At 61.8% G+C, this 55,717-nt stretch carries 56 protein-coding genes (1 of these 56 cut by a window edge); 24 read left to right on the forward strand and 32 right to left on the reverse strand.

Features of this window, described 5'->3' with window-relative positions:
* Positions 1–304: 304 nt before the first annotated feature.
* On the reverse strand, positions 305–694 hold the full coding sequence (locus ACQY6C_RS05650) for a MarR family EPS-associated transcriptional regulator (RefSeq protein ID WP_427965941.1): 390 nt from the start codon (positions 692–694) through the stop codon (positions 305–307).
* Positions 695–996: 302 nt separating this feature from the next.
* Between ACQY6C_RS05650 and nusG the strand changes: the two genes are divergently transcribed.
* From nusG to ACQY6C_RS05670, 4 genes are all read left to right on the forward strand, one after another.
* Positions 997–1,512, forward strand: a complete 516-nt coding sequence (nusG, locus tag ACQY6C_RS05655; protein ID WP_427965944.1) for a transcription termination/antitermination protein NusG — start codon at positions 997–999, stop codon at positions 1,510–1,512.
* Between the two features lie 96 nt (positions 1,513–1,608).
* The gene (locus tag ACQY6C_RS05660) at positions 1,609–2,913 is read left to right on the forward strand and encodes an exopolysaccharide biosynthesis polyprenyl glycosylphosphotransferase (protein ID WP_427965946.1); all 1,305 of its coding nucleotides are present in this window, start codon (positions 1,609–1,611) and stop codon (positions 2,911–2,913) included.
* A 28-nt stretch (positions 2,914–2,941) separates the two neighbouring features.
* Positions 2,942–3,955, forward strand: a complete 1,014-nt coding sequence (locus ACQY6C_RS05665; protein ID WP_427965949.1) for a GDP-mannose 4,6-dehydratase — start codon at positions 2,942–2,944, stop codon at positions 3,953–3,955.
* Between the two features lie 138 nt (positions 3,956–4,093).
* On the forward strand, positions 4,094–5,371 hold the full coding sequence (locus ACQY6C_RS05670; protein ID WP_427965952.1) for a nucleotide sugar dehydrogenase: 1,278 nt from the start codon (positions 4,094–4,096) through the stop codon (positions 5,369–5,371).
* Positions 5,372–5,401: 30 nt separating this feature from the next.
* On the opposite strand, the gene ACQY6C_RS05675 is transcribed toward ACQY6C_RS05670, so the two are convergent.
* The 10 genes from ACQY6C_RS05675 to ACQY6C_RS05720 form a co-directional block, all read right to left on the reverse strand.
* On the reverse strand, positions 5,402–6,031 hold the full coding sequence (locus ACQY6C_RS05675; RefSeq protein WP_427965955.1) for a hypothetical protein: 630 nt from the start codon (positions 6,029–6,031) through the stop codon (positions 5,402–5,404).
* Between the two features lie 104 nt (positions 6,032–6,135).
* The gene (locus ACQY6C_RS05680; RefSeq protein WP_427965958.1) at positions 6,136–6,657 is read right to left on the reverse strand and encodes a demethoxyubiquinone hydroxylase family protein; all 522 of its coding nucleotides are present in this window, start codon (positions 6,655–6,657) and stop codon (positions 6,136–6,138) included.
* A complete protein-coding gene (locus ACQY6C_RS05685) occupies positions 6,654–7,127 on the reverse strand; it encodes a disulfide bond formation protein B (protein ID WP_427965961.1) in 474 nt (157 codons plus the stop codon). Before ACQY6C_RS05685 ends, ACQY6C_RS05680 begins: the two co-directional genes overlap by 4 nt.
* A gap of 18 nt (positions 7,128–7,145) precedes the next feature.
* A complete protein-coding gene (locus ACQY6C_RS05690; protein ID WP_427965964.1) occupies positions 7,146–8,483 on the reverse strand; it encodes a S41 family peptidase in 1,338 nt (445 codons plus the stop codon).
* 158 nt (positions 8,484–8,641) lie between these two features.
* The gene (locus tag ACQY6C_RS05695; protein WP_427965966.1) at positions 8,642–9,877 is read right to left on the reverse strand and encodes a murein hydrolase activator EnvC family protein; all 1,236 of its coding nucleotides are present in this window, start codon (positions 9,875–9,877) and stop codon (positions 8,642–8,644) included.
* A 4-nt stretch (positions 9,878–9,881) separates the two neighbouring features.
* Positions 9,882–10,304 (reverse strand): 23S rRNA (pseudouridine(1915)-N(3))-methyltransferase RlmH, encoded by a 423-nt coding sequence (locus tag ACQY6C_RS05700; RefSeq protein WP_427965969.1) that lies wholly within the window; start codon positions 10,302–10,304, stop codon positions 9,882–9,884.
* A 130-nt stretch (positions 10,305–10,434) separates the two neighbouring features.
* Entirely contained in the window at positions 10,435–10,800 is a 366-nt protein-coding gene (rsfS, locus tag ACQY6C_RS05705) for a ribosome silencing factor (protein WP_427966345.1), read from the reverse strand.
* Positions 10,801–10,926: 126 nt separating this feature from the next.
* Positions 10,927–11,583: a nicotinate-nucleotide adenylyltransferase gene (locus ACQY6C_RS05710; RefSeq protein ID WP_427965972.1), complete on the reverse strand. Its 657-nt coding sequence runs from the start codon at positions 11,581–11,583 to the stop codon at positions 10,927–10,929.
* 4 nt (positions 11,584–11,587) lie between these two features.
* Positions 11,588–12,631, reverse strand: a complete 1,044-nt coding sequence (locus tag ACQY6C_RS05715) for an aldo/keto reductase (RefSeq protein ID WP_427965974.1) — start codon at positions 12,629–12,631, stop codon at positions 11,588–11,590.
* A 34-nt stretch (positions 12,632–12,665) separates the two neighbouring features.
* Entirely contained in the window at positions 12,666–13,943 is a 1,278-nt protein-coding gene (locus tag ACQY6C_RS05720) for a glutamate-5-semialdehyde dehydrogenase (protein ID WP_427965977.1), read from the reverse strand.
* Between the two features lie 361 nt (positions 13,944–14,304).
* Between ACQY6C_RS05720 and ACQY6C_RS05725 the strand changes: the two genes are divergently transcribed.
* Together ACQY6C_RS05725 and ACQY6C_RS05730 are read left to right on the forward strand one after the other, a co-directional pair.
* A complete protein-coding gene (locus ACQY6C_RS05725; RefSeq protein WP_427966348.1) occupies positions 14,305–15,387 on the forward strand; it encodes a M23 family metallopeptidase in 1,083 nt (360 codons plus the stop codon).
* Between the two features lie 13 nt (positions 15,388–15,400).
* A complete protein-coding gene (locus ACQY6C_RS05730; protein ID WP_427965980.1) occupies positions 15,401–15,826 on the forward strand; it encodes a bactofilin family protein in 426 nt (141 codons plus the stop codon).
* Positions 15,827–15,894: 68 nt separating this feature from the next.
* Here the strand turns inward: ACQY6C_RS05730 and ACQY6C_RS05735 are convergent, their stop codons facing one another.
* A complete protein-coding gene (locus ACQY6C_RS05735) occupies positions 15,895–17,586 on the reverse strand; it encodes a long-chain-fatty-acid--CoA ligase (RefSeq protein WP_427965983.1) in 1,692 nt (563 codons plus the stop codon).
* Between the two features lie 60 nt (positions 17,587–17,646).
* Complete coding sequence (locus ACQY6C_RS05740) at positions 17,647–18,360, reverse strand: DUF1013 domain-containing protein (protein WP_427965985.1); 714 nt, start codon at positions 18,358–18,360, stop codon at positions 17,647–17,649.
* 147 nt (positions 18,361–18,507) lie between these two features.
* On the opposite strand from ACQY6C_RS05740, the gene ACQY6C_RS05745 reads away from it, so the two are divergent.
* Positions 18,508–19,227, forward strand: a complete 720-nt coding sequence (locus tag ACQY6C_RS05745; protein ID WP_427965988.1) for a hypothetical protein — start codon at positions 18,508–18,510, stop codon at positions 19,225–19,227.
* A gap of 16 nt (positions 19,228–19,243) precedes the next feature.
* Here ACQY6C_RS05745 and ACQY6C_RS05750 read toward each other — a convergent pair whose 3' ends face one another.
* The 4 genes from ACQY6C_RS05750 to ACQY6C_RS05765 form a co-directional block, all read right to left on the reverse strand.
* Positions 19,244–20,245: a glycosyltransferase family 4 protein gene (locus ACQY6C_RS05750; protein ID WP_427966351.1), complete on the reverse strand. Its 1,002-nt coding sequence runs from the start codon at positions 20,243–20,245 to the stop codon at positions 19,244–19,246.
* 92 nt (positions 20,246–20,337) lie between these two features.
* Positions 20,338–21,246 carry a UDP-2,3-diacylglucosamine diphosphatase gene (locus ACQY6C_RS05755; protein WP_427966353.1) on the reverse strand — a complete coding sequence of 303 codons (909 nt, stop codon included), beginning with the start codon at positions 21,244–21,246 and terminating at the stop codon, positions 20,338–20,340.
* A gap of 109 nt (positions 21,247–21,355) precedes the next feature.
* Positions 21,356–22,000 (reverse strand): glutathione S-transferase family protein, encoded by a 645-nt coding sequence (locus ACQY6C_RS05760; protein ID WP_427965991.1) that lies wholly within the window; start codon positions 21,998–22,000, stop codon positions 21,356–21,358.
* A complete protein-coding gene (locus ACQY6C_RS05765; protein ID WP_427965994.1) occupies positions 21,993–23,003 on the reverse strand; it encodes an NAD(P)H-quinone oxidoreductase in 1,011 nt (336 codons plus the stop codon). The genes ACQY6C_RS05760 and ACQY6C_RS05765 overlap by 8 nt, the downstream gene beginning before the upstream one ends.
* Positions 23,004–23,175: 172 nt before the next feature.
* Between ACQY6C_RS05765 and ACQY6C_RS05770 the strand changes: the two genes are divergently transcribed.
* From ACQY6C_RS05770 to ACQY6C_RS05785, 4 genes are all read left to right on the forward strand, one after another.
* Complete coding sequence (locus ACQY6C_RS05770; protein ID WP_427965997.1) at positions 23,176–23,379, forward strand: DUF1192 domain-containing protein; 204 nt, start codon at positions 23,176–23,178, stop codon at positions 23,377–23,379.
* Between the two features lie 124 nt (positions 23,380–23,503).
* Complete coding sequence (gene clpA / locus ACQY6C_RS05775; RefSeq protein ID WP_427965999.1) at positions 23,504–25,930, forward strand: ATP-dependent Clp protease ATP-binding subunit ClpA; 2,427 nt, start codon at positions 23,504–23,506, stop codon at positions 25,928–25,930.
* A gap of 157 nt (positions 25,931–26,087) precedes the next feature.
* Positions 26,088–26,486 (forward strand): globin, encoded by a 399-nt coding sequence (locus tag ACQY6C_RS05780; protein ID WP_427966002.1) that lies wholly within the window; start codon positions 26,088–26,090, stop codon positions 26,484–26,486.
* Positions 26,487–26,552: 66 nt separating this feature from the next.
* Entirely contained in the window at positions 26,553–27,815 is a 1,263-nt protein-coding gene (locus ACQY6C_RS05785; RefSeq protein WP_427966005.1) for a SulP family inorganic anion transporter, read from the forward strand.
* Between the two features lie 18 nt (positions 27,816–27,833).
* Here ACQY6C_RS05785 and ACQY6C_RS05790 read toward each other — a convergent pair whose 3' ends face one another.
* The 5 genes from ACQY6C_RS05790 to ACQY6C_RS05810 are packed head-to-tail and all read right to left on the reverse strand — an operon-like array spanning position 27,834 to position 31,860.
* Positions 27,834–28,115 (reverse strand): DUF167 domain-containing protein, encoded by a 282-nt coding sequence (locus ACQY6C_RS05790; RefSeq protein ID WP_427966007.1) that lies wholly within the window; start codon positions 28,113–28,115, stop codon positions 27,834–27,836.
* A complete protein-coding gene (locus tag ACQY6C_RS05795; protein ID WP_427966010.1) occupies positions 28,115–28,699 on the reverse strand; it encodes a gamma carbonic anhydrase family protein in 585 nt (194 codons plus the stop codon). The genes ACQY6C_RS05790 and ACQY6C_RS05795 overlap by 1 nt, the downstream gene beginning before the upstream one ends.
* On the reverse strand, positions 28,696–29,253 hold the full coding sequence (locus ACQY6C_RS05800) for a GNAT family N-acetyltransferase (RefSeq protein ID WP_427966013.1): 558 nt from the start codon (positions 29,251–29,253) through the stop codon (positions 28,696–28,698). Before ACQY6C_RS05800 ends, ACQY6C_RS05795 begins: the two co-directional genes overlap by 4 nt.
* Positions 29,254–29,258: 5 nt before the next feature.
* Positions 29,259–30,254, reverse strand: coding sequence for a porphobilinogen synthase (gene hemB, locus ACQY6C_RS05805; protein WP_427966016.1), 996 nt, complete (start codon positions 30,252–30,254; stop codon positions 29,259–29,261).
* A 37-nt stretch (positions 30,255–30,291) separates the two neighbouring features.
* Positions 30,292–31,860 (reverse strand): M23 family metallopeptidase, encoded by a 1,569-nt coding sequence (locus tag ACQY6C_RS05810; RefSeq protein ID WP_427966356.1) that lies wholly within the window; start codon positions 31,858–31,860, stop codon positions 30,292–30,294.
* Positions 31,861–32,250: 390 nt separating this feature from the next.
* On the opposite strand from ACQY6C_RS05810, the gene ACQY6C_RS05815 reads away from it, so the two are divergent.
* The 6 genes from ACQY6C_RS05815 to ACQY6C_RS05840 all read left to right on the forward strand — a co-directional run bounded on the left by ACQY6C_RS05815 (position 32,251) and on the right by ACQY6C_RS05840 (position 38,141).
* Positions 32,251–34,779, forward strand: coding sequence for a helicase-related protein (locus ACQY6C_RS05815; protein WP_427966359.1), 2,529 nt, complete (start codon positions 32,251–32,253; stop codon positions 34,777–34,779).
* Positions 34,772–35,083 carry an RNA-binding S4 domain-containing protein gene (locus ACQY6C_RS05820; protein ID WP_427966019.1) on the forward strand — a complete coding sequence of 104 codons (312 nt, stop codon included), beginning with the start codon at positions 34,772–34,774 and terminating at the stop codon, positions 35,081–35,083. Before ACQY6C_RS05815 ends, ACQY6C_RS05820 begins: the two co-directional genes overlap by 8 nt.
* Before the next feature lie 15 nt (positions 35,084–35,098).
* Complete coding sequence (fdxA, locus tag ACQY6C_RS05825; protein ID WP_427966022.1) at positions 35,099–35,437, forward strand: ferredoxin FdxA; 339 nt, start codon at positions 35,099–35,101, stop codon at positions 35,435–35,437.
* A gap of 733 nt (positions 35,438–36,170) precedes the next feature.
* Positions 36,171–36,704 (forward strand): CarD family transcriptional regulator, encoded by a 534-nt coding sequence (locus tag ACQY6C_RS05830; RefSeq protein WP_427966025.1) that lies wholly within the window; start codon positions 36,171–36,173, stop codon positions 36,702–36,704.
* Positions 36,705–36,855: 151 nt separating this feature from the next.
* A complete protein-coding gene (locus ACQY6C_RS05835) occupies positions 36,856–37,719 on the forward strand; it encodes a head GIN domain-containing protein (RefSeq protein WP_427966028.1) in 864 nt (287 codons plus the stop codon).
* 83 nt (positions 37,720–37,802) lie between these two features.
* Complete coding sequence (locus ACQY6C_RS05840; RefSeq protein WP_427966031.1) at positions 37,803–38,141, forward strand: hypothetical protein; 339 nt, start codon at positions 37,803–37,805, stop codon at positions 38,139–38,141.
* A 6-nt stretch (positions 38,142–38,147) separates the two neighbouring features.
* Here the strand turns inward: ACQY6C_RS05840 and ACQY6C_RS05845 are convergent, their stop codons facing one another.
* On the reverse strand, positions 38,148–39,116 hold the full coding sequence (locus ACQY6C_RS05845; protein WP_427966034.1) for an L-threonylcarbamoyladenylate synthase: 969 nt from the start codon (positions 39,114–39,116) through the stop codon (positions 38,148–38,150).
* 62 nt (positions 39,117–39,178) lie between these two features.
* Here ACQY6C_RS05845 and ACQY6C_RS05850 point away from each other — a divergent pair, with 62 nt between their 5' ends.
* On the forward strand, positions 39,179–40,933 hold the full coding sequence (locus tag ACQY6C_RS05850; RefSeq protein WP_427966037.1) for an acyl-CoA dehydrogenase: 1,755 nt from the start codon (positions 39,179–39,181) through the stop codon (positions 40,931–40,933).
* A gap of 277 nt (positions 40,934–41,210) precedes the next feature.
* A complete protein-coding gene (locus tag ACQY6C_RS05855; RefSeq protein WP_427966040.1) occupies positions 41,211–42,038 on the forward strand; it encodes a DUF815 domain-containing protein in 828 nt (275 codons plus the stop codon).
* 6 nt (positions 42,039–42,044) lie between these two features.
* Here the strand turns inward: ACQY6C_RS05855 and ACQY6C_RS05860 are convergent, their stop codons facing one another.
* Positions 42,045–43,502 (reverse strand): PQQ-dependent sugar dehydrogenase, encoded by a 1,458-nt coding sequence (locus tag ACQY6C_RS05860; protein WP_427966042.1) that lies wholly within the window; start codon positions 43,500–43,502, stop codon positions 42,045–42,047.
* A 97-nt stretch (positions 43,503–43,599) separates the two neighbouring features.
* Between ACQY6C_RS05860 and ACQY6C_RS05865 the strand changes: the two genes are divergently transcribed.
* Complete coding sequence (locus tag ACQY6C_RS05865; RefSeq protein WP_427966045.1) at positions 43,600–44,082, forward strand: GAF domain-containing protein; 483 nt, start codon at positions 43,600–43,602, stop codon at positions 44,080–44,082.
* A 170-nt stretch (positions 44,083–44,252) separates the two neighbouring features.
* Positions 44,253–45,161, forward strand: coding sequence for a YMGG-like glycine zipper-containing protein (locus ACQY6C_RS05870; RefSeq protein ID WP_427966047.1), 909 nt, complete (start codon positions 44,253–44,255; stop codon positions 45,159–45,161).
* 126 nt (positions 45,162–45,287) lie between these two features.
* Here ACQY6C_RS05870 and ACQY6C_RS05875 read toward each other — a convergent pair whose 3' ends face one another.
* The 6 genes from ACQY6C_RS05875 to ACQY6C_RS05900 all read right to left on the reverse strand — a co-directional run bounded on the left by ACQY6C_RS05875 (position 45,288) and on the right by ACQY6C_RS05900 (position 51,223).
* A complete protein-coding gene (locus ACQY6C_RS05875) occupies positions 45,288–46,271 on the reverse strand; it encodes a ParB/RepB/Spo0J family partition protein (RefSeq protein ID WP_427966049.1) in 984 nt (327 codons plus the stop codon).
* Positions 46,268–47,044 carry a ParA family protein gene (locus tag ACQY6C_RS05880; RefSeq protein ID WP_427966051.1) on the reverse strand — a complete coding sequence of 259 codons (777 nt, stop codon included), beginning with the start codon at positions 47,042–47,044 and terminating at the stop codon, positions 46,268–46,270. The genes ACQY6C_RS05875 and ACQY6C_RS05880 overlap by 4 nt, the downstream gene beginning before the upstream one ends.
* Positions 47,045–47,071: 27 nt before the next feature.
* Positions 47,072–47,695 carry a 16S rRNA (guanine(527)-N(7))-methyltransferase RsmG gene (rsmG, locus tag ACQY6C_RS05885; RefSeq protein WP_427966361.1) on the reverse strand — a complete coding sequence of 208 codons (624 nt, stop codon included), beginning with the start codon at positions 47,693–47,695 and terminating at the stop codon, positions 47,072–47,074.
* Between the two features lie 8 nt (positions 47,696–47,703).
* The gene (gene mnmG / locus ACQY6C_RS05890) at positions 47,704–49,557 is read right to left on the reverse strand and encodes a tRNA uridine-5-carboxymethylaminomethyl(34) synthesis enzyme MnmG (protein WP_427966054.1); all 1,854 of its coding nucleotides are present in this window, start codon (positions 49,555–49,557) and stop codon (positions 47,704–47,706) included.
* Between the two features lie 109 nt (positions 49,558–49,666).
* A complete protein-coding gene (gene mnmE / locus ACQY6C_RS05895) occupies positions 49,667–50,944 on the reverse strand; it encodes a tRNA uridine-5-carboxymethylaminomethyl(34) synthesis GTPase MnmE (protein ID WP_427966057.1) in 1,278 nt (425 codons plus the stop codon).
* A gap of 21 nt (positions 50,945–50,965) precedes the next feature.
* Complete coding sequence (locus tag ACQY6C_RS05900; RefSeq protein WP_427966059.1) at positions 50,966–51,223, reverse strand: DUF6489 family protein; 258 nt, start codon at positions 51,221–51,223, stop codon at positions 50,966–50,968.
* A 129-nt stretch (positions 51,224–51,352) separates the two neighbouring features.
* Between ACQY6C_RS05900 and ACQY6C_RS05905 the strand changes: the two genes are divergently transcribed.
* Genes ACQY6C_RS05905 through ACQY6C_RS05915 form a run of 3 tightly spaced genes read left to right on the forward strand, consistent with a single transcriptional unit; the run spans position 51,353 to position 54,054 of the window.
* Positions 51,353–52,051: a dienelactone hydrolase family protein gene (locus ACQY6C_RS05905; RefSeq protein WP_427966061.1), complete on the forward strand. Its 699-nt coding sequence runs from the start codon at positions 51,353–51,355 to the stop codon at positions 52,049–52,051.
* Positions 52,052–53,662: an FMN-binding glutamate synthase family protein gene (locus ACQY6C_RS05910; protein ID WP_427966062.1), complete on the forward strand. Its 1,611-nt coding sequence runs from the start codon at positions 52,052–52,054 to the stop codon at positions 53,660–53,662.
* Entirely contained in the window at positions 53,659–54,054 is a 396-nt protein-coding gene (locus ACQY6C_RS05915) for a nuclear transport factor 2 family protein (RefSeq protein WP_427966064.1), read from the forward strand. The genes ACQY6C_RS05910 and ACQY6C_RS05915 overlap by 4 nt, the downstream gene beginning before the upstream one ends.
* Here the strand turns inward: ACQY6C_RS05915 and ACQY6C_RS05920 are convergent.
* Together ACQY6C_RS05920 and rho are read right to left on the reverse strand one after the other, a co-directional pair.
* Complete coding sequence (locus ACQY6C_RS05920) at positions 54,051–54,578, reverse strand: AAA family ATPase (protein ID WP_427966067.1); 528 nt, start codon at positions 54,576–54,578, stop codon at positions 54,051–54,053. The genes ACQY6C_RS05915 and ACQY6C_RS05920 overlap by 4 nt on opposite strands.
* A gap of 28 nt (positions 54,579–54,606) precedes the next feature.
* Positions 54,607–55,717, reverse strand: partial view of a transcription termination factor Rho gene (gene rho / locus ACQY6C_RS05925; RefSeq protein ID WP_427966070.1) — the 3' portion only. It continues 155 nt past the right edge of the window; the window shows 1,111 of its 1,266 coding nt (coding positions 156–1,266); its start codon lies beyond the right edge, outside the window; its stop codon occupies positions 54,607–54,609.

Here is a 55,717-nt window from a genome sequence, read left to right on the forward strand (position 1 = left end):
GCCAAGTAGGCCCTGATTCGAGATAGATGAACTTTGAGTTGAGACATCTCGGCCTTCTAATTGTTCACTTTCTCAGGAAAGGTTTAGACTTCGGGACATACATTGTCTGCGAGCCGTACAGATAGACCCGCAGGCCTGTCATTCGTTCTGATCTCTAGAAATCAGCGCGAATGATATTCGGCAAGTCGCGTAATAGGTAGCGTGCTTATGCGCTTCGAGGTGAGTGAGGATTGCTTCTGTAAGGCGTGACAACCAAGCTCCTCAACTCCCGATAACGCAAACTATCGAGGATTCGGAATTCCATTCAGTCATGCCGTCCCTGGCTTGGCTCAGTCGCCGCCCCGTTCGAACCAAGACTCTCCCCCACCTCACCCTTGAGCTCATCGATTTCCCGCTTCAGCGCCTCATACTCCTCAAGCTTTCGCGCCAGGAACCGTCCGGTGATCGCCGCCTTTTCGGCCGCGCCTTTGGGCGTCAGGAAATAGGCATAGCGCCGCTTGTCCTGTGAGGCGCTGAAATTGCCGAGCTTCACCATTCCACGTTCGATCAGGGCATTGAGGACATAATGCGCGCTGCCAACGCTGATACCCACTGCCTCAGCCAATTCGCGCTGCGACATCTCAGGGTTTTCCTCGAGCAGACGCAACACTCGAAAGCGAGTGTCTTCCTTGAGTTTTGTTCGCCTGCCCACCATTGGAAAATACGGCCCGCAGGCTACCGCACGGCACCTGCTGATCGCTGGCACCGGGTGATCGGGAAGCTGCAATTTTGAAGACGCATTTGCATCGTTCAATTTTGAACGCTAGCATTGTGCATGCGATACGCAAAGCCAATTTTGATTGCTGCAGCGTGCTGCCCTCTGCACAGACCGATTGGCGCCGTCAACTCGCGATCGGCCGATAATATGTACAGGGCAGTCTGTCGCATTCATGCGAGAAACAGCTTTGTACTTGCATAGGAACCGAGCAGCGTTCGCCGGAGAGATCACGGGCCAAGATGACTTCTAACAGACAGACAGACCTTTGGTATCTTGCGCAGATCAAGCCCAATTGCGGGCAGATTGCGCAGCGCAACCTCGAACGGCAAAAGTTCAAGACTTTCCTGCCACTTGAGCGCGAAACGCGCACTCGCGGCACGCGCTATGTCACGACCACAAGGCCATATTTCCCAGGATATCTGTTTGTCGCATTCGATCCTGACTCCGCACCCTGGCGGGCCATACGCTCAACCCAGGGCGTTGCCGGGCTCGTCTGCTTCGGGCAGCAGCCTGCACCGGTACCGACGGAAATTGTGGACGAGCTCCTTGCCCGCGCCAGAGAGGATGGCACGATACGGCCTAGCCTTGAGATGTCCGATGGCGACGTAGTGCGCATTGCCGATGGTCCACTGGTGGGCTTCGTCGGACAGGTGGAACGCCTCGCGCCCGAACAACGCGCATGGGTGTTGCTGGATGTCATGGGCAAGAAGACCCGCGTATCAATGCCGCGCACCGATCTGCGCATGGTGAGTTAGCGCAGAGCCACTTGATGTTGTGATTGTTCCCGATCCGATCTAATCGGCGCCAACGGCCATCGCCAAAACACACATTACCTTGGAATCTACAGAGTTATGAAGCGCCCCCCCGTCCCGCTCGCGACTGCCAAGTCGGCGCCGCTCATGGGCGTGGCGGAACAGCTGGCATTTTACCTGACCGTAGGCATCGCCATTCCCGCGATCATATGGTCGGCATTGCGGGGTATTCCGCTTAGTTCGGAAAGCATCCGCCTGTTTCTGGCGGAACTTGCCGCCTGCAATGCGGCCTGTTGGTACAGCATGCGCCGGTTGCGCACTTACGCTCGCGCACGGCTCCTGTCCTATGTCTTGCCCGTAAATCTGGCGTGTTTCGGCGCGCTGCTGGCTATAGTCAGCCTTGCGCGCGCGCCGTTTTCGGTAACGCTCTATGTTCCCTGCGCCTTGGCGACCCTGGCCATCAGCTATCTCGTCACCGCCAGGATCCGCCATGCCAGCCCCAATCTGCGGCACTATGTCGTGCCGGTCGGAGACGTAGAATCCCTGTTTGAACATTCCGGCTTCGAAAGGGCAAAGTCGGTTGATCAACTCGACAAGCTAATCGAAGAACGAGCGGTGGCCGGATCGATCGTTGCGGACCTTCACACAGACCATTCGCCCGAATGGGAGCGGCTGTTTGCCAAGGCTGCGCTGCAGGGCATCCCTGTCTATCACTATCGCCTGCTCGAAGAGGCAATCACCGGACAGGTCAGCATCAATCACTTGCGAGAGAACGAGTTGGGATCGCTGATTCCGAACCTGCCCTATCGTGCCTTGAAGCGAGTGTCGGACGTCGTCTTCTCGGTTGCCCTGAGCCCGTTTCTCGTTCCAGCGCTCGGACTGATTGCCCTGGCGGTGAAGCTCGACTCTCCCGGCCCCATTCTGTTCAAGCAACAGCGGGTCGGCTTTCGCGGCGAATCCTTCGAGATGGTCAAGTTCCGGACGATGCGGGTCGTCGATCACGAAACTGACGAACACGCTCGGCGCGAACAGACCATCACCAAGGATGGCGACAATCGCATCACCCGGACCGGGCGCTTCCTGCGCAAGGTCAGGCTGGATGAACTGCCGCAAGTATGGAACATCCTGCTCGGCGAGATGAGCTGGATCGGTCCGCGACCGGAAGCTCGAGAGCTGGCGGACTGGTACGAGGCCGAAATCCCCTTCTATTCCTACCGCCATATCGTTCGCCCTGGAATTACCGGCTGGGCGCAGGTCAATCAGGGGCACGTCGCCGACCTGGATTCGGTCAAGGCCAAGCTCCGCTTCGACTTCTACTACGTCAAAAACCTGTCGCTGTGGCTCGATATCCTGATCGCACTCAAGACCCTCCGCGTGGTCGTGCAGGGCATCGGCGCGAAATAGTCGTGCAGACCGTAGACAAGGAAGCACGTTGAAAAAGATACTCATCACCGGAACAGCCGGCTTTATCGGCTACCACCTCGCACAGCTGCTGCTCGAGGACGGCTTTGCCGTCGTCGGCTATGATGGGATGACCGATTATTACGACGTGCGCCTGAAAGAACGGCGCCATCAGATGCTGCTCCAGAACCAGCATTTCAGCGCACATGTCGGGATGCTGGAAGATTTCGAGAAACTCCACGCACTGGCGATGGCTGAAAAACCAGACGTGATCGTCCACCTCGCAGCGCAAGCGGGCGTTCGTTACAGCCTCGAGAACCCACGCGCCTATATCGATGCCAATCTGGTCGGCACTTTCAACGTGATGGAATGCGCGCGCGAATTAAAGGTCGAGCATCTACTGATGGCTTCGACCAGTTCGGCCTATGGCGCGAATGAAGACATGCCGTTCAACGAGCGCGAGAAATGCGACACGCAGCTCACGCTCTACGCAGCGACCAAGAAGGCGAACGAAGCGATGGGCCATTCCTACGCCCATCTGTGGAACCTGCCGACCACCATGTTCCGCTTCTTTACCGTCTATGGGCCGTGGGGCCGCCCGGACATGGCGCTGTTCAAGTTCACCAAGGGGATCCTCGAAGGCACGCCGATCGACATCTACAACAATGGCGAGATGTATCGCGATTTCACCTATGTCACCGATCTGGTGCGCGGGATCCGCTTGCTCATCGACGCGGCGCCCGAGCGTCCAGAGAGCAAGGACGATATCGCACCCTACGACAGTCTCTCGCCCGCGGCTCCATTTCGCGTGGTCAATATCGGCAATAGCGACAAGGTTCGGCTGATGGATTTCGTCGAGGCGATCGAAGCGGAATGCGGCCGCGAGGCGGTGAAGAACTTCATGCCGATGCAAAAGGGCGACGTGCCGGCAACCTGGGCCGACGCAACTCTGCTGAAGGAACTGACCGGATACACTCCGCAAACAAGCGTGCGCGAGGGAATCCGCCGCTTCGTCGCCTGGTATCGCGACTATTACGAAGTCTGAGGACCTGCCAACAGACCGCGCCGTGTTGGTATCCCGGTTAAATCATTGCAATCTCCGACATGACGGGCGGGCGCGCCTTTCTCGAAGGCGCGTTTGCCGCTAGACATTCCGGCCCGGACAGGGGCCAGGGGGATCAAGATGTCGACGGGTGCCAGCGGCGACAATTCGATTGTTGTGATCGGCCTCGGCTATGTCGGCCTTCCGCTGGCCATCGCCTTGGCCGACAGGTTCGAAGTCACTGGCTTCGACACCGATGCGCGCCGGGTCGGCGAACTTGAGCAAGGTTATGACCGGACGGGCGAAATCGACGAAGCGCGATTGAGCGCCAGCCCGCTGTACCTGGTTTCGGACCCATCCAAATGCCCGCCGGCAAACTTCTACATTGTCGCGGTGCCTACCCCGATCGACGCTGGCAACAATCCCGATCTCTCACTCCTCAAATCGGCCTCGCGGACTGTAGGCCCATTGCTGAAGGCTGCCAGGGCACAGGGTCGAATTCCGGCCGTGATCTACGAAAGCACGGTCTATCCCGGCGTGACGGAGGATATCTGCGGCCCGATCCTGGAAGAATCGTCCGGCCTCACCTGCAGGGAGGAATTCTTTCTCGCTTACAGCCCGGAACGGATAAATCCGGGAGATCGAGAGCATACGGTCGACAAGATCACCAAGGTTGTCTCCGGCCAGACGCCTGAAGTGCTCGACAAGGTCGCCGCGCTATATGGTGCGATCACCAGCGGCGGAGTGTTCCGCGCCCAATCGATCAAGGCCGCGGAAGCCGCCAAGGTGATCGAGAATGCCCAGCGCGATATCAACATCGCCTTCATGAACGAGATTGCGCAAATCTTCGGCGCAATGGATCTTTCCGTGTGGGACGTGCTGGACGCTGCCCGGACCAAGTGGAACTTCCTGCCGTTCTCTCCCGGCCTCGTCGGGGGGCACTGCATCGGTGTCGACCCCTATTACCTGGCGCATCGCGCAGAACAGCTGGGCCATGACCCCAAGGTCATCCTCGCCGGTCGCGGCATCAATGACGGCATGGCTGGCTGGATCGCCGACCGGCTGCACAGCCTGATGCAGTCGCGCCCCGCGCAAACTCTGATCCTGGGCGTTACTTTCAAGGAGGACCTGCCCGATCTGCGCAATTCGAAAGTATTTGCGCTGGCCGAACGCCTCCGCTGGCTTGGGCACTCCGTGACCTTGCACGATCCAAGGGCCGATCCCGCCGACGCAAAGAAAGAATATGGTGTCGAACTCGATCCGGAAGCGATGCAGCGCAGCTACGATCTGGTCGTGCTGGCCGTACCGCACAAAGCCTATATTGAGGCGGGAACAGCCACGCTGCGCGGCTTGCTCAATGAGGGTGGTAGGCTTGCCGACATCAAGGGCGTGCTCGAAGCGCCCGACTGGACGCTCTAGTTAGAAGCTGCCTGGCCCGGCGCGTCAGGCTTAGCCTTCGCCGTCACCTTCCGGTTCCGGCTGCGCTTCCTCGTTCACGGGTTCGGCAACTGCTGCGTCACTCTGCGCTGGAGCCGCGACTTCGCCCGGAAGCTGGCCCTTCCGTTCGCGCTCCAGCCGCTCCATATATTCGCGCTCGATCTGCTCGACGCGCTCCTGTTCGGCTGCCGCATCGGCGTCGATAGTCGAAAGCCGCTCTGCCCGCGCCGCTTCGATCAGCTGGCTGAAGCGCACATCCGATCCTTCGCGCTTGTCGGCATAGGCCGCATTGATCATCTGCTGTGTACAGCCCGTGAAGCCTCCAGCTCCGGCCGGGTCGCAGGACAGAGCGCCGAAATCGCCTACCATCTCATAACTCTCGACACGCCGGGTCCAGGCTGTGTTCGCCGCGCTGTCGCTGGTGCGCAGGTTTTCCGGAATACGAAAACGCTCATCTTCGGCCTTGCGCGCGCAAACCGTGATCTCTCCATCAGCGGGCTGCGGGCATGCATCCTCACCATAGACGATCACCATGTTCACCTTGTCTCCAGCGTCTTCTTGCGCGGCGGCCGGCACAGCAGCGGCAAGCCCGGAAAGCAGTATGGCGGAAGCGAAAGCAGGGGCGGCAGCAAGGCGTTTCATGAAATTTTCCATCCAATGCGTTGTAGGCCGGGATATTAGGCCCCGAACCCGGTGAACTCTATATGAAGCGCGGGAAAGCCCCAACAGGTTCCTCAGGGCAGGATTCAAATTCGTTCAGCCAGCCTGATCGCGGCGCGGCAGCCCAATCGGATCGCGCCCGAAAGCAGCGGATAGGCGGGTGCCCTTTCCGCTCCGGCAGCGAGCGCGGCATCACGGTGCTCACGTTCGTCCTCGCGAAACTCATGGATCATGCCTGCCAATTCGGGGTCGGCTCCGGTCTCCTGCAAACGGTCAAGCTGGTCCGAATAGTGCCGGTCGATCTCGGTCTCGATCGCGGCAGTGCAGGCCATTGCCGCTTCCGGCCCGATCAGGGCTGTCGCGGCGCCCAGCGCATAGCCGGCCACTGACCAGAAAGGCTGCAGCGCGGTAGGCCGCACACCGCGATCCGCCATCATGGCATCGAAGCGTTCGCGATGGCCCACTTCCTGCTCCGCCATATGCGCAATCTCGCGCGAATGCGGCCCCCGGTCGCCCATTACGGCGAGTTGCCCGGCATAGATCCGGGTCGCGCCGAATTCGCCGGCCTGATCCACGCGAATCATGCGGTCGATTTCGTCTTTCGTCATGCCGCCCGCTTTCGCCCGAGAAGGGCCAGGATGGCAATACCGCCGGCGCAGGAAATGAGGAAGTTCCATCCAGCGAGCGAAATTCCGAACAAGGTCCATTGCGCCTGGTCACAGCGCACCATCGGCGCGTTCATGATCGCATCGAGCGGATTGGCACCCATATCGACGGTGGCGGTGCAGGCGGTCAGCCCTTCCCACCAGCCATATTCGACCCCGGCGTGATAACCGCCGATCACGCCCGAACCAATGATCGCCAGTGCGGCGAATCCGATCCAGAGCTGGCGCGGCGGCGCGACAAACGAAAGCAGAGCCAGCGCCAGCGCGAGAAAATGCGGGTAACGCTGCCACCAGCACAGCTCGCACGGGAAAAGGCCGAACACATATTGCGAGATATAAGCCCCGCCCAGCAAAGCTGCGGGCAATGCGATGGCGAGGGCCTGCGCCTTGCGGACGGAAGGGCTGATACTCATGTGACCGCGCCTAGCAGATCAATCGCGCAGGGCCACTGCAGAGGGCGCAGTGCGGCGCAAGGTATCGAGCGCATAATGCAACTGGAAGTCCTTGATTCCCTGCTTTTCGAGTTCTTCCGCCGTCAGCTTGAAGCGCGGATCGACCTGCTTGTCGGTCTCGAGGGCTTCGTCTTCGAGATCCAGCTCGTTGACAAGGTGCCCCTTCAGATCGCTCTCGCGCAGGACATATTTGCTGCGCTTGGCGAGGTCCGGATCGCTCAACTGCGGCACGGAAATATCCGGCTTGATCCCGCCTTCCTGCACCGAATGACCTGAAGGCGTATAGTAGCGTGCTGTGGTAAGCTTGAGCGCCGCGTCGCGCCCCAGGGGAAGCAGCGTCTGTACGCTGCCCTTGCCGAAGCTGCGCTCGCCCATGATCAGCGCCCGACGGTGATCCTGCAGCGCACCGGCGACGATTTCGGAAGCCGAGGCAGAACCGGCATCGATCAACACGATCAGCGGGAGGCCTTCGGCCATATCGCCCCGAAACACGGTTTCGGCATCGTAGAGCAGCGTTTCGCCGCGCGCGCGGCCACGTTGAGAGACGATCCGCCCCTTTTCGAGGAACAGATCGCTCAGCGCCACCGCTTCATCAAGCGATCCGCCCGGGTTCGAACGCAGATCGAGCACCAGCCCATTGACCCGGCCCGCCGCTTCCTTGCGGATTTCCTTCCACGCGGTCAGCACGTCGCTGCCGACATCGGCGGAGAACTCGTTGACGGTAATCACGCCGATATTGCCAGCTTCAAGCGAATGGGAAACCGGCTCAAGTTCGATCACGCCGCGGGTCACCGAAACTTCCAGCGGTTCGTCGCGTCCAACGCGGTAGATCGTAAGCTTGATCGAAGTGCCGGCGGGCCCGCGCATTTGCGCCACGGCATCGTCGAGATCGCCGCCGTAGATCAGCTTGCCATCGAGGTGGGTGATATAGTCGCCCGCCTTGACGCCTGCCTTCTCCGCCGGGCTGCCGCGGAAGGGCGAGATCACCTTGACCGCGCCCTCGTCCAGCACGACCGAAAGACCCAGCCCCGAATAGTTGCCGTCGATCATCGTCTCGAGCCGTTGCAGCGAACTGCCGTCGAGATAGGCCGAATGCGGATCGAGCGATGCCAGCATTCCGTCGATCGCTCCGCGGATCAGCTTGTCGTCATCGACCGGCTCGACATAATTGGCCTTGATCCGCTGGTAGGTCGCAAAGAGCTTCGCAAATTGCGGACCGGCGCGGCCATCGACCTGCGCCATGGTGGCAGTGGTCGCGGGAATCAGCGCAACCGCAGTGACGAGCGCGGTGGTACGCAAAATGGCGGCGAGTTTCATATTCAGGCAGGCTCCTGTTTCCGCTCTATGTATAGCGCTTGGCGGCTGAACGCCAGATGAGAGCACCGGTGGCGTCTCTGATCGGGGCAGCTTTGCCTATTCCGGCCTCTGGAAGATTGGCCAGGCGAAATCCCGCGCAAATCCACAAAAGGCCGATATCAATCCATATATTGCAGCGGATTGACCGGATCCCCCTCGCGCCGCAATTCCAGCGTGATCGCCGGATTGCTGCCCGGAGCATTGCCGATCGGGCTGCCGCCGACCAAATGGTCCCCCACTGCAACACCGGTACTTCCCAGTCCGGTGACGAGGCTGGTCCAGCCGTTCGCATGTTCGATGATGACGATCTGGCCGAAGCCGCGATAGGCGCCCGCAAAGAGGACGCGCCCTGCCGCCGGTGCCACCACCTGCGCTCCGCTACGCGGCGCAAGCGTGATCCCGTCGCTGACGACACCTGCAGCATCGATTGCTCCGAAACCGCTTAGCGTGCGCCCCCCCACAGGCAATTGCAGCCCGGCCGGCGGCGCGGTGGAAGTGGGCGTGGGAGTGGGTCCGGCCAGCGCCACCTCCGCCTCGCCCGGTTTCGCCGGACGAAGCACCGGGCCTGGCAGCGATGCCAGCTCTCGCCTCAACTGCCCCGCCTGATCGAGCGTGCCAACCAGATCGTCGAGGTCACGCGCCTGTTCCGCCAGCGCCAGAGCGCGATCGTTTTCGCGCAGAGCGATCCCGCTGGCCTGGCGCGAAGCCGCGCGTTGTTGCGTAGCCAGCGTGGCAAGCTGCTGTTGCCGCTGCAGGAGCTCTGTCTCGTCGCTGCGGAGCGCCGCAACTGCCTGCCCCGCTTCCACTTCAAGCTCCTTGCCGCGCGCAAGTTCGCCGCGCAGCGTGGCTGTTTGTTTGCGGATCTGCGGAATGCTGGTCTCCAGCACTGCACGGACATAGACCGTATCCTTGAGCGAGCCGGGCCGCAGAGCCGAGAGCGCCAGCGGCCGCCGCGCCATGTTTTGCAGCGCCGCCATCAGGCGCACCAATGGCTGTTGCTTGCGTGCCAGCCGGGCATCGAGCTGGCGCCTCTGGTCGGTGATCAGCGCCAGCCGTGCTTCGCCAGCCGCAAGATCAGCCTCGGTCTGCTGGATGCGTGCCGCTAGGGCGGCCGCTTCGCGCGCCGATTTGTCGGCCGCCTCACCGGCAGCCGCCGCTTCTGCTGAAAGCTTTTCAGCACGGAGCTGCGCCTTGCGGGATTGTTCCTGCGCGCGCGCCAGTTCCGCCCGGGCTTCCTTCGGACTGGAGAAAGACGAGATGCGCTGCGCATCCAGCGGGTCCGTCCAGCCTGCCAGCCCGGCGGCCAGCAAGCCAATCACGGCAAAGGACAGAATTGGGACGGCGCGCCTGGTCATGCGCCTACCCTGCCCGATGATAGGGATGCCCGGCAAGGATCGTCGTTGCGCGATAGAGCTGTTCCATCAGCATTGCGCGCGCCAGGAGGTGCGGCCAGGTCGCATTTCCGAATGCCAGCAACAGGTCGGCGTCGGCCCGCTCGTCGCGTGAATGACCGTCCGCCGCACCGATCACAAAGCGCGCTTCGCGCATACCATCATCCCGCCAGCGCCCGAGGATTTCGGCCAGCTCCTCGGAGCCGAGTTGCTTGCCGCGCTCGTCGAGCAGCACCGTCTTGCACGGGGTTTGCGGTTCGGGGATGCGCCCGCCAGTCTCTGGCAGTTCGGTGTGCCTGACCGGCCAGGTGAGCCGCTTCTCGTAACGCGCGACCAGCTCGGCCTCAGGAGAACGGCCGATCTTTCCGCGCGCTATGACATGCAGGAGCATAATCTTCTCTCACGACAGATCGCTCGCGCGATTGCCAGTTCGGGAGCAGCGCCCGCTCGCCCCCTCGATCGAACGACTTCGAATCTCACCCGGCGAGCCTCACGGCGCCGCCAGGACGAAACGTCAGTCGCTAGGCATTTCCAGCCACCGCTTCACCGTCTCCAAAGGCCCACATGCGCTCCAGATTGTAGAAGCTGCGGACTTCGGGGCGGAACAGGTGGACCACGACATCGCCAGCGTCGATCAGCACCCAGTCAGCAGCCGGGAGCCCTTCGATCCGGACCGGGCCGAAGCCCGCATGTTTGATCTTTTCGGCCAGTTTCTGCGCCATGGCCGCAACCTGGCGTGTCGAACGACCCGAAGCGATCACCATATGATCGGCGATCGAACTCTTTCCCTCAAGCGGGATCGAGACGACCTCCTGCGCCTGATCGTCGTCAAGCTGCGCCAGCACGAGTGCGTGCAGCGCCTCTGCCGAACGGTCAGACTTGGCCATGGCTTGCGCGGTGGATTTTGCGGAGTCGGCTGCAGCCGACAAGGATTGCGCCTGTTGCATAGGCGGGTTCACGTCTCCTGATTGTGGGGTTGAAATCCAACGGACGAGCAACGCTTGCACAGCGTCTCATATACCCTCCGGTGAAATGATCAGATGGTGCGTGAGCGGATCTCTCATTCTTGACCCGTCATAGCGCGAAGCCCAATCCGGGGCGGCACGGCGCAAGGCCGTGGCCGAACGTGGATCAGGATCGAAACGCAATAACACCAGTGCCGGTGCGCTCCATCTGCCCCTGCTTTTGAAACTGGCGGCAGACACCCGATAGCGCCTGAGCCAGGCCATGGCGGGGCTCGCCATAGCCTGGGCATCATAGCCGGGCCGGGCAATGACCGCAATCGGCATCGTGCGGGCAATCCCGCGCCAATCGCGCCAGCGGTGGAATTGCGCCAGATTGTCGGAGCCCATCAGCCAGATGAATTGCCGCCTGGGATAGCGCCGTTTGAGCGCACGCAGAGTGTCTATCGTGTAGCGCGTGCCAAGCTCGCGCTCGATTGCCGTGGGGACAATCGGCGCACGCCGCGCCTGTGCCTGCGCCGATCGCAGCCGCGCGGGCAACGGAGCCATTCCCCGCTTTGGTTTCAAGGGGTTGCCGGGCGAAACAAGCCACCAGGCCTGATCCAGTCCCAGCGCCTTGATTGCGAAGCGGGTAATCCGGCGATGGCCGCCATGCGCCGGATTGAAGCTGCCGCCCAAGAGGCCGGTGCGAATTGGGGCGTCAGCCAAGTCTTCAATCTTCCTTCGGAGCTTCGCCGGCGCGTGCGCCGGAACGATAGCTACGTTGCCGCTCGACCATCCAGCCGGGATACTCGCTCGGGAGAGGGCAGCAGGCATCGAGCCGTGCCATTTCGTCATCCGAAAGTTCGACGTCGACCGAGCCAAGGTTGTCGTCGAGCTGGCCAATCCGTTTCGCACCGACGATCACCGTGGTTACAGCGGGCTTGGCAAGCAACCACGCCAGCGCGATCTGCGGCACGCTGCGCCCCTTTTCCTCGGCTATTTCGCGCATGACATCGACCGCGTCATAGGCGCGATCCTTGTCGATCGGCGGGAAGTCGAAACTTGCCCGCCGCCCCTCAGTTTCGCCTTCACGGGCGTATTTGCCCGAGAGGAAGCCTCCGGCGAGCGGGCTCCAGACCATCAGGCCGAGCCCTTCGCTTTCCAGCATCGGGACGACATCGCGTTCGAGATCGCGTGCGGCCACCGCATAATAGGCCTGCAACGACGCGAAGCTCGCAATCCCCAGCTGCTTCGAAATGCCCAGCGCCTTCATGATCTGCCAGGCCGCCCAGTTCGACACGCCAATATAGCGCGCGCGGCCCGAACGGACGATGTCTTCCAAGGCCCGCAGCGTTTCCTCCATCGGCGTCACCGGATCCCAGCCGTGGAGCTGATAGAGATCGACATGGTCGAGCCCGAGCCGTTCAAGGCTGGCGTCGATCTCGTGCAGCAGGTGGTAGCGAGATGCCCCACGCTGATTGATCCCGTCGCCCATCGGGCCGAGCGCCTTGGTCGCAAGGACATATTCGTCCCGGGCGAGGCCCAGATCCTTGAGCGCCTGGCCGGTGATCTTTTCCGACTGCCCATTCGAATAGACATTGGCGGTATCGATGAAATTGATGCCTGCATCCACCGCTCGGCGGACGAGCGCGGTCGAATCCTCCTGTTGGAGTTCGCCGATCGCGGTCCAGATCCCCTCTCCGCCGAATGTCATCGTGCCGAGGCACAATTCCGATACGAACAGGCCGGTATTGCCGAGACGGTTGTATTTCATCGGGATCGATTCCTTCAAGAAGGAGGTGGTATGGTCAGGGCCGCGCCTGGCCGGAACCGCGAACCAGCCATTTGTAGGTCGTGAGCCCTTCCAGCGCGACCGGCCCGCGGGCGTGCAAACGTCCGGTGGCGATACCGATTTCCGCTCCCAGCCCGAACTCGGCCCCGTCGGCATATTGCGTCGAGGCATTGTGCATTACGATCGCGCTATCGACTTCGGTCAGGAAACGCGCCGCCGCCGTGTCATCCGAGGTGACAATGGCATCGGTATGGTTGGAAGAATGGTTCGCGATATGCGCCATGGCCGCGTCAAGACCATCGACGATCGCGACCGACAAGACCGGGGCAAGATACTCGGTGTCCCAATCCGCATCCGATGCAGGCCCAATCCGCGGGTCGAGCGCCTGCGCGCGGGCATCCCCGCGCACTTCGCAACCCGCCTCGATCATAGCGCCAATCAGCCCCGAGGAATCGGCAAAGCCAGTGTCAATCAGCAGCGTCTCCATCGCGCCGCAAATGCCGGTGCGACGCATCTTGGCATTGACCGCGATCTCGCGTGCCATCGCCGGATCGGCAGCGGAATGGACATAGGTGTGGCAGATACCGTCAAGATGGGCGAGCACGGGTACGCGGGCATCCGCCTGCACACGCTCGACCAGGCCCTTGCCCCCGCGCGGTACGATCATGTCGATCAGCCCGGCGGCAGCGAGCATCGCGCCCACTGCGGCACGGTCCTGCGTCGGCAGGAGCTGTACCGCCGCTTCGGGAACGCCGCCTTCGGCAAGCCCGCGCACCAGCGCGGCATGGATGGCGCGGTTCGAATTGACCGCTTCGCTGCCCCCGCGAAGCAGCGCCGCATTGCCTGCCCGCACACATAGCGCTGCAGCATCGGCGGTTACATTGGGGCGACTTTCATAGATGATCCCGATCAGTCCGATCGGTACGCGAACCCGGCTCAGTTGCAGGCCATTGGGCCGCTCGACCGAATTGATCACTTCGCCGACCGGATCGGGCAGCGAGGCCACAGCTTCGACACCGGCCGCAATCGCTTCCAGCCGCTCTTCATCGAGTTTGAGCCGATCGAGCATAGCTGGCGTGAGGCCATTGGCCTCGCCCGCTGCAAGATCGCAGGCATTGGCCGCCAGAATCGCTGCGGCGTCGGCGCGCAGAGCAGCCGCACCCTTGCGCAAAGATGCGGCTTTCGCCTCGCTCGGCATGGCGGCGAGTTGGCGCTGAGCCGCGCGCCCCGCTTTCGCTAGCGTTTCCACAAGCGTCTGGGGATCAATATCCGTTCTGGTTGCTGCACTGGCCATGCCGGAGCCTCTAGCAGCAGGAGGCGGGCCTGTCAGCGTCCAAATCCCTGGAGGATCCTGCGCCGATTCCGTTGCGAATCCCGCATGCTTGAACAGTGGCTGAGGGGCACTGAAAAAGGCCAAACTACCTAAACGCCAGGCCACAAAATGTTAACCATACGAGCCGTTTGAACGCTTCGTCGCGTGACTCCTTCGTTTCGCCCCTAACTCCGCTTCATCGAATCGACCTGTTAACCTGCCTTTGATAGCCAACCGTCGGGTCAAAAAAACGAACACCAGAGGGGTCGTTTTGAGAAAAGAACTATCCGCCAGCGGCTGGGGAGTCCGCTTGCGCAACTGGTTTCCGGATCGCGAGTTCTTCATGCGATCGCAGGGCCAGGTCCGTTTCATCAAGATTTCATCGCGATTGCAGATCGGCGCGGCTATCGTCACGCTTGCGCTGCTGGCGGGATGGGGCATCTCGATGGCAGGCATGGCCTGGGTTCAATACCGCGCGCAGGCAGACCGGCTTTCGCTGATCGAACGCGAAGCGCGCGTCGCCACCGCCAGCGAAAGAGTCGATGCCTATCGCCACGATATCGACGCCGTGGCGCAAGATCTGGTCAAGCGCCAGGAGTTCCTCGAACAGATGACCCAATCCCTGCCGGACGATATCCGTTCGAAAGGCACGGTTACAGATTCGTCAAACGAGACAGCATCCACCATCAAGAAAGTCAGCGCTTCGATCCCGGAAGCGACGGCGCTCGCCCAGATCGAAGCTCGCCAGCTTGCATTCGTTGAACGGCTGACCCGCTACGCAGATCGCCGCGCCAAGCGCGCCGAACACGCGATGATCGAACTTGGGCTCGATCCACGCGCCATGCTGCGCAACGCCGAACGCCAGGCAATGGGTGGCCCGCTGGAGATCCTTGCAACTTCGGCCAATGGCGATCTCGATCCGCGTTTCGAGCGGCTTGGCCTCAGCCTCGCCCGGATGAACACGCTTGAGCGGAGCCTCGATTCGGTTCCGCAGGTCCTCCCGACCAATGGCGAAATGGTCACTTCGAGCTATGGCATTCGCCGCGACCCGTTCACCAGGCGTCCTGCAATGCACAGCGGGCTCGATTTCAAGGGCCGGATCGGCTCGCCGATCTACGCTGCAGCGAAGGGCCGGATCAGCTTTGTCGGCCGCAAGTCGGGCTATGGCAAAGTGGTCGAAGTCAGCCACGGTAACGGTCTGTTGACCCGATACGCCCATATGTCCAAGTTCCATGCGCGCGTGGGGCAGCAGGTCGCCTCGGGTGACGTGATTGGCGCGATCGGCAGCACCGGCCGCTCGACCGGTCCACACCTCCATTTCGAGGTGCGTATCAACAACCGTGCGGTCAATCCGCGCCTGTTCCTGGAGAAGGCACCCGATGTTCTCAAAGAAGTCCGCCGAATCCCCCAGCTCGCGAAACGCTAGATCGGAGACCCCAATGGCATCGCGCAACGGCAATTCCACCTTTTCCGTTATCGGCCCGGATGTGAGCATCAAGGGTGACATTTCCGCTTCGGCAGATCTGCATGTCGACGGCACGATTGAAGGCGACATTGCCTGCGCTTCGCTCGTCCAGGGCGAAACCAGCTCCATCATCGGTGGGATCGAGGCCGAAACCGCCCGGATCGGCGGTAAGGTTGCCGGATCGATCAAGGCGCGCGAGCTTGTCGTGCTGCGCAGCGCGCATGTCGAAGGCGATGTGCAATATGACGCGCTGACGATCGAACAGGGCGCTCAGGTTGAAGGCCGCTTCGCGCATTCGATGCCGAACCGCCGCGCTGCCGATACCCCTGCCGCACCGGCTTCACCGGATGACAAGCCGACTTCGCCGGGCGACGAGCCCAAGCTGAGCCTGGCCGGCTAGCAGCCTTTTTACAGGTTTGAGAGGAGAAGGGCGTGCCGCAGGGTGCGCCCTTTTTATCTGTGCGGGCGCTAACTCTCGCTCTCGCCCTGCACTTCAGCCTTGAGCGCCTTGCGGTCGAGCTTGCCGATCATCGTCTTGGGCAGTTCCTCGCGTATGGTCAGCGAAGCGAGCCGCTCATGCTTGCCCAGCCGCGCATTGGCCCAGGATAGCAACTCGCTCTGCGTTGCAGCGGCCTCGGCTGACAGCGTGACATAGGCGTTCACCGTTTCGCCGCTGTATTTGTCGGGCAGGCCCAGCACGAGCGCTTCCTTGATCGCCGCATTCTCCAGCAGGATCTTCTCGACTTCGCTGGGGAAGACCTTGAAACCGCCTACCGCGATCATGTCCTTGCTGCGATCGACAATGGCAATGAAACCCTCCTTGTCGATCGTGGCGATATCGCCCGTGCGAAGCCAGTTCTCGCCCTCGATTTCCGTGAAGGCCGTGGCGGCGTCATCGGGCCGGTTCCAATAGCCCTGCATCACTTGCGGCCCCGAGATCACCAGTTCGCCCGGCTCGCCTTCGGGCGCGGGACGGGTCGCATCTTCCTTGTCAACCAACCGCACGAACGTCTGGGGCAGAACCTGGCCGATCGTGCCGGGCTGGCGTTTGCCCTGATAGGGATTGACCGAGACGACCCCACTCGACTCGGTCAGGCCGTATCCTTCGACCAGCCGCACACCGCTCAATTCCTCGAAACGCTCGCGCAAAGGTGCAGGCAAGGGAGCGCCGCCCGATATGCAGACCTTGAGCGAAGCGAAACCCGATCTGTTCACGCCGCCGGCATCGGTCCCCAAGTCGATCAGGGCCTGAAACATGGTCGGCACGCCGGGAAAGCTGGTCGGGCGCGCACGGCGGATCGCTTTCAGCACCTGTTTCGGCACGAAGCGCGGCAGCATGACGATGCAGCCGCCCTTGTGCACGGTACGGTTGAGTACGGCCGTGTTGGCGAAGACGTGGAACAGTGGCAGCGCGCCCAGGATCACATCGGGCTCGCTGCGGTCAAAAGGGTCGATCGCATCGACCTGCTGCGCGTTGACCGACAGGTTGGCGTGGGTGAGCATCGCCCCCTTGGGCCGCCCGGTGGTACCGCCAGTATATTGCAGCAGGGCAAGGTCGGTTGCGGGGTCCAGCGCGACCGGCACGGGCTCACCCGATGACAGGCACGCGCTCCAATCGACCACGTCATTGCGTAAAGGCAAGGGCGCAACCTGCTTGCGCCCGAACAGCTTCAACGCAACCCGCTTGAGCGGCGGCAGCATATTACCCAGCCGCCCAACGACCAGCGCTTCCAGCGGGCTGCTGTCGAGCACAGCAACGGCAGCGCCAAGCAGTGCCGCGACATCGACCGTCACCAGTATCGTTGTGCCCGAATCTTCGACCTGCTGGCTCAGCTCCTCGACGGTGTAGAGCGGTGAGAAATTGACCACCACCGCGCCTGCCAGCATCGCGCCGTAATAGGCGGCGACATAGATCGGCACATTGGGCAGGAACAGGCCGACCCGGTCGCCCTTCTCCACGCCGCGCGCTTGCAGGCCTGCTGCGAAACGCCGCGCTTCCTGCCATACGTCGGCATAGGAATAGCGCCGCCCGAAGAAGTCGATCAGCGGTGCCTCAGGCTGGCGACGCGTGGTCGCAGCCAGCATATCGGGTAGCGCCAGGGGCTCGAAGCTCGAATCCCATGGCAAGGGGTGATGATAATGCGCCCTATTTACATCCATGTCAGCAGAATGGCGCAAGGCCACTCGCTGCACAAGCAAATGAAGCGCAAGGGGCCGGAATTATTCGCCGGATTCGGAGGCTTCTGCCGCTTCTTCCGCACGCTTGGCTTCGAGCCATGCTTCGGCTTCGGCTTCCTGTGCAGCTTCGGCGGCAGCCTTGACGTTGGCCTCGCGTTCGGCACGCAGCTCCTCGATCAGCTTTTCCTTGTCGCTGCGCTCGTCGACCGGCGCCGCTTCACCCTCGGTCACACCGGCGCGCTTGGCCGCCTTGGCGACCACCGCATCGAGCTCGCGCTGAGAGCACAGACCCAGGGTCACCGGATCCTTCGGCTGGATGTTCTGGATGTTCCAGTGCGAGCGCTCGCGGATCGCGGTAATCGTGTTGCGCGTGGTGCCGATCAGCTTGGAAATCTGCGCATCGGACACTTCCGGGTGGCTGCGCAGGATCCAGGCGATGCCATCGGGCTTGTCCTGGCGCTTCGAAACCGGCGTGTAGCGCGGGCCCTTGGTGCGCGTAACCTCGACCGGCGCCTTCTGCATCTTGAGCGAGTAGGTGGCATCGGCCTGGCCGCGCTCGATCTCTTCCTGAGTCAGCTCGCCCGAATGAACCGGATCGCGGCCGGTATATTTGCTGCCGGCCAGATCATCTGCCATCGCCTGCACTTCCAGGATATGCAGGCCGCAAAACTCGGCGATCTGTTCGAACGACAGTGCCGTGTTGTCGACCAGCCAGGTGGCGGTGGCATGCGGCATCAGCGGGGTTGGCTGGGCCATTGGAAAACTCCATTCAAAATAGAAGGGCCGCCCCTTCCGGAGCGGCCGCTGCAGACCCTAGATAGGACATGAGGTACCTAGCGGCAAATGTTTTGTTAAATCGTGCCCGTTAAGCATTACGAGAAGTTCGCTGGTTAGAGGGATGAAGTGAGCATTTTCAGGAACATATTGGCCATTTCGGCCGCACTGTTGCTGGCAGGCTGTGACTTTGGATCGGGTGAGGATTTCACCATCGACGTCGCCGCTTCCCCAAACGAAAGCCTTAGAGCCCTGTCATCGCTTGACGGCAATTTGCTGGCATCTGCGCTGGGCGTCAATCCCATCCACAAAGAAGGCGGAAAGGATGGTTCGGTACGATTCGTCATCCCTGGTGGAGAATATAGCGACGGAACGCTCGATTTTGCGATTGCCGAAAATGGCGAGGGTGGCTCACATATCAGCGTAACGCTCGACCTGCCCTACGTGACTCGCGCCGGAGCCAAGGGCACCGAATATCTGAGCGAAAGAAAAGCTGAGAAAATGTTGCAAAAGCAGCTGCTCGCGTGGGCACATGCCAAGAATATGGGCAGCGCCGGTCGAGCAGAGCTGGACGCAGTGGAAGGCACGCTCGGTTCCTTGGCGATCGCAGTGCAAAAATGGGACAAGCTCGACGATCCAGAATCGATGCTGGCGAATGCCGACGAGACGCTGCTGTTTGGAGAATCGGAAGACAGCTCATCTGATTGGGGAAATGCCGACGGCGACAATTCAGCGGATCCGATGAGCGATCCCGAAGCGGATGCGCAGGCCTATGGCGAACCGATGGACGACACCAACGGCTTTGACAGCTATGATGAGGATGACGGGGGCTGGGGCGACGACAGCTAAGACGTCAGCCGCGCAGTCAGGCCGGGGCCAGAGCCATCGCTCCGACACCTTCCGGCTCGACCTTTTCCAGTCCGCTCAGGAACTGGCGGGTCGCAGCCTCCCAGCTGAAGCTCGCGCCGTAATCTGCGCAATCGCGCGACTCGCAGAAGACCGCCGCCGCGATGGCGCGATCGATATCCTCCGACAGCGCGCCGGTCTTTTCGGTCACGATATCCTTCGGTCCGGGAACCGGAAATCCCGCCACCGGTGTGCCGCAAGCCAGCGCTTCGATCAGGACGAGGCCGAATGTGTCGGTCTTGCTGGGGAAGACAAAAACGTCCGCCCCCGCGTAGCAGCCTGCCAGTTCGCGGCCCGAACGCCGGCCCAGAAAATGCGCTTCGGGGAAGGCCGCTGTCAGCTGTTCCATCGCCGGTCCATCGCCAACCACGACCTTGCTGCCCGGATAGGCGCCTGAAAGAAACGCCTCGAGGTTCTTCTCCACCGCAACGCGGCCGACATAAAGCTGGATCGGGCGCGGCAGGACATCGAATTCGGGCGGCGGCGGCGCATCGGGCGTGAAACAGGCGAGATCGACCCCTCGACCCCAGTGGTGGAGATTGGCAATCCCGTGCGCGCGCAAATCGTCGCGAATGCTCTGCGTTGCCACCATGACCCGTTCGGCCGGGCGGTGAAACCAGCGGATATAGCGCCAGAACAGGCGGGGCGAGAGCCCGGTGCGCCTGGCCAGATATTCGGGGAACTGGGTGTGGTATGCGGTGGTGAAGGGGATTCCCCTGGCGAGGCAAAAACGGCGCGCGGCAAAGCCCAGCGGCCCCTCGGTCGCGATGTGAATCGCATCGGGCGCGAGCCGGGCGAGCTGCCGTCCCACAGCGCCGGGCATCGCCAAGGCCAGCCGGATCTCGGGATAGGTCGGGCAGGGGATAGAGAGGAACTGGTCGGGAGAGGCGATATCGACCCGGTGCCCCCAGCCGCGCAGGACATCGCGGGTCGTGGAAAGCGTTCGCACCACTCCGTTCATCTGCGGCAACCAGGCGTCGCTGACGATTGCGATATGTTGCGGCCAGGGCACCGGAGTGCGCTCGGCGGGATCAGGGAAAGGGCCGTGATGGATCACGCAGCCTCCAGCCCTTCTTGCGGCGCGGCCTCTTCGCCAGACTGGCCGGTATCGCGGCGCGCAACCTCGTCGGGCCAGTGAAGCAACTCCATGCGCCCGTCGAAATGTTCGACCAGCGCATTGCAACCTTCCACCCAGTCGCCATCATTGTAATACTCAATCGACCGGCCATCTTGGGCGAACGAGCGAATCTCAGCGGTATGGATATGGCCGCAAACCACGCCGTCGACGCCGCGCTCGCCCGCTGCACGCGCCACGATCTCTTCATAGCGCGAGATGAATTCGACCGCGTTCTTGACCTTGTGCTTGGCCATCTTCGACAGCGACCAATAGGGCAGGTCGAACCAGCGGCGCACGCGGTTGACCCAGACGTTGAGCCCCATCATCAGATGGTAGAGCGCATCGCCGACGAAGGCGAGCCAGCGATGCGCCAGCATGATCGTGTCAAACTCGTCGCCATGCAGCACCATCAGCCGGCGTCCATCAGCGGTTTCGTGAAAAGCGGCACGCTGAATCTCGACCCCGCCGAAATTCATGCCTGCAAAGGGCCGGATCATCTCGTCGTGATTGCCGGGAATATAGACGATCCGCGTGCCGCGCCTGGCGCGTTTCAGAATCCTCCAGACGATGTCATTGTGCTCGGGCGGCCAATAGAACTTCTTCTTGAGCCGCCAGCCGTCGATAATGTCGCCGACCAGATACATGGTCTCGCTGTCGGTGTGGTCGAGAAAGTCGATCAGCAGCTGCGCATTGCAACCCCTGGTGCCCAGATGGACATCGCTGATCCAGATCGTGCGATATCTGCGGCGCTCACCCAGCACCCGCTCGGGCACGGCGGGTTTGGGAGCGGGAAAGCTCGCGACATTGCCGGGAGCGGGGATCGGCGGAAATCGGGATTCGACCATGGTCAGCGCCTTTGCGAAGCTGTTCACCTCGCCCACGGTCAATGGCATCGTTCTGTGACGTCCCCGTCACGGTTTGGTGACGCTTTGGGGAATCAGCGTCAGTTCCGCGTCAGGAAGTCCCGGCGCGGTCCATCGGGACATAGCCCGGCAGCGCGGCGATCCGGTCGAGCCAGGCGCAAACATTGGGATAGTCATGTAAGGCAAAGCCGCCTGCTTCGCTGACATGGGTATAGGCGTAGAGCACGATATCGGCGAGCGTCGCGCGATCGCCCACGAACCAGGGCCCTCGTCCCAAATGCTCATCCATGAGCTCGAGCGCGTCGCAACCCGCAATCCGCTTGGCCACGATTTGCGCACGTTGCTCATCAGAGAGATTGGCCTCACCAACAAAGTGGAGCCAGAAGCGCAAGGTCGCGATGTTGGGTTCGTGGCTGTATTGTTCGAAGAACATCCAGCGCAGCATGTCCGCCTGCTCGAAACGGTCCTGCGGGATCAGCGCGCTCTTGCTCGCGAGATACCAGCAGGCCGCGTTGCTTTCGGGCAGGAAGCGTGTCCCTTCGTCGCCATCTATCTGCAGCACGGGGATGCGCCCATTGCGATTGACGCCCGAAAGAAATTCGGGCGTGCGCGTTTCGCCCTTCAAGATGTCATATTGCCTCGTGGCGATCGGGATGCCGAGAAGCGCAGCGGTGAGTTTGATCTTGTAGCAATTGCCGCTGCGAAGATCCTCGTGAAGTATGTAACTCTCAGCCACCTGAAACCTCCAGCACGATCTTGCCAATGTGGTCGCCCGCTTCCATCCGCGCATGAGCCGCGGCAGCCTCGGCAAAGGGGAAACTCTTGTCCATCACCGGCTTCAGCTCGCGCGAGCAGAACAGGGGCCAGGCGTTCTGGACAATTTCTTCAGCCAGCGCGGTCTTGAAGGCATCGCTACGGGGCCGCAGCGTCGATCCCGTGAGCGTCAGCCGCTTGCTCATCACCAGCGCCATATTGATCTCTGCCTTCATACCACCCAACACGGCAATCGTCACATGGCGTCCATCGTCCGCCAAGCATTTGAGATTGCGTGCGACATAGTCGCCCGAAACCATGTCGAGCACGATATTGGCACCTTTCCCTCCGGTCTGCGCGCGCACCGCCTCGACGAAATCCTGTTCGCGATAGTTGATTGCCAGGTCGGCCCCAAGCTCGCGGGCAGCTTTACATTTGCCTTCGTCGCCGCAGGTCACGATCACTTCCAGCCCGAAGGCCTTGCCCAGCATGGTCGCCATGGTCCCGATGCCGGAGGTGCCGCCGTGCACCAGGAGAGTTTCGCCATCACGCGCCAACCCGCGTTCGAACACATTGTGCCAGACGGTAAAGAGCGTTTCGGGTATCGCCGCCGCTTCCGCCAATGGCATTCCCTCCGGAACGGGCAGACAATGCCCCCAGGGCGCGAGGCAATATTCGGCATAGCCACCGCCAGGTGTGAGCGCGGCAACCACCTGCCCCAGCATCTCTATTGGCACCTCTTCGCCGACCGCCACAATGGTGCCGGAGACTTCAAGCCCCAGGATCGGCGAGGCACCTGGAGGAGCCGGGTAGAACCCGGCACGCTGGATGCAATCAGGCCGGTTAACTCCGGCATAGGCAACGCGGATCAAGACATCCTGCGGCCCGGGTTCCGGCACCGCCGCGCTTTCCGGCACGAGCACATCGGGCCCGCCGGGCGCAGAAAACCCGATAACATTCATCAACTTGGGCAAGGATTCGGTCATGGAGCCCCCCTGAAAGCATCCGAACTGCGCTGTTGCCGCAAGGATACAGTAATCGCAATAGCTTGCTGCCAGAGGGAGCTAACGACTGTTGAAACACGCCTGGCCGGATTGACAGCAAGCCGCCTTGCTTGCGATGCTGAGCCTGGATGAATGAAGAAGACCTGTTGATTGAATGAATGACGAAGATCTTCCGCGCCCCAAGGGCGATGCGGCGAGCCTCCTCGCAAAGGAAGATTTGTCTCCCTATTCCCAGGACGAGCTACAAGAACGCATCAGCTTGCTCGAGGCCGAAATTGTGCGGGTTGAAACGCACCGATCGAAGGCCGCGGCACACCGCGAAGCTGCGGACTCGCTGTTCAAGAAGCCAGAATCGTGATGCCCGGGGGTCGCATGTCACCGGACGCGCCCCATATAGAATTGGTTAAGCCTGTCTGTTCATACTCTCCCGCAAGGGTGGAGTCGCTTTTAGCCCGTTAGATAACCGCCGAGAGACCACGCGAATGCCCAGTTTTGCCCAGAACCTTGAACGTACGCTTCACAATGCGCTCGCCAACGCATCGGAGCGCCGGCATGAATATGCAACGCTGGAGCATTTGCTGCTGGCACTGATTGACGATGAAGATGCGGCCCAGGTTATGGCGGCATGCGGCGTCGACCTGGCCGAGCTTGGCGAAGTCGTGCGGCAATATCTCGACCAGGAATACCAGTCCCTCAAGACCGAGGAGGATGCCGATCCGCAGCCGACCGCCGGTTTCCAGCGCGTGATCCAGCGCGCCATCCTGCATGTCCAGTCTTCAGGCAAGGATACCGTTACCGGCGCCAATGTGCTGGTCGCGCTGTTTTCGGAGCGGGACAGCTATGCGGTCTATTTCCTCCAGCAGCAGGATATGAGCAGGCTCGACGCAGTCAGCTATATCAGCCACGGAATTGGCAAGGGCGGTCGCCAGCTTGAAAGCAAATCGCCGCAAGGCAGCGAAGAAGCGCAGCAAAGCGAAGGCGAGCAGGTCAAGGAAACCGGCAACAAGAAGGAAACCGCGCTCGACCAGTTCACCGTCAATCTCAATGCCAAGGCGGAGGCGGGCAGAGTCGATCCACTGATCGGCCGCGGGCCGGAGGTCGACCGGACGATCCAGATCCTGTGCCGCCGTTCGAAGAACAACCCGCTCTATGTCGGCGAACCGGGCGTGGGCAAGACGGCCATCGCCGAAGGCCTTGCGCGCAAGATCATCGAAGGCGACGTGCCCGACGTGCTCAAGGACGCGGTGATCTATTCGCTCGACATGGGCGCACTGCTGGCCGGCACACGCTATCGCGGCGATTTCGAAGAGCGCTTGAAGCAGGTCGTGGCCGAGCTCGAGCAGATGCCCGATGCAATCCTGTTCATCGACGAGATCCACACCGTGATTGGTGCCGGCGCGACGAGCGGCGGGGCGATGGACGCCTCCAACCTGCTCAAACCCGCGCTTTCGGGTGGCACGATCCGCTGCGTCGGTTCGACCACCTACAAGGAGTTCCGCAACCACTTCGAAAAGGATCGCGCGCTGCTGCGCCGGTTCCAGAAGATCGATGTGAACGAGCCGACGATCGAAGATACGATCAAGATTCTCAAAGGCCTGCGCACCGCCTTCGAAGAGCATCACGGCGTGAAATACACGCCCGATGCGCTCAAGACCGCGGTCGAGCTGTCGAGCCGCTACATCAACGACCGCAAGCTGCCGGACAAGGCGATCGACGTGATCGACGAAGTCGGCGCGATGCAGATGCTGGTGCCACCGAGCCGCCGCAAGAAGAAGATCACCGCCAGGGAGATTGAAGCGGTGATCGCCACCATGGCGCGCATCCCGCCGAAATCTGTCAGCAAGGATGACAAGAAGGCGCTCGAGAATCTCGAACGCGATCTCAAACATGTCGTGTTCGGGCAGGACGAAGCGATCCACCGCCTGTCGACTGCCATGAAGCTGAGCCGGGCGGGGCTGCGCGATCCGGACAAGCCGATCGGTTCGTTCCTGTTCTCCGGCCCGACCGGCGTCGGTAAAACCGAAGTCGCGCGCCAGCTCGCCTCGATCATGGGGATCGAGCTCAAGCGCTTTGATATGTCCGAATATATGGAACGCCACAGCGTTTCGCGGTTGATCGGTGCGCCTCCCGGATATGTTGGATTCGATCAGGGCGGGCTGCTCACCGACGCCGTCAACAAGCACCCCTATTCGGTGGTGGTGCTCGACGAGATCGAGAAGGCGCACCCGGACCTGTTCAACATCCTGCTGCAGGTGATGGATAACGGGCGCCTGACCGATCACCACGGAAAGACGGTCGATTTCCGCAATGTCGTGCTGATCATGACGACCAATGCGGGTGCGGCGCAGATGGCGACGCAAGGCATCGGCTTCGGCGACGTGTCCAAGGAAGATGCGGGCGAGGAAGCAGTGAAGAAGATGTTCACTCCCGAGTTCCGCAACCGCCTCGATGCGATCGTGCCCTTCGCCTATCTCGGCAAGAGCACCGTTGCCCGCGTGGTCGACAAGTTCATTCTTCAGCTCGAGCTGCAGCTGGCCGAGCAGAACGTCCATATCCAGTTCGACAAGGATGCGCGCAATTGGCTGGCCGACAAGGGCTATGACAAGCTCTACGGCGCGCGCCCGATGGGTCGCTTGATCCAGGAGAAAATCAAGCAGCCGCTGGCAGAGGAACTGCTGTTCGGCAAATTGTCCGATGGTGGCGAGGTCCATGTCAGCATCAAGGACGGCAAGCCGAGCTTCGAGCTTACGCCCGCGCCGCCCAAGACCAAGCCGAAACGTAAGCCGGCCACTAAGAGGAAGGCGGCTGCGAAGAAGGCTCCTGCCAAGTCACCGGAACCGAAACCCGCGGAACCGAAACCCGACGCCGATGCCGGTGGGGGCGAAGAGTCGAACAAGGACAAGGGCTGATAACTCCCGGGTAGCCGGAGGCCCTTGATCTGGCAGGATTCCCGGCCGGAATCCCGGCTGGGTTCACCCATTGCTGCTTTGCGCTGCGTCAATGCAGTGGCGCGCAGGCCCTCTATCTGCAGGGCTCACGCCCTATTGCCGCAGAGGACCCCGCACCTTGAATCTGGAGACCAGCAAGCCGCAAACGCCATATGAAGCGCTCGGCGGCCGCGAAGTGATCGAACGTATCGTCAACCGCTTCTACGATCTGGTCGATCAGGAGCCGCAATATAGCGAGTTGCGGCAGATGCACGCGGCCGATCTTGGCCCGATGCGGCATTCGCTGGCCGGATGGCTCACTGCATGGGCGGGCGGACCCAAGGACTGGTTCGACGAAAATCCCGGCAAATGCATGATGAGCGCGCATCGCGGATTGGGTGTAAGCAAGCAGACCGCGTCGCAATGGGCGGAGGCAATGGCCAGAGCGATCGACGAAAGCGGTCCGATCGAGCCCAAACTTGCCAATGCGATGTCCGCCCGGCTCCACCTGATGGCGCATGCGATGGTCGCCGAATAGGCAGCGAAGTACTTCCGCACGCAAGAACCGATTGCGCGAAAGTGGTGCAGCGGATAGCGGGCGCTCATGAAGCCCAAGCTGTTCACCACGATCAGAACCTATACATTGGCCGAGTTCCGCGGAGACGCGATTGCAGGCGTGACCGTGGCGATGGTGGCGATTCCGCTCAGCATCGCAATCGCTATCGCATCGGGTGCGGCCCCTGAAACGGGCCTGATCACGGCGGTCGTCGCGGGGTTCCTGATTTCCTTCCTGGGCGGCAGCCGGGTCCAGATCGGCGGTCCGACGGGCGCATTCATTGTGGTCGTCTATGGCGTGATTGCCGAACACGGCTTCGATGGGCTGGTGCTGGCCACGGCCATGGCCGGGCTTATCCTGATCGCCGCCGGGCTCTTGAGGCTGGGAAATCTCGTTCGCTACATTCCCGAAGCCGTGGTCAACGGTTTCACCATCGGCATCGCGATCATCATTGCCACGAGCCAGCTCAAGGACTTCCTCGGCATAAGCGCGGAGAATGTTCCGGCCGACTTCCTGCCCAAGCTGGCTGCCTTGTGGGACGCGCACGGCAGCGCGAACTGGCAAGCCCTGCTGATCGGTGCGGTAACGCTGGCGCTCATCGTCCTGTTCCGCCGCTTGTCGCCGCGACTGCCCGGCCTGATCGTCGCGGTTGCACTGACTTCTCTCGCGGTTGCGCTGTTCGAACTGCCGGTCGACACGATTGCGGCCCGCTATGGGGAGCTGCCGCATGGCCTGCCGATGCCGCATGTTCCGCAAGTTACGGTCGAGCGGCTGACCGAGCTGCTGCCTTCCGCAATGGTCATTGCACTGCTGGCGGCAATCGAATCGCTCCTTTCGGCCATGGTCGCGGATCGGATGATTGCGGGCAGTTATCGCCCCAATGCAGAAGTGATGGCGCAAGGCTGGGCGAACCTTGGCTCCTCGCTGTTCGGCGGACTGCCTGCAACAGGCGCCATCGCGCGCACCGCCACCAATGTCCGTGCAGGCGGTCGAACCCCGATGGCGGGAATCATTCACGCGCTCACTGTCTTGCTGGTCCTTCTGCTGGCGGCCCCGCTCGCAGCATATCTGGTCATGCCAGCGCTCGCCGCGCTGCTGATGGTGACGGCCTGGAACATGAGCGAGCCCCACAAATGGAGCCTCTATTGGTCCGAGCCGGTGACTGACCGGATGCTGTTGATCGTGACGCTGGTGCTGACTGTGCTGACCGATTTGACGCTGGCTATCGGCATAGGCGTGGCCTTTGGCCTGGCGCTGAGGTTGAGGCGCAGCGAGCTGGAGCCTGAGGTGTGGACCGACCACGACCGCTAGAGCGCTACAGTCTGGACCCTATTCGTCGATCTTCAACAGTTTCTCGCGCGAAGTTGCGCCGCGCAACAGTTCGACCCGCGATTTGGCGATGCCGAGGCCGCTGGCCACGAGCTTGATGACCGCATCATTGGCGGCGCCATCCTGCGGCTTGGCGCGGACCTTCACCACCACGCGCTCATCCTCGATCGCCATGCCTTCACTACGCGCACCGGGCGTAACCCGCACCGCGAGCCGACCTTCGGAATCGAGCGCCGCACGGATCGCGGCGGCAGAGGGAAGATCGGCCTTGGGCCGCGCCATCAGTCGCCGAGCGCTTCAGACACTGCCACTGAATGCGCCTTCGCATTCTCGGCATAATGCGCCACGCCAATACGCATCCCGGCGATAGCGGCCTCATTCAGTTCGCGCAGCGGCTTGGCTGGACGGCCCGCCCACAACATGCGCGGCTCCATCACCTTTCCTTCGGTCAGCATCGCGCCCGCGGCGAGCATGGCATCGGAGCCGATCACCGATTTGTTCATCGCAATCGCTCCCAGACCAACAAAGCCACGGTCATGAATCGTGCAGCCATGCACCATCGCCATATGCCCGATCAGCACATCGTCGCCGATGATGAGCGGGGAGCCATCCGGATCGCCCGGGCGCGGCGGATCGCAATGCAGCACGCTGCCATCCTGCACATTGCTGCGCTCACCTATACGAATATGCGACACGTCCGCGCGGAGAACGCAATTGTACCAGATAGAGCTGTCCGCCCCGATCTCGATATCGCCAATGATCGTGCAGCCCGGCGCAATGAAGGCGCTTTCATGAATCCTCGGCGTTTTCCCGTGGATCGGCACGATGTTGACGCCGGGTCTGGAACTGGAGGGACGGTTGCTCATTCTTCGCTCTCCCACTCGGCGCGGCTGATCGAATACTGGATCGTCGGATTGTCTTCAGGCGGATAGGCCGGGTCGTCAAAGTCCAGATCCTTGCGCCGCCTCATGCCGAGTTTTTCCATGAGACGCCAGCTCGGCTCGTTCCGTTCGCTGGTGAGCGCAACCACATGCGATGCCTGATGCCGGGTGAAGGCCCATTCGACCACTGCGCGCATCGCTTCGCTCGCATAACCGCGCCGCCAGCGGTCTTCACGCACCAGCCATCCGATCTCGAAATCGCCCTGGTTGGGAGCAAGTGCATGATCCACGCGCTTCATGCCTGCGTGCCCGACCACTTCGCCGCTGATTTTCTCGACCATCATCATGAAGCCGAACCCTTCGCGCGCGAACCAGGCCATTGTCTTTGCGTGCTTGGCTTCGATTTCGTGGAGCTCCTTCACTCCGCCGAGATGCTCCATCACTGTGGGGGTATTGAGCAGGCGAAACTGAAGTTCGGCATCGCCTTCGTCGATCGTGCGCAACACCAGCCGTTCAGTCTCGATAACAATATCAGCCATCTGGCTCAGCCATTGAGCAATTGGGCGGCATGGGCTGCGTGATAGGTCAGCACCCCAGAACAACCCGCGCGCTTGAAGGCCAGCAGCGTTTCCAGCACCAGCGCGTCGCGATCGCCCGCCCCGGCCGAAGCCGCCGCCTCGATCATCGCGTATTCGCCGCTCACCTGGTAAGCGAACACAGGCACTTCGAAACGCTCTTTCACCAGTCGGACGATATCGAGATAGGGCAGGCCGGGCTTTACCATCACGCTGTCCGCCCCTTCAGCCAGATCCAGTTCGACTTCGCGCAGAGCCTCTTCGGCATTGGCCGGGTCCATCTGGTAAGTCTTCTTGTCGCCCTTGAGCAGACCGCGCGAGCCCACTGCATCGCGGAACGGTCCGTAGAAGGCGCTGGCGTATTTTGCGGCGTAGCTCATGATCTGGACATTGGGATGCCCGTTCATCTCCAGCGCCATGCGAATTGCATGGACGCGGCCATCCATCATGTCGGACGGTGCGATGATATCTGCCCCCGCTGCGGCCTGATTGAGCGCCTGATCGACCAGCACCGCCACCGTATCGTCATTGGCGACATAGCCCGACGCATCGAGCAGCCCGTCCTGCCCATGCGCGGTATAGGGGTCGAGCGCGACATCTGTGAGGATGCCGATATCGTTACCGCAAGCATCGCGGATCGCGCGGATTGCGCGGCACATCAGATTGTCGGGATTGAGCGCCTCGGCCCCGTCGTCGCTGCGCTTCTCAGTCTGCGTATTGGGAAATAGCGCCAGGCAGGGGATGCCCAGTTCCACCGCCTCTTTGGCGCGCGCGGCGATGCCGTCAACCGACCAGCGCGATACGCCGGGCAGCGACGAGACAGGCTCTTCCACGGCACTCCCTTCGGTGACGAAGAGCGGCCAGATGAGATCGGCGGGCGTCAGCACCGTCTCACGGTGCATCGCCCGGCTCCAGGCGGTTGTGCGAGTGCGGCGCAGGCGCAAATTGGGATAACGGGCGTTCATGGTCGCCTCTGTTGCCGGATTATCGCGGGCGGCGCAATCAGCCGATTTCGCGCTTCTGGTCGAGCTTCTCGATCTCGCGCTTGGGCGCTTCCACTTCGGTCGGACGTTTCTCGAGCTCGACCAGCGCCGCACCCGGTTCGACCTGTTTGAGACGGCGCAAGGCGGCGCGGAAATCCATCAATTCGCGCCCCTCAAGCTGCGCGCGCGTGACGAAGCGGACGCCAGCCGGATTGATCGCTCGCCCGCCACGATACATTTCGTAATGGAGATGCGCCCCGGTCGAGAGGCCGGTCGATCCGACATAGCCGATTACCTGGCCACGCCTCACGCTCTGCCCGGCCCGCACCGCCATCCGGCTCATATGGCAATAGCGGGTCGAGAGCCCGCCCCCGTGGCTGACCTTGACTGCAATGCCGCAACCACCCGCCCTACCGGCGCTGGCAACACGGCCGTCAGTCACCGCGACGATCGGCGTGCCGTATCGCGCACGGAAATCCATGCCCGAATGCATCCGGCGATATCCCAGGATCGGATGGCGCCGCATACCGAAGTTGGAGGTAATCCGGCCCGGAACCGGTGCCACCAGCCCGTTGCGCTGTTCACCAACGCCCGAAGCTTCGTAAAAGCGGCCTTCCTTGCCCCATCGCATCAGCTGCGTCTTGGGCTCGCCGCCGCGATCTACCCCGGCATAGAGCAATTGCCCTGCCTGCCGCTCGCCCGTGGCAGCACGGCGATAGGCCACGATCATGTCGAACTCGTCGCTGGCGCGCACTTCGCGGTCCATGTCGATCTGGCCGTCGAGCGCCTTGAGATATTGCTGCACCGCGCTGGCCGGTGCGCCTGCCGCCCGCGCCGAACGATAGAGGCTCTGGCCCACCGTACCGCGAATACGCAGCGGCGTGTCGTCGACGCGAATGACATTGCGCTTGAGCGCCAATTGCCCCGCATCGTTGCGAAACAGCTCAAGCTCGAGGTCGAAGCGAGCACGAAAGGCAAGTTCATCGAGCGGGCGCGGTTCGCGCGGAGCCGGGCGGCGACCCAGCGTGATATCGACCTTGGTTCCTGATTCGATCTCTTCCAGCGGAATTGCGCCCGAAACCAGCGAATTGACTCGCTCGACATCCGCCTGCCCCACGCCCGCGCGACGCAACATGCGCTGGAAGCTGTCACCGGTGGAAAGCGTGGCAACCAGTTCGATCTGCGGTCTTTCGGGCGCAGATTCGAGCGGAATGACTTGCGGACCCGGCCCGCTTTGCCGTCCGCTGTCTCCGCCCAACGCCAGCGGGGTAATCATCTGGCTGCGAAATTCGTCGCGCACGCCATCGTCCATTGCCATTGCCGGCATGGCCTCGAGCGGCGCGAAGCTGGGCCAGAAGGCGAGTGCAATCGCGCTGACACCCAGCATGGTGCCGAGCCCGCGAAACCAGGACTTGCTGCCGATATTCTGCGCCAGATCGGGCGTGAGATCGATGCCGGTCAGCCAGTCCGAAGCGGCGTCGCGCCATCGGTGATAGCGATCGCGCCAGCTCTCGACGCGCTGAAGCACAAATGCCCGTGTCTGGTCGATGACTTCGACAGCCTCGTCAGCCACCTCTTCATAGGACATGTCATGGAGCGGCAGTTCGATTGCCTCTACCGGCAATGCTTCTTCCGGCAGCGCCGGTTCCGACGAATGGCCAATTGGCCCGGCATCATCGCCTTCGATGTCGCCTCTGTGATCCAATTCTTCCCTCCGCCAAGCGCGCGACCTTGTGGCTAGCGTCAACTCGCAGCGCTCTCATGGCCGAATTCTCTGCGCGATCAAAGTAAACACCGCGTAAATTGTCGACAGGACGAGTCCGTGGCGCGACATGTTGTGCATGGTCGCTTCCGCCGGTTGCCCCACGCCCACGCCGGTGCCACAAACACTACCGTGAACAATGCCGATGCCTCAAGCGTGACAAAGGCGGTCCTGGGGCCGACCAATACCGGCAAGACCCATCTCGCGATCGAACGCATGTGCGGTCATTCGAGCGGCATGATCGGCTTTCCGCTGCGGCTACTGGCGCGCGAGGTCTATGACCGGGTCTGCGCTATCAAGGGCGAGCAGAGTGTTGCGCTGATCACCGGCGAAGAGCGGATCGAACCCCAGAACGCGCGATATTTCTGCTGCACGGTCGAGGCGATGCCTGTTCATGGGCATGCAGGCGAACGCGATTATGCCTTCGTCGCTCTGGACGAAGCACAATTGGCCGCCGATCCCGAGCGCGGGCATATCTTCACCGATCGAATGCTCCGTGCCCGTGGGCGCGAAGAGACCATGTTGCTGGGTTCGGCCACGCTACAGCCCATGGTGAAAGCACTGGTTCCGCGCGCCGAATTGATCGAGCGGCCGCGTTTTTCGACCTTGCGCCATGCCGGAAGCTGCAAATTGTCTCGCCTGCCGCCGCGCAGCGCAGTGGTCGCCTTCGGTGCAGAGCAAGTCTATGCCATGGCCGAGATGCTGCGGCGCTTCCGTGGCGGAGCGGCGGTGGTGATGGGGGCACTTTCACCGGAAACGCGCAACAAACAGGTCGAATTGTTCCAGAATGGCGAGGTCGACTACATCGTCGCCACCGATGCCATCGGCATGGGGCTCAATCTCGATCTGCATCACGTCGCCTTTGGCGCACTCACCAAATTCGATGGGCGGCGCAAGCGGCGCCTCACGCCAGCGGAAATGGCGCAGATCGCCGGGCGCGCCGGGCGCCACCAGCGCGACGGGACTTTCGGCACGGTGTCGGGCATGCGCGAAAATCAGGCCTCTCCGCCCGAATTCACTGAGGAAGAGGTCTATGCGATCGAAGAACACCGCTTCCAGCCGTTGACCCATCTGTTCTGGCGCGAGGCGGAACCCCGCTTTGGCAGTATCGGCGAGCTGATCGGCGATCTCGAAAGCCCGCCCGACCGCCCTGAACTGAAACCCGCCCCCGAAGCGATCGATCTCGCCGTGCTCAAACGGCTGGCTGACGAACCTTTCGCGGCGGAGATTAAGGGTGCGGGCCTGGTACGGCGCTTCTGGGAGGTCTGTACACTGCCCGATTTCCGCAGCGTGGGTGTGGAGCCGCACGCGCGCTTCGTCGCGCGGCTGTGGCAGGATCTCCGGCAAGGCTATCTCGGCGCGGATTTCGTCGCCGCGCGTATCGCCGAGCTCGACCGGATGCAGGGCGATATCGACACGCTGCAGGGAAGGATAGCCGCGATCCGATCCTGGGCCTATATCTGCCAGCGACCCGATTGGGTGCTGGCGCGCGACGAGATGGCGGCGCGGGCACGCGCGGTCGAAGCGAAACTGTCGGACGCGCTCCACGCGCGGCTGACGGAAAGATTTGTCAATCGAAGGACTGCAATTTTGATGCGATCACTGGGACAGGACGGAAGCGCACTGCCGGTTAATTTGGAGAGCGATGGGCGTGTAACCGTAGAAGGCGAAGTTATCGGGCGGCTCGAGGGCTTCCGCTTCGCGGTCGATCCGCAGGCGGGCCATGCCGATCGCAAGATGCTGCTTTCCGCCGGCGAGAAAGCCCTACCCGGTATCCTTGCGCAGCGCGCCGCATGGTTGATGAGCGAAGGGTTAGACGCGCTGGAGCTATCCGATGGCGCGATTGCGTGGGACGGGCACGTCCTCGCCAATGTGGACATGCCTGACGATTTTGGCACTCCGCGCCTCACGCTGGCGCGCGAGATTGCGATGTTGCCCGATGCGTCGCGCAAACAGCTCGAACAGGGTTTGCTGGCTTGGCTCGAGGCCAAGCTCGAACCGCTCGAGCCCCTGCGCAAGCTGGCACTAGCGGCGCGCGATCCCGGCGCCGGGTCCGAAGCCCGCGCGCTCCTCCACACGCTGATCGCCGGCCATGGCGCGGTCAGCCGCGAAAAGGCCGGATTGCAGCATCTTCCCAAGGAACTGCGCCCCTATCTGCGCAAGCTGGGCGTGGTATTTGGCGCGCTGGACATTTTCGCGCACGCTCTGCTCAAGCCCGCACCGCGCCAGCTGCTTCATGCGCTGGGGATCGACCTGCGGCCCCTTCAGGATGCCATGCTTCCGGTCATTCCCGAGCAGAGGCGCTTGCCGGCGGGATATCGCCCTGCAGGAACGCAAGCGATTCGCGTCGATCTGGCGGAGAAGATCATGCGCGCCGCCTTTGAAGCGCGCGCCAAGGCGGGCGGTGAGCGCAATGTCCGCTTTGCGCTCGATACCGCGTTGGGCATTTCGATCGGGCTGGAGGAAGGCAATCTGGTCCGCCTGCTGGGCAGCGCAGGATTCCGTTGCCAGAAGGCCAGGGCGCTCGAGGAAGGAGCGCATGGTCCGCCAGCACCCGATCGCTGGAGCTGGCGCCCGCGTCGCGCCGGGGATGAGCGTGACCACAAGGGCAGGCCGGAGCGCGGGAAGCGCAAGGGTGGGCGCAAGGCGGGGCACAGGTCTTCTGGCCAGAAAGATCGATCCGGCCAAAGCGGTCCGCAAAAGACCGGTGGAGCATTCGACGCACTGGCGGATCTGCTTGGCTGATTCGGGAGGATCGATGCGGCTGGACCGTTTGCTGGTCTATCTGCGCTTCGCCCGCACCCGCAGCCGCGCCAGCGCCATGATCGAAGAAGGGCATATGCGGCTCAATGGCGCGCATGTCCTGCGGTGCAGCGAAAATGTCGCGGCGGGCGATGTGCTGACTTTCCCGTGGGGCGATGAGGTGCGGATCGTCGAGATTCTTGCCTTGCCTGAGCGGCGCGGACCGCCCGGAATGGCACGTTCCCACTATCGCGATCTTGACCGCAGCGGGGAAAGCGCCATAGCAGCAGGCCAACACGATGATTGAGAAGGACACTCATCCATGACCTATGTCGTCACTGACGCATGCATCAAATGCAAATACACCGATTGCGTTGAAGTCTGCCCGGTGGACTGTTTCTACGAAGGCGAGACGATGCTGGTCATCAATCCTTCGGAATGTATCGATTGCGGCGTGTGCGAACCGGAATGCCCGGCCGAAGCAATTCTGCCGGACACCGAGGATGGGCTGGAGCAATGGCTCGAGCTCAACACCAAGTTCTCCGCCGAATGGCCCAACATCACCAGCCAGAAGGATCCGCCTGCGGATGCCGATGAGCACAAGGGTGAAGAGGGCAAGTTCGAGAAGTACTTCACCGAAGATCCCGGCGAAGGCGACTAGAGCCGGTTTCACTTAGGTGGAAGCATCGGCACGGAGCCGATTTTGGCCCAGCACGAGGAAAGAGGAGGGAGCCATGCAGAAGCATGGTGACCGACGATTGACGCTGTGATGGGCCAAAAGCGGCCCGCCCCTGGGCTGGACGGCATGCTGTGATGGGCAAACCGCCCTTCGGGCAGGGGTCGCGTCAGGTCGCTCACTGGACGTCGTCGCGTCGCTCGCCCGGGGCCGACGGGCCCGCGCTTCGCGCCGCTCCTAGCCAGTGGGTGACCTGACGCGATGACGACGTTTCCACCTAAGTGAAACCGGCTCTAGGCCTGCGGCAGGGCATCCGCCCGGCTGCCAACCCGCTCAAACGGCTGGATAAATATGGGTCCGCCCATGCCGTCTCGTCGCGTGACCGGGACGTGTTCTCGTGGGCCCGCTGCCGATGTCGATTGCCCACGGCGGATTGGCAATAGAGGCGCAATATCAATCGCTTCCAACGGAAGCCGAATGTGTGAATTCGCACGTTTCGGTCGCCTTGACTCGCGCTATGTTGCAAGACTCGCAATTTTGTTGCGATTGTGTTATATAATCGATCAAGCCAGCCGGGATGATTCCGGCGCGAGTGTGAAAACAGGAAGGCTTCAGACCAGCAACCACACCTTAGACACGCGAGCGGAGCCTGTTTTTTCAGGCCCGACAAGGTGATTTGACTGTCTGTTGCCGACCGGGTCGGTTGAAAGGAATTTGCATGGCCAGCAAGGCTCCTGCATTTGTTGTCGGTGACTATGTTGTCTATCCCAAACACGGGGTCGGCCGCGTAATCGAACTCCAGAATGAAGAAATCGCGGGCATGCAGCTCGAGCTCTATGTGCTCCGCTTCGAAAAAGAGCGCATGACGCTGCGCGTTCCCGTCAACAAGGTCGAATCGATCGGCATGCGCAAGCTGTCGAGCGACAAGACGCTGAAGGAAGCGATGGAAACGCTCAAGGGCAAGCCCAAGGTTAAGCGCACCATGTGGTCTCGCCGTGCGCAGGAATATGAAGCGAAGATCAATTCGGGCGACCTCGTCTCCATTGCCGAAGTGACGCGCGACCTGTTTCGCCCGGAAGACCAGCCCGAGCAGAGCTATTCCGAACGGCAGATCTTCGAAGCCGCTTCAAGCCGCCTGGCGCGCGAACTGGCCGCGATGGAAGAAACAGACGAGCCGACCGCGCTCGAGAAGATTCTCGCCGTCCTGCGCGAACATGCTCCGCAATATTACGAGAACACCGAAGACGCCTGATCGGATCGCATCTGATCGACAGGTGCCATACGGCAATCGATGAAGGGCTGCCCCGCGGGGCGGCCCTTTTTCGTTGTGCGCTTGAAGGATCCTCCATGCTGTATTATATCAGCAACACGCCAAACGTGAGAAAACTCCTGGAGGACCCCCAATGCTTCACAAACTGCTCAAGGGCCTGGCGCCCGTTGCCGCGATCGCGCTGAGCGGCGCGCTCGGCGGGTGCAACGATATCGATATCAGCATCGACGGCGAGAAGGGTGTGCCCCTGGCACAGCTCGACATGTCGGGCGATCCGCCTGATGAACTTGTCCTCGCCGGACCAGACAAGGTGATCGTAACCGGTGGCAGCGCGCTCGACATCGATGTCAGCGGCGATAGCAAGGCAGTCGATCTGGTCCGCTTCACGCTCAAGGACGGCACCTTGGGCGTGATGCGCGAAAAGGGCAGTTGGAACGACGCGGGGCAGGCAGTGGTCAAGGTGACCATGCCCGCGCCCAGATCGATCACAATTGCCGGTTCGGGATCCGTCGAGGCGGAAGGCATGGCCGACGAAGCTGATATGATCATCGCCGGCTCAGGCTCGCTCAACGTGCGCGAACTCAAGGCGAACGAGGCTGACGCGACAATTGCCGGTTCCGGCTCGCTTACAGCTGCAGGCGCTTCGGACAATCTGGATCTCAACCTGCTCGGTTCGGGCAAGGCCAAGATGCCGGACCTCAAGGTCGGATCCGCCGATGTCACCATCGCGGGGTCGGGCGACGCCTCCTTCGCTTCGGACGGCAAGGTTGAAGCGAACATCATGGGCTCTGGTACTGTCAAGGTAATCGGGCGCGCGACATGCGAAGTGAGTTCGATGGGCTCGGGCAAGCTGGTCTGTGAAACCCCTGCCGAAAGCGAGGAGGTTGCCGCTGCAGGCAAGGCCGAAGTCAAGGGCAAGAAAGCGGCGAAGAAGGCAGCAGCCAAGCAAAAGATCGCCAAGAAGAAGAACTCGCCAAAAAAACCGCGCAAGGCGTGATCGATTTGAGCCGGGCCGTGTGTGGCCCGGTTCATCGCCCACCAATCCGCGCTATGGCAGGCCGCGTATCGAAAGGAGAACCGATGCGCGGTCTCACTCTAATAGCTCTCGCCGGCACAGCCTGCGCGCTAAGTGGTTGTATTGCCAAAACTGCTGTCGATGTCGTGACGGCACCGGTCAAGGTCGCCAGCAAGGGGGTCGACCTCGCGACCACCAGCCAGTCTGAAGCTGACGAGAAGCGCGGGCGTGAGTTGCGCAAGCGCGAGGAACGGCTGGGCAAGCTCGAGCGGCAATATGACAAGCAGCTCAAGCAATGCCGCGATGGCGATCGTAACGCCTGCGATGCGGCGAGCCAGACCTATGCCGAAATCCAGCTGCTGATTCCGACCATTCCGGCCGAGCCGGAACCCGCGGGCGATTGACGGGAATTACGCCGCAGCGCGCTTAAGCCGGTCGTTGATCGCGATGCCTATTCCTTCGCGCGGAATCGGCGCGATAGCGATGCGCGGCTTTGCGTCAGCCGCTCCAAGATGCAGGCAGTGATAGAGATTCGCCGCCGCTTCCTTGAGATCGCCTTTGGTTGAAAGCATGCAGTCTCCCGCGACCTTGCCGAAACCGATCAGAAACTCGTCCGCTTCCGCGCCTTCTGCGTCGAGCCGCACGGGCTTGCCTGGCGCGTAGTGACTGGCCAGTTGGCCAGGGGCCTCGATCCTGCCGCTGGCGACCTCTGCCGGCGCGCCCAACACCGCTGCAATCTCCTCTTCGCTGACAGGCCCGGGCCGCAGCATGGCCCATCCTGCCGCGCCGCCCTGCCCCCCATCGTTCAAGTTGCGCAGCGCAACTATCGAGGATTCAAGACCGCGCGTGCATGATCCGGCGTCGAGCACCGCATCGATCCGTCCGTCGAGCGTTTCGAGAACATGCTCGGGCGTGGTCGGGCTGACCCAGCCGCTCCGGTTGGCGGAAGGTGCGGCGAGCGGCAGCCCCGACTGTTCGATCACTGCGCGCATCGCCGGATGGGCGGGACAGCGCAGCGCGATCGTATCCAGTCCGGCCGTCACCGCAGCAGCAAGTCCTGCGCCTTTCCGGAGCGGGAGCACTATGGTCAGCGGACCAGGCCAGAATCGTTCCGCCAATAGCTCGGCGCGCTCATCCCAATCGGCAAGCGTCTTCGCATGGGCGACATCGGCAACATGGACGATCAGTGGATTGAAGCTGGGCCGACCCTTCGCGTCATAGATCCGCGCCACCGCTTGCGGATCGTCGGCACGCGCGGCCAGGCCATACACCGTCTCGGTCGGCACGGCGACAAGCCCCCCTTCCCGCAGCAATGCAGCGGACCGGGTGATTCCCTCTGCATTCCAAACGAGCCGTTCCGTAGCGTTCTTGCCGGTCATGCTCGCGCGCTATAGGTGGAGGCCAAAATTGCCAAGCGATTTACCGAGAGGATGACCCCGCCGTGACACCCTATACCCCACCGACACAGGACCAATTGCTTGCGATCCGCGTGAATGCGGGGATCGAAGAGCTTGCTCAAACCGAACGTTTCGCAGCTGCGGAACCCGACCTCGTCGAAGCGATCGTCGAAGGCGTGGGCCAGTTTGCGGCAGGCGAGTTCGCCCCGCTTAACCGGCTTGGCGATCTGGAGGGTGCGAAGCTGGAGAATGGCATGGTCCGCCTGCCCGATGGCTTTGCCGAAGCATACCAGTCCTATGTCGAGCAAGGCTGGAACGCGATTGCTTCGCCTGAAGAGTTCGGCGGCCAGGGCTTGCCCTTCACGCTCGCCTGCAATGTGCTGGAAAATCTGGGCAGCGCAAACATGGCCTTCAACCTTCTGCCGATGCTGAGCGTGGGCGCGATCGAAGCGATAGAACATCACGGAACCGAGGCGCAGAAAGCGAAATACCTGCCCAATCTGGTGAGCGGTGCATGGTCGGGCACAATGAATCTCACAGAACCGCAGGCCGGATCGGATGTTGGCGCTCTGAGATCGACCGCCACGCCGATCGAAGCAGGTGAACATGCCGGCAAATACCTGATCCAGGGCCAGAAGATATTCATCACCTGGGGTGAACACGAACTGGCCGAGAACATCATCCACCTGGTACTGGCGCGCCTTCCCGATGCGCCCGAAGGCAGCCGGGGCATCTCTCTCTTCATCGTGCCAAAATATCTGGTTCGCGAAGATGGCTCACTCGGCGTGCGCAATGATCTGCGATGCGTTTCGCTGGAGCACAAGCTGGGAATTCACGCTTCCCCCACCTGCGTGATGAGCTTCGGTGATTCCTACGCGGAAGGAGGCGAATGTATCGGCGAGCTGATTGGCGAACCCAATCGCGGATTGATGGCGATGTTCACCATGATGAACAATGCGCGCATCAATGTCGGCAATCAGGGCGTTCAGATCGGCGAGCGTGCGACACAGCAGGCACTGGCCTTTGCTGCCGAGCGTGTGCAATCGGCCCGCGCCGGTTCACCCGACAAAACCCCCGTCGCGATCATCGAGCATCCCGATGTGCGGCGCATGCTGCTGCGGATGAAATCGTTGACCGAAGGCGCGCGCGCACTGCTCTATTATTGTGCCGGTCAGGTCGATCGCGGAAATCTGGGAGACGAAACTGCCGGATTGCGCGCTGAAGTTCTGGTTCCGCTGGTCAAGGCCTGGGGCACCGATGCGGGGGTTGAAGCGGCAGGAATCGGGATCCAGATCCACGGCGGGATGGGCTTTATCGAGGAAACGGGTGCGGCCCAGCACTGGCGCGATTCGCGCATCTCCCCGATCTACGAGGGCACAAACGGCATTCAGGCCGCCGATCTCGTCACGCGCAAGCTGGGGCTGGCAGGCGGCGAAGCGGTGTTGGCGCTGGCACAGGAGATCGCCCGTGACGCGGCGGATGAACCGGCTTTGCGCGCCCTCGCCGAAGATTGCCTCGCGGTCGCCAGCTGGATGCGCGACGAAGCTACGCTCGATGACCGGCTGGCGGGCAGCGTTCCCTTCTGCACCATGTTGGCCGTGGCCGCCGCCGGGTGGCAGCTCACCAAACAGGCTCAGGCGGTGGCGAATGGCGCATCGCCCACGCTCGCAAGGACCAAACCGGTCACAACGCGCTATTTCCTCGACCATCTGGTTCCCGAGGCAAATGGCCTCAAGGCGTCAGCTGTTGCAGGCGCTGAGTTGCTATATGCACTTTCGACCGAGGCGCTTGTCGGTTAGGGCCTGTGGGGGGTTACCACACGGCCACGGCCGAAGGCGAAAACCGCCAGTTCAAGGAGTGAGGACGAGGGACATGTTGGCATGTTTGAGGACGAAGGACGCTGAAATGGCGGTTTTTCACCCGGCCCCGAAAGGGTTCGGCGCAAATCCGCGCTCGCAGCGTCACTCCCGCTTGAAAGTGGCCCACACTGTCTTCGCGCTCATTCCTCGCGAGATCGGATTTGCGGCGCGAACCGTGGTTCGCGTGGCGAACCCCCACACGCCCTAGTCAAATTGCATGACTGATCAAGGAGATCCGCTGGCACGCATTGCCGATGCGCTGGAACGGATGGCACCCTGTGTGCCAGATGCTGTCGATTGGGCGGCCCACCCCGCCTATGCCTGGCACGGCGGGCAGGTCCGCAGCGTAAAGGTCATTGATGCGCTACCGCTCGACCGGCTCAAGGGTATCGACCGGCAAAAACAGGCGGTCACTGAGAATGTCGCGCGGCATGCGCAAGGCGCTGCGGCGCATGACATGCTGCTGTGGGGAGCGCGCGGCATGGGCAAGTCCGCGCTCTTGCGCGCTGCCGTGGCGGCAGAGCAAGCACTTGATCCGAAACGCCTGGCGCTGGTTCAGCTCGATCTGGGCAGTCTTTACGCCTTGCCCGACCTTTTCGCTGCAATCGGAGGAGTCGACCGGCAGTTCCTGCTCTATCTCGACGATCTCGCATTCGATCACGGCGACGATGGCATGCTGCGCCATCTGCGCAGCGCGCTGGAAGGGAGCCTGGCGCCCCGCCCTGCCAATGTCCGCCTTGCCGTCACCTCGAATCATCGCGCGATCCTGGCACGTGACGAGCACGACCAGGCCGGGCCGCTCCACGAACGCGACCGGATGGACGATACGTTGGCGCTGGCCGATCGCTTTGGGCTGCGTCTCGGCTTCCATCCCTGCGATCAGGACGAATATCTCGCGATCGTCGCTGCCCACGCCGAGCCATTGGGGCTTGAATGGTCGAGCGACGAGGCGCTCACCTGGTCGCGTGCGCGCGGCCCGCTTTCGGGCCGTTCGGCCTGGCAATTCGTGGTCGAGCTCGCTGGAAGGGCCCGTCTGCAGCTTTAGCGCGATTTATTGCGCTGGTTCGATCCGGGCATAATCCTCTTCGCCGAAGCTCGCCCGCGGATCGCCGCGCAATTCGCGCTGTGGCCGCAACGACTTCCCTTCGATCCGGGCAATCCCCGCGCCCGGCTCTGCCCCCGGCGCGAAAACCCGCCAGACGATACCGGCAGTATCGTCGCTCACCAGCAGCGAGCCGTCACCGGCCCATTGTACCCAGGTCGGCCGGCCCCGTGTGTTTCCTTCACCATCGAGAAACGATCCCAGCACCGAAACAGGTTGACCTTCCGGATTGCCCTTGTCGTCAAAAGCGACATAGACGACGTCATAGCCTGACGGCGGCTTGCGGTTCCATGAGCCGTGGCGGGCGATAAACGCGCCGCTGGCGAAATTGTCGCCCATCAGGTGCCCCTCTTGCGTGAACACCATGCCCAAGGCAGCGACATGCGGCCCCAGCGCATATTCTGGTTTGCGAGCATATTCCCCGAGATAGGCCGGGATCGGCGCATCGACGCGAAGATCGTAATTGTCCTTCCAATAGATCCACGGCCAGCCATAGGAAGCACCAACCGGGACATTGGTGAGGTAGTCGGGCACCAGATCCGAACCGAGCATGTCTCGTTCGTTGACCACGGTCCACAACTCACCGGTCCACGGGCTCCAGTCCAGGCCATTGGCGTTGCGCAGCCCGGTGGCGAAAGGACGCCGACGCCCGGTTTCGAGATTATACTCCCAGATCATCGCACGGCCCTGTTCGGCCTCCATCCCGCGTTCACCGATGTTGGAGGCGGAGCCAACCGCCACGTAAAGGCGTTTGCCATCAGGCGAGATCGCGAAATTGCGCATCCAGTGATTACCCGCCGCCGGGAGATCCATCAGCTTCTTCGGTTCGCCCGTCACCACCTCGTCGCCAAGAGCGTAGGGAAAAGCGAGCAGCGCATCGTCATTGGCGACGTAAAGCGTGCCGTCATGCCAGCCAATTCCCGAAGGGTGCGATAGCCCCTTCTCGAGGATGATTTTGTTGAGTTCGGCCACACCGTCGCCATCTGCATCGCGCAGCAAGACGAGCTTGTTCGGCGAAGGGCCGCTCGCGCCCGCCATCTCCATCAGCCAGTCGCCAATCTTGTCTGCCAGCGAATCCCCCAACCTGGGGCCGCGCGTCAGTGTCACCAGCACATCGCCATTGGGCAGTGTGTAGAGGATACGCGGATGTTCGAGACCTTCGGCAAAACGTCCGACCGCAAGCCCTTCTGCCGGGCTTGGGGCCTCGCCCTCCGCCCAGCCAACCGGCGTTGCGATCTTTACGGTGGGCAGGATTTCTTCCTTGGGCTCGGCCAGGGTCGGTTCGGTCCCGCTCACCGCATCCATGCTGAGTTCGGCCGGATTTCCCTGTGACAGCCACCACAACAGGCCCGCAAGCAAGAGAAGGATGACCAGAAGGGCGATCAGGATCTTTTTGACGATTTGCATGGGCTTACAAATAGGCGAGGAGCGCGGCGGCGGCAATCCACTTGCGGGGCATATCCGGCCCACTTGCAGCGGCGCGCGAGATCGCTAGATCTGGACCATGTTCGATTTCTCGCCCGATCCCGGCCTCGATCCCGCCGAACGCCATCGCCAGCTTTGCTCGGCAGCCGATGCGCTGACGGACAGCGAAAGCGATGCGATCGCCAATATGGCGAATATTGCTGCGCTGATGTGGGAGTTCCTGCCTGAACTTAATTGGGCGGGGTTCTATCGCGTGATTGACGATGAACTCGTGCTCGGCCCCTTTGTCGGGCGCCCTGCCTGCATCCGCATTCCGCTTGGCCAGGGAGTTTGTGGAGCGGCAGCGGCGAGCGGCGATACCCAGCTCGTCGAGGATGTCCATGCCTTCCCAGGCCACATCGCCTGCGATGCCGCTAGCCGGTCCGAACTGGTTGTGCCGATCAAGCGCGATGGCCGTGTGCTGGCCGTGATCGATCTCGACAGCCCTTCGCCCGCCCGCTTCACGGCCGAGGATGCGAGGGGAATCGAACGGCTTGCAGAGCTGTTGTCGGGCAGGATCTGAACCAAGCCGCACATCTGCACCGACCGGCACTAACAGCCTATTCGTTAAGCGTTTTTGCTTGGCTTCGCCCCGAAACGGGACAGGCTGTGCGACCGCGTGGGAGCAATGGTTTCCCAATGCTAAATGCGGCGCGAACCCTGCGAGAATCACCTCGCAGCCCTGGGGGGATCATGATGCAAAATACCCGTTTCCTGGCCGCCGCTGCGTTTGCCCTGTCGGCGCTGGGCACATCAACCGCCTATGCGCAAACGGCGGCGAGTTCCGGCGATATTCCGGAAGGCTATGAGACTTTGCCGGTCGAGTATGCGGAAACGATCACGCCCGCCACCACCGACAATGTCGAGACCGTGACGCGGACCCGCTGGATTTCGCGCGATGTGCAACCTTCCGCCGTGCGCATGGAACCGGAAATGACGCATCATGGTGCGGATTATGCCCAACATGGTTATGCGCCCTACCCTGCTTCCTATCCCGTCACTTTCGACCGCGAAACCTGGCTGGAAGAATGCCATGCCCGCACCCGCGGCGTCGATCGCGAGAAAAGAGGCGGAATTATCGGGGCCTTGCTCGGCGCGATCAGCGGCGGAATCATCGGCAATCGGGTTTGGGACAGCGAACGCCTGGCAGGAACCTTGATCGGTGGCGGCCTGGGTGGACTGGCCGGGGCAGCAATTGGCAGCGCGATCGATTCGGGCAAGAAATCCGAGCCTGTCTATGACTGCGAGGCGGCATTGGATCGCTATATGAGCGGCACGAGCTATCCCGTTCAGCACGTCGCATATCGCAACATGCCGGCGCCCTATTATGGCGCATATGCCCCTGCCTATGCTTATGCGCCGGTTCAGGCTCCCGCCTGCGCCTGCCAGCAACCGATGGCGATGATCGAAGTGCGCGAGGAAATACCTCAGCGTGTGGTCGTACGCGAGAGGGTCCGCGAGGAATGGGTCGACGAACCTGCACTGCCCCGCGAGCCTGCGAGGCGTATCATCGAGGAACCTCAGCCGCCTGCACCGACCAAACTGATCAAGCAGTCCGGCAAATCGGTTCCGATCAAGCGCAAGTCGATCAAGGGAAGCTGATTGAGCCAATCAAAGTCGCGCCACGCAACTTGGCAATGGCAAAACTCGCCTGCGGAACGAATTGCCACACAGAGTCGCGCCGGGATTCTTCAGAAGAACCCCTAAATTGAACCACGAGCTTGATCTCTAGATATCGCCGCCAGTCAGTCGCTGGCAGATGAGGTCGAGCTGGTCGAGCGTGCGGTACCGGATCGTGACCGCGCCCGATCGCGGATCGGCGTCGGTCTTGATCCGCACATTCATGCCGAGAAACTCCTCGAGATGTGCCTGGACCGCGGCGATATCGGCATCCTTGGCCGGTTCGCGCGACGACTGCCCGGCTTTCGCTCTGCCAGCCGCATCCGCACCACCGTTACGAGCGAGCTTTTCGACTTCACGGACGGAAAGATTGTCATTGACCGCGCGGCGCGCCAGTTCGAGCGCTTTTTCCTGCCCGATCAATGCCCTGGCATGACCCATGGAAAGGCGATTTTCCTCCACCATATCAAGGACTTGATCTGGAAGTTGCAACAATCTCTGGAGATTGGCGACGTGGCTGCGCGACTTTTCGACCATGCGCGCAATTTCAGCCTGCGTCATGCCCTCCTCTTCACTCAACCGATGGTAGGCGCGCGCCTCTTCAACCGGATTGAGATCTTCGCGCTGGATGTTCTCGATCAGGGCCAGTGCCATGACCTCACGATCGTCAAGATCACGGACCAGTGCCGGGATTTCGTGCAATTGTGCCTTTTGCGCCGCTCGCCAACGGCGTTCGCCCGCCACCAATTGGTAGCGACCCTGGCCGCGCGGACGAACAATAACCGGCTGAATCACACCACGCGCCGAAATCGAGGCGGCAAGTTCGTTCAACGATGCCTCGTCGAACCTCTTGCGCGGCTGACCGGGCAATGGCTCAATCGAGGCAATTTCAAGCGAAGTCAGCGCGGAGTTCCGGTAATCACCTGTTTCAGAGCCAGTTTCCGCTGCGCCGGTAATTTCTCTCCTTACCAGCGGCTCTTCACGGCGGGATTCACCCAGCAGCGCGCCGAGGCCCTTGCCGAGTTTCTTCTTGCGGTCGGAAGCGCTGCGATGCGGGACCGAAAAGCGGATCGGATCGGTGGTATCGCTCATGCGGCTTTCCTTTCACGCGGCAAGCGCCCGATAAGTTCGCGCGCCAGGGCGATATAGGCCCGGCTTCCGGGACAGGAATGATCGTAAACGAGCGCCGGCATGCCATGGCTGGGCGCTTCCGACAGTCGCACATTGCGCGGAATAACTGTTTCAAAAACAAGGTTTCCGAGGCATTCGCGCACATCATCTGCGACCTGATCGGTGAGATTGTTGCGCCGATCGAACATGGTCAGTGCGATGCCGGTGATTCCGAGCGACGGGTTGAGCGCCTGCTGCACGCGCTCGACCGTCTGCAGAAGCTGACTCAAGCCCTCGAGCGCAAAGAACTCGCATTGCAACGGCACCAGCAGCGTGTCCGCCGCCGAGAGCGCATTCAGCGTCAGAAGCCCAAGCGACGGCGGGCAATCGATGAAGCAGATGTCGTGCCCACGGTGGTTGTGCAAAGCCCGCGAAAGCCGTTCAGCACGCTCTTCGACCGAAACCAGCTCAATCTCGGCTCCGCTGAGGTCGACTGTCGCCGGAACCAGGTCAAGACCGGGAATACCCGTTTTTACAATGGTTTCGCTGAGCGGGACCTCATCAACCAACAAGTCGTAGCTCGAAAGATCGCGCGCTTCGCTACCGACACCCATGCCGGTCGAAGCATTGCCCTGAGGATCGAGATCGATCAGCAGCGTCCGCCAGCCCGTCGCAGCCATTGCCGTGGCAATGTTGATGGCAGTGGTGGTCTTGCCAACCCCGCCCTTCTGGTTCGCAATGGCAATGGTAATCATCGGTTTCGGTCCACTTTCTCCGGTAAATCATTCCGGCATTGGGGTGCTCACGATGATGCCTGCGTCGGAATCGGTCAATGATTGTTCCACGTGGAACAATTTCCGACTCTTCGCTGGCAGCTCTGCCAATTCTTGCGCCGCGGAACGCCCTTTGGGCAACAGGTAGGTCGTCGCTTTTGTGGAAAATGGTGCGGATAAGCGGAGGAGTTTGGGCAGAGGCGCGAAGGCCCGTGCCGAAATGACACTGGCCGGGAAAGGAGTGACCACCTCAAGCCGTCTGCCTTCGATCTCGCATTTGGACAGACCGATCTCCTGCACCACCCGATTGAGCCACTCAACCCGGCGCGCACGCGATTCAACAAGGATTACAGGGAATTCCGGCTCGATGGCGGCGATGACCAGGCCTGGAAATCCGGCACCCGTCCCCAGATCGAGCCACTTGCCTGATGTTTCACGTGGAACAAATTTCAGTAACTGAGCGCTATCGGCGATGTGCCTTTGCCAGACCGTTTCTTCGGACGGGCGCGAAATCAGGTTCTGTTTGCGGTTTTCTTCAAGAAGCCTCGCGATCAGCAACTCCAATCGCTCCATCGCTTCTTGATTGGCCAGCGAAGCGACAAAATCGCGCGCGGTAGACTCGTCAGCAATCATAACAGAGTTCACGCGGCCTGCTGCCTGCGTCGGGCATGGACGAGCAAGGCCGAAAGCGCGGCAGGCGTGATCCCCGGGATACGCCCTGCCGCCGCAAGGCTCACTGGCCTGGCCGCGGTGAGCCGTTCGACCATTTCGTTTGAGAGGCCTGGCACGCTGGCAAAGGGGAAATGCTCCCCCAAAAGCAGGCTTTCACTCGCACGCAAATCGCGCAGTTCCGCGTCCTGCCGCGCGAGATAGGGAGCGTAAGCGGCATCCTCTGCCATTTCCTCGACCAGCGGATCTTCTGGATTAAGGGTCTCACTCAGCCAGGGCGCAAGATTGGCAAGCCCAACCCCGTCATGCCGCACCCACTCGCTCACAGGCTTGTCCCCGCCATCGCGGCGCACAGGAAGCCCGGCATCGGCCAGTTCCTTCGCCGAAATGGCGCCATCGAACGCACGTTCATATTCCGCCCTGCGATCTTCGCGGCGGGTAAACCATTCCGCGCGTTCCTCGGCGACACAACCGGCTGCGATCCCCAGGGGAGTGAGCCGGGTCGAGGCGTTGTTCGCGCGCAGACGCAGGCGATATTCCGCTCGCGCCGTAAGCATACGGTAGGGCTCGTTCACACCCTGCAGCGTGAGATCGTCCACCATCACCGCGATATAGGAATTGGCGCGGTCAAGCGCGGGTGCTTCACGTTCAACAATGGCTGCAGCCGCGTTGAGCCCCGCGACGAGGCCTTGCGCCGCAGCCTCTTCATAGCCGGTGGTCCCATTGATCTGCCCCGCGCAGTAGAGCCCCGGCATAGCGCGCAGTTCCAACTTCGGTGTCAGAGCACGCGGATCGATATGATCATATTCGACCGCATATCCAGGCACTCCCATGGTGACATTCTCAAGTCCCGGCATCGCGCGCAACATGGTGAGCTGAACGTCGGCAGGCAGCGAAGTGCTGATCCCGTTGGGATAGACAAGATGCGTCGAAAGCCCCTCGGGTTCGAGAAAAACCTGATGTCCATCGCGATCACCGAAGCGGTGGATCTTGTCTTCGATCGATGGGCAATAGCGCGGCCCCATCGCATCGATTGCGCCCGTAAAGAGCGGCGAACGATGGAGATTCGCGCGGATCGCGTCATGCGCAGCCTCGGTCGTGCGCGTAATCGCGCAAAAGACCTGCGGATTGGAGCGCCGCGTGAAAAGCGGCGACATCGTCCATTCGTCCGCATCGGAAGGTTGCTCCGCGAGGCTGGCCCAGTCGATCGTCCGCCCGTCAAGCCGTGGCGGAGTTCCCGTCTTGAGCCGCGCCATGGGCAAATCCGCTCCACGCAACTGCTGGGCCAGCTTAAATGCGGCATTTTCGCCGATGCGCCCACCTTCGAAGCGCTCCTCGCCGCGAAACAGCCTTCCGCCCAGGAAAGTTCCGGTGCACAGGACCACCGCCTGCGCGTCCAGCACCATCCCATCCGCGAGCTCCAGGCCGGACACGCGCCCGCCCGCGAAACGCAGCGCAGCCGCTTCTCCCTCGATCAGCTCGAGACCCGGCTGCGCACGAACCATACGCTGCACCGCTGCCTTGAACAGCACGCGGTCAGCCTGAACACGCGGCCCCCAGACCGCGCTTCCTTTCGAGCGATTGAGCATCCGGTAGTGGATCGCGCCCTCATCCGCCGCGCGGCCGATCACACCGTCGAGCGCATCGACTTCGCGCACAAGGTGCCCCTTGCCCAAGCCACCGATCGCCGGATTGCAGCTCATAGCTCCGATGGCATCAAGATCGAAGCTGACCAGGCCGACGCGCGCACCCATGCGAGCGGCACCGCAGGCCGCCTCGACACCGGCATGACCGCCGCCGACCACAAGGATATCGTAGCTTCGCATGCTCCGCCCGATAGTAGACAGCGAGTGAGCCGTCAAAACTGTTTCACGTGAAACACCGGATAATTGCGACGTGCCGATGTTCCACGTGGAACAATCCGGCGCAGCAGACCTATTTCCCGATACAGAAACGCCCGAAAAGCGCGTCGAGCATATCTTCGGTCGTCGCGCGACCGATCAACCGGTCGAAAGCGAGCCGGGCACGCCGCAATCCTTCAGCCACCAATAGCGGGTCCGAAACCGACAAGCTTGCCGACAGACCCTCAGCAGCATCCGCCACCAAAGCGCGCTGCCGCACGTTGAGCGCAAGTTCGCCTGGCCTGGGCATGGAGGACCGGGCCCGCTTCACCAATGCGCGCTTCATCAAATCCAGATTCTCGCCTGTCACGGCAGAGACGCGGAAAACGGGATCGTTCTTGACCGGATGCGCCAGTCTATCGATCTGCGCCTCCACCTCCCAGCAATCCTCCGGCCCCTCGGTCTCGGGCCCCAACCAAATGACCAGATCGGCACGGTCAAGCTGTTCACGCGCCCGCGCGACACCGATCCGCTCGATTTCGTCTCCAGTCTGCTCACGCAATCCCGCGGTATCGATGAAGGTAAAGGGAATTCCCGCAATCGCGACCGATCGTTCAATCACATCGCGCGTGGTCCCCGCAATATGCGAGGTTATCGCTGCCTCACTCTCGCATAATGCATTGAATAATGTAGATTTTCCTGCATTTGGCGGGCCGGCGAGGACAACCCGGAAACCCTCACCCAAACGCTCTGCACTCGGGCGCTCGAGCCAGCTGCAAAGCTCCTCATGCACAGCACCCAAATCCTTCGAAAAATGCTCCGGCAATGCGTCAACGTCGTCTTCGTCCGAGAAATCGAGCGCCGCCTCGACCTGAGCGGAAAGCACCAGCACCGCATCGCGCCATCCATCAACCAGGCGCGACAACCCGCCACCCGCCATCGCCATCGCCGCACCACGCTGAAGCTCTGTCTCTGCCGCGAGCAAATCAGCCAGGCCTTCCGCTTCCGCAAGGTCGATGCGGCCATTGGCAAAGGCGCGCCGCGTGAACTCACCCGGCAAGGCCGCGCGTAATCCATCCATAGCACCCAATGCCCGCTCGACCGCAGCGATGACCGCACGGCCACCGTGGCAATGGAGTTCGGCCAGATCCTCGCCCGTCGCGGTATCCGGGCCGGGAAACCACACTACCAATGCCTGATCGAGAAGCTCGCCGGAGGAATCGCGCAATCTGGCCAAAGAGGCATGGCGCGGTTCTATTGCCCGTCCCGCCAACGCCGTCAAAGCGCGCCCCGCTTCAGGCCCGCTCACGCGGATCACACCGATGGCAGCCGGGGGTGCGCCACTCGAAAGCGCGTAGATCGTGTCAGCCATTCAATTGCAGCGCTTGCGCGGTCAGTCGTCCGACTTCTTCTTGCCCGATGCACCTGGCATCATTCCACCTTCGATGAAGCTCTGGAACAATTTCAGCCCCATCTGGCCCATCGGCGCCAGTTGCTGGGCATATTCCTGCAATTGTTCAGGATTGGTCACACCCTTCATCGCCTTGGCCATGGTATCGACATAGACGCTGTTGGCCTTGGACAGATCCGGCAGACCCATGAAGGTCCGCGCCTCTTCCGGCGTGCAGTCGATTTCGATATTGACCTTCATCGCGTTTCCTCCGTTACATTCCATGACAGCGGAATGACCAAACATAGATGCGCCGATATTTGGGTTTGGCAATCCCCCTGCGCAAGCGATAAGCCCAATTGCGAATGAAAACAAAGGAGCACGCCCGAAATGACCGAGACCGTGACGATTTCCACACTGGACGGCGATGCCAGTTTCTCCGCCTATGTCGCGCGCCCGCAAGGCACACCCAAGGCTGCAATCATCGTGATTCAGGAGATCTTTGGCGTAAACCCGGGCATTCGCGGCAAATGCGACAAATGGGCGGCCGAGGGATACCTCGCCGTGGCGCCCGACCTGTTCTTCCGCATCAAACCCGGCATCGAGCTTGATCCCGATGTCGAGGCCGAACTCAACGAAGCCTTCGATTACTTCGGCAGATACAACCCCGATGACGGGGTGAAGGACATTGAAGCGACGATCCACTGGATCCGGCAGCAAGCGGGCGTGCCCAAGGTCGGCTGCGTCGGATACTGCCTGGGCGGCAGACTCGCCTATATGACCGCGACACGCACCGATATCGACGCGTCGGTGGGCTATTACGGCGTGATGATCGACCAGATGCTTGGCGAGATCCATGCCATCGCCAGGCCACTCATGCTGCATATTCCCACAGCCGATCATTTCGTCGGGCCAGAAGCCCAAGCCGCGATGCATGCCGCACTGGACGATCACCCCAGAGTGACCTTGCACGATTACGAAGGGCTCGATCACGGATTTGCAACCGAGAGCGGAACGCGCCGCGACGAGCAGGGCGCACAACTGGCCGATGGCCGGACCGCCGCCTTCTTCGCCGAACACCTCGCCTGATTGAAAGCGACGGACAACTTGCTCTTGCCCTGGCGCAATCTGATCCCGCTGCTGCTGACAGCTCTCACCGCGCTGGGCACAGTTCTGCTCAAATGGCCCGGCAATCTGGCGCTGGCCCTGCTCGCGCCGGCAACGGTGATTGCATGGTGGGATTTTCTCCAGACACACCATACACTTAGGCGCAATTACCCGCTCATTTCCCGAATCCGCTGGCTATCCAACGAACTGCGTCCCTTTGCGCAAAGCTATTTCGTCGAAGGCGATCTCGAAGGGAGGCCCTTCAGCCATCAGGCGCGTGCACTGGTCTATGCCCGGGCCAAGGGCGATCTTGATTCCCATCCGATGGGGACCGAGCTCGATGTCTATTCGGACGAATATGAATGGCTGAGCCACTCGATCACCCCGCGCGAGGATGCGCCCGAGGAATGGCGCAAGACGATCGGTGCAGGAACTTGTTCCAAGCCTTACGATACAGCGCTGCTCAACATTTCCGCGATGAGCTTCGGCTCGCTTTCCGCCCGCGCGATCGAAGCGCTAAACGCAGGCGCGAAAATGGGCGGCTTCGCGCATGATACGGGCGAAGGCAGTATCAGCCGCTATCACCGCGGACCGGGCGGCGACCTGATATGGGAAATCGGCAGCGGCTATTTCGGCGCACGCGCCAGCGATGGCTCGTTCGATCCCGTGCAGTACCGCGACAATGCCCAGAGCGATCAGGTCAAGATGATCGAGATCAAGCTCAGCCAGGGTGCAAAGCCCGGACATGGCGGCGTGCTGCCCGGCCCCAAGGTCACAAGGGAAATAGCCGAAGCGCGAGGGGTACCCATCGGCGAAACCGTCGTATCGCCCGCTTCGCATTCGGCATTTTCAACTCCTTGCGAAATGCTCGAATGGCTGAGCCAACTGCGTGAAATGTCGGGCGGAAAACCGGTCGGCATAAAGCTCTGCGTCGGCCAGCCCCACGAGGTCATGGCAATCGCCAAGGCTATCCAGCAAACCGGCATGTATCCCGATTTCATCACCGTGGACGGCGCCGAAGGCGGGACCGGCGCGGCTCCGCTTGAACTGTCGAACAGCATGGGAATGCCGCTGCGCGAAGGGCAGATTCTTGTGCGTAATGCACTGGTCGGCACACGTATGAAGGACAAGGTCGCGATCGCCGCATCGGGCAAGATTCACTCGGGGGCGCAACTTGCCAAGAGCTTTGCGCTGGGGGCAGACTGGTGCAACGCCGCGCGGCCCTTCATGTTCGCGCTCGGCTGCGTCCAGTCGATGAATTGCCATACCGGACGATGCCCCACCGGAATTGCGACGCAGACTCGGTGGCGACAACGCGGACTGGTGGTGGAAGACAAGGCACCGCGCGTCGCCCGCTTCCAGAAACAGACGCTCCATTCGCTGCGCGAAATCGTGATCGCCATGGGACTAGAAACGCCGTGGGATATCAAACCGCGCGACATGCGCGAACGCGTCAACGGCGTCCGTTCGGATTCGATCGACCGGGTTTACACCTTCGTCGATGAAGGCATTCTGCTCGACGATCCGAACTCGGTACCGATCGGCCGCCACTGGAACGCTGCCAGCGCGGATACATTTGCGAGGGTAGCATGAGCGCACACAAAGGCTTGAAGAAGTGGCATGCGGTGGTTGCAGGCGGGAACGATCCGCAGGCGCTGGCAGAAATCCTCCACGAAGACGCGGTGTTTCACTCGCCCGTGGTCCACACGCCGCAGCGCGGGCGCCCGATCGTGACCGCCTATCTCACCGCCGCGGGTCAGACGCTCGGCAATGATAGCTTTCGCTATGTGCGCGAGATTGTCGACAGCAATACCGCCGTGCTCGAATTCGTCACAGAGATGGACGGCATACAGATCAACGGGATCGACATGATCGCCTTCGACGAGGACGGGCTGATCGTGGATTTCAAGGTGATGGTCCGCCCGCTCAAGGCGATCAACAAGGTGTGGGAGATGATGGCGGCACAGCTCGAAGCGAGCCGCTAAAGCAAGTCTCGCAAGAACCTCAACCGCTCATCCACCGGCGCAAACGGCAGATCGATCGGGTCATAGCCATAGCGCCGCCAGGCTGCAGTGACTGCCTCATCGCTGGCGATGGCTTCCTCCCAGTTCTGGATTCGCTCGGCATCCTGCCGGTAAATCTCGGCCCAGGCCGGCGCGCGCAGAACGGGGCCGAGATAACGCAGCTCGCGGCAAACCCGGTCGATTGCAGGCGAGACTGGAAGGCCTGAGACTTCGAGAAATCCGACGACATCGGGAAAGCCGCGATCGAACAGCACCGGGTTGGCCTCGCCCTGCCCTGAATCCTGCGCCGAACCATGCCGCTCAAACTCGCGCCTATGCGCATCGAGCATGGCTTCGGCGAAACCGAGCGGATCGCTTTCGCGCAATTCCATCCCGCCCGGTCGCTGGAGCAGTTCGCGAGCGACCTCGGGCGAGGTTCGCAGGCCCGCACCCGAAGCTGCATCCAGCAAAGTCGTCTTGCCCGCGCCGGGCGCTCCGGTGAGCACGATATGGCGCGGGGCAGACAGTGCAAACCTACTGGTTCATGGTCTCGAAGAAGTCTTCGTTGGTCTTCGAATCCTTCATCTTGTCGAGCAGGAATTCCATCGCATCGACTGTGCCCATCTGCATCAGGATACGGCGCAGCACCCACATCTTGGAAAGCTTGTCCTTTTCGACCAGCAGCTCTTCCTTGCGGGTACCGCTCTTGCCCACGTCGAGCGCAGGGAAGATGCGCTTGTCGGCAACCTTGCGGTCGAGCACGATTTCGCTGTTGCCGGTGCCCTTGAACTCTTCGAAGATGACTTCGTCCATACGGCTGCCGGTATCGATCAGCGCGGTAGCAATGATCGACAGCGAACCGCCTTCCTCAATGTTACGCGCCGCACCAAAGAAGCGCTTGGGACGCTGCAGCGCATTGGCGTCGACACCGCCGGTCAGCACCTTGCCCGAGCTGGGCACGACGGTGTTGTAGGCACGGCCGAGGCGGGTGATCGAATCGAGCAGGATCACGACATCGTGCTTGTGCTCGACGAGGCGCTTGGCCTTCTCGATCACCATTTCGGCGACCTGGACGTGGCGATTGGCCGGCTCGTCGAAGGTCGAGGAAATCACTTCGCCCTTCACGCTGCGCTGCATGTCGGTCACTTCTTCCGGCCGCTCGTCGACAAGCAGGACCAGCAGGAACACGTCAGGGTGATTATCGGTGATGGCCTTGGCGATGTTCTGCAGCAGCACCGTCTTGCCGGTACGCGGCGGCGCGACGATCAGCGCGCGCTGACCCTTCCCTTGCGGCGCGATAATATCGATCACGCGGGCCGACTTGTCCTTCACCGTCGGATCGATCGTGTCGAGCGTCAGCTTCTGGTCCGGATAGAGCGGCGTGAGGTTATCAAAATTGGTGCGGTGGCGCACAGCCTCCGGCTCGTCGAAATTGACGCTGGTGAGGCTCGTCAGGGCAAAATAGCGCTCACCGTCCCTGGGAGCGCGGATCTCGCCTTCGACCGTATCGCCGGTACGCAGACCCCATTTGCGGATCTGGTTGGGCGAAACATAGATATCGTCGGGCCCGGCGAGGTAATTGGCCTCGGGCGAACGCAGGAAGCCGAAGCCATCCTGCAGCACTTCGATCGTGCCGACGCCCATG

This window comes from Altererythrobacter sp. (assembly GCF_050299635.1).
Classification (GTDB): Bacteria; Pseudomonadota; Alphaproteobacteria; order Sphingomonadales; family Sphingomonadaceae; genus Erythrobacter.

Coding starts and splice junctions, on each gene's coding strand:
- ACQY6C_RS05650 (WP_427965941.1), bottom strand. CDS start 694: ATGGTGGGCAGGCGAACAAAACTCAAGGAAGACACTCGCTTTCGAGTG.
- nusG (WP_427965944.1), top strand. CDS start 997: ATGACTTCTAACAGACAGACAGACCTTTGGTATCTTGCGCAGATCAAG.
- ACQY6C_RS05660 (WP_427965946.1), top strand. CDS start 1,609: ATGAAGCGCCCCCCCGTCCCGCTCGCGACTGCCAAGTCGGCGCCGCTC.
- ACQY6C_RS05670 (WP_427965952.1), top strand. CDS start 4,094: ATGTCGACGGGTGCCAGCGGCGACAATTCGATTGTTGTGATCGGCCTC.
- ACQY6C_RS05675 (WP_427965955.1), bottom strand. CDS start 6,031: ATGAAACGCCTTGCTGCCGCCCCTGCTTTCGCTTCCGCCATACTGCTT.
- ACQY6C_RS05680 (WP_427965958.1), bottom strand. CDS start 6,657: ATGACGAAAGACGAAATCGACCGCATGATTCGCGTGGATCAGGCCGGC.
- ACQY6C_RS05685 (WP_427965961.1), bottom strand. CDS start 7,127: ATGAGTATCAGCCCTTCCGTCCGCAAGGCGCAGGCCCTCGCCATCGCA.
- ACQY6C_RS05690 (WP_427965964.1), bottom strand. CDS start 8,483: ATGAAACTCGCCGCCATTTTGCGTACCACCGCGCTCGTCACTGCGGTT.
- ACQY6C_RS05695 (WP_427965966.1), bottom strand. CDS start 9,877: ATGACCAGGCGCGCCGTCCCAATTCTGTCCTTTGCCGTGATTGGCTTG.
- ACQY6C_RS05700 (WP_427965969.1), bottom strand. CDS start 10,304: ATGCTCCTGCATGTCATAGCGCGCGGAAAGATCGGCCGTTCTCCTGAG.
- rsfS (WP_427966345.1), bottom strand. CDS start 10,800: ATGGCCAAGTCTGACCGTTCGGCAGAGGCGCTGCACGCACTCGTGCTG.
- ACQY6C_RS05715 (WP_427965974.1), bottom strand. CDS start 12,631: ATGAAATACAACCGTCTCGGCAATACCGGCCTGTTCGTATCGGAATTG.
- ACQY6C_RS05720 (WP_427965977.1), bottom strand. CDS start 13,943: ATGGCCAGTGCAGCAACCAGAACGGATATTGATCCCCAGACGCTTGTG.
- ACQY6C_RS05725 (WP_427966348.1), top strand. CDS start 14,305: ATGCGATCGCAGGGCCAGGTCCGTTTCATCAAGATTTCATCGCGATTG.
- ACQY6C_RS05730 (WP_427965980.1), top strand. CDS start 15,401: ATGGCATCGCGCAACGGCAATTCCACCTTTTCCGTTATCGGCCCGGAT.
- ACQY6C_RS05735 (WP_427965983.1), bottom strand. CDS start 17,586: ATGGATGTAAATAGGGCGCATTATCATCACCCCTTGCCATGGGATTCG.
- ACQY6C_RS05740 (WP_427965985.1), bottom strand. CDS start 18,360: ATGGCCCAGCCAACCCCGCTGATGCCGCATGCCACCGCCACCTGGCTG.
- ACQY6C_RS05750 (WP_427966351.1), bottom strand. CDS start 20,245: ATGAACGGAGTGGTGCGAACGCTTTCCACGACCCGCGATGTCCTGCGC.
- ACQY6C_RS05755 (WP_427966353.1), bottom strand. CDS start 21,246: ATGGTCGAATCCCGATTTCCGCCGATCCCCGCTCCCGGCAATGTCGCG.
- ACQY6C_RS05765 (WP_427965994.1), bottom strand. CDS start 23,003: ATGACCGAATCCTTGCCCAAGTTGATGAATGTTATCGGGTTTTCTGCG.
- ACQY6C_RS05770 (WP_427965997.1), top strand. CDS start 23,176: ATGAATGACGAAGATCTTCCGCGCCCCAAGGGCGATGCGGCGAGCCTC.
- clpA (WP_427965999.1), top strand. CDS start 23,504: ATGCCCAGTTTTGCCCAGAACCTTGAACGTACGCTTCACAATGCGCTC.
- ACQY6C_RS05785 (WP_427966005.1), top strand. CDS start 26,553: ATGAAGCCCAAGCTGTTCACCACGATCAGAACCTATACATTGGCCGAG.
- ACQY6C_RS05790 (WP_427966007.1), bottom strand. CDS start 28,115: ATGGCGCGGCCCAAGGCCGATCTTCCCTCTGCCGCCGCGATCCGTGCG.
- ACQY6C_RS05795 (WP_427966010.1), bottom strand. CDS start 28,699: ATGAGCAACCGTCCCTCCAGTTCCAGACCCGGCGTCAACATCGTGCCG.
- ACQY6C_RS05800 (WP_427966013.1), bottom strand. CDS start 29,253: ATGGCTGATATTGTTATCGAGACTGAACGGCTGGTGTTGCGCACGATC.
- hemB (WP_427966016.1), bottom strand. CDS start 30,254: ATGAACGCCCGTTATCCCAATTTGCGCCTGCGCCGCACTCGCACAACC.
- ACQY6C_RS05810 (WP_427966356.1), bottom strand. CDS start 31,860: ATGTCCTATGAAGAGGTGGCTGACGAGGCTGTCGAAGTCATCGACCAG.
- ACQY6C_RS05815 (WP_427966359.1), top strand. CDS start 32,251: ATGTGCGGTCATTCGAGCGGCATGATCGGCTTTCCGCTGCGGCTACTG.
- fdxA (WP_427966022.1), top strand. CDS start 35,099: ATGACCTATGTCGTCACTGACGCATGCATCAAATGCAAATACACCGAT.
- ACQY6C_RS05830 (WP_427966025.1), top strand. CDS start 36,171: ATGGCCAGCAAGGCTCCTGCATTTGTTGTCGGTGACTATGTTGTCTAT.
- ACQY6C_RS05835 (WP_427966028.1), top strand. CDS start 36,856: ATGCTTCACAAACTGCTCAAGGGCCTGGCGCCCGTTGCCGCGATCGCG.
- ACQY6C_RS05840 (WP_427966031.1), top strand. CDS start 37,803: ATGCGCGGTCTCACTCTAATAGCTCTCGCCGGCACAGCCTGCGCGCTA.
- ACQY6C_RS05845 (WP_427966034.1), bottom strand. CDS start 39,116: ATGACCGGCAAGAACGCTACGGAACGGCTCGTTTGGAATGCAGAGGGA.
- ACQY6C_RS05855 (WP_427966040.1), top strand. CDS start 41,211: ATGACTGATCAAGGAGATCCGCTGGCACGCATTGCCGATGCGCTGGAA.
- ACQY6C_RS05860 (WP_427966042.1), bottom strand. CDS start 43,502: ATGCAAATCGTCAAAAAGATCCTGATCGCCCTTCTGGTCATCCTTCTC.
- ACQY6C_RS05865 (WP_427966045.1), top strand. CDS start 43,600: ATGTTCGATTTCTCGCCCGATCCCGGCCTCGATCCCGCCGAACGCCAT.
- ACQY6C_RS05870 (WP_427966047.1), top strand. CDS start 44,253: ATGATGCAAAATACCCGTTTCCTGGCCGCCGCTGCGTTTGCCCTGTCG.
- ACQY6C_RS05875 (WP_427966049.1), bottom strand. CDS start 46,271: ATGAGCGATACCACCGATCCGATCCGCTTTTCGGTCCCGCATCGCAGC.
- ACQY6C_RS05880 (WP_427966051.1), bottom strand. CDS start 47,044: ATGATTACCATTGCCATTGCGAACCAGAAGGGCGGGGTTGGCAAGACC.
- rsmG (WP_427966361.1), bottom strand. CDS start 47,695: ATGATTGCTGACGAGTCTACCGCGCGCGATTTTGTCGCTTCGCTGGCC.
- mnmG (WP_427966054.1), bottom strand. CDS start 49,557: ATGCGAAGCTACGATATCCTTGTGGTCGGCGGCGGTCATGCCGGTGTC.
- mnmE (WP_427966057.1), bottom strand. CDS start 50,944: ATGGCTGACACGATCTACGCGCTTTCGAGTGGCGCACCCCCGGCTGCC.
- ACQY6C_RS05900 (WP_427966059.1), bottom strand. CDS start 51,223: ATGAAGGTCAATATCGAAATCGACTGCACGCCGGAAGAGGCGCGGACC.
- ACQY6C_RS05905 (WP_427966061.1), top strand. CDS start 51,353: ATGACCGAGACCGTGACGATTTCCACACTGGACGGCGATGCCAGTTTC.
- ACQY6C_RS05915 (WP_427966064.1), top strand. CDS start 53,659: ATGAGCGCACACAAAGGCTTGAAGAAGTGGCATGCGGTGGTTGCAGGC.